Raw genomic sequence first — 55,838 nt, forward strand, 5'->3', positions numbered from 1 at the left:
GGCTGTCGAGCCATCACCACCTCCGACGGCAAGCCTTCAGACTCACCATCGGACCGGTCAACCCGACACGGTTACAACCCCAACGTTTCTTGGAGCGGCACTAGCTGCGTTGGGGGACGCATGTCCGACCACCTGTTCCAGGCACAGACCGAAGCCTCGTACCTGATCCCTGTCTTCGAGTCCCTCCGCCGCTACGACGGTCTGACAGCCAAACGCCTCGCAGCACGATCCGCTGAGCCCCTCCTCCGCCTCCCCATCGTCCAGAACCATGCCGTCCAAACCGGGCAAAAACCAGCGGCGGCAGCCCTCGAGGTCATCACCGAGCAAGTCCGCGAACTCGACTCGCCGACCGACCGGATCATCGCCGACACGGCCCTCAGACTCGGCATCTACCTTGAGATCTACAAGTCCAGCCAGATCTCGAAACGTGCTCTCTACCGTCTCGGATCTGGTGGACTGGGCGAGCGGCGGCAGGCGCTCGTCGAACACTGGAATGCCCTGCACCAAGCCGTTGGGGTGCAGTCCCCTGCTGAACCGCCGCCGGGTGAGCACACTCTGCGGACCCGGAGGGAGAGCGAGGTCTTCGACAAACTCGGCGCCCTGCTCGTCAATCCCAAGCCGACGGGCGCACACTCCGGGCCGATTCCCTTGCCCACCGCCCTGAGCGTCGATTCCACCGCAGCTGGACAGGTCATCGTCGTTGGCGGGGCCACCATCGACCATATTTGGAGGGTCAGGTCGATTCCCGAGATCGCGACATCCGCGATGGCGATGAGCTACACCCGCACTCCTGGCGGCAAGGGCCTCAGCCAGGCGGTCGCCGCCGCCCATCTCGATCTCGATGTCGCCCTGATCGCTGCCATCGCCAACGATGAGGACGGCAAGGTCATCCGCGCTCACCTTGCGAGCGAAGGCGTCGACATCTCGTTCCTGACGGTGGTCAATCGTCAGGACGTGAGAACCCCCGCCACAGGGGTCTTCGAACTTCCGGCCGGCAACAGCTCAGCAGCTGTATGGCGCGACGGCCCCGAACTCGACGTCGCGACCATCGACCGATGGGCCGGAGCACTCACCTCGTGCGACGTTCTTCTGCTGACCTTCGAACTCCCGCAATCGATCCTCAGGCACATCCTCAATCTTGTCGCCGCGGCGCCGGAGCGGCCTGTCGTCATCCTGACTCCAGGTCAGCCGTACGCCGACGGCCATCTCCTGAGCCCCGCGCTGAAACAGGTCGATTACCTCGTCGCCTATTTGTGGGAACTGGAGACCTTCGCCTTCTCCGACGAGGCGAGGTACGACCCCCAACTCCTCAGCGAAAACCTTCTCAGTCTCGGCCTCCGCTGCCTTTGTCTACTGGGCGACCGCGGCGGCACCGTCTATCAACAAGGCAGCCTCCCGGAGTCCTTACCCGCCCCGCATTCCGTTCTCAAGCAATCTTCGATCACGCGTGACTCGTTCTGTGCCGCTCTCGCCGCGCGCCTGATAGAAGGCGGTTCGCTCACAGGCGACGCCATCCGCTGGGCCGCAGCCGCCATGACCAGCTTCACCGAGGCCTACCGTGAAGCCAACTCCCATCCTCGTCGCGCCGCTGTCGAACGGCACTACCGCGAGATCTCAGACGCCATGGAGGTGGATTGACGTGCCAAGAGCGAGCAATCCCCGCCGGATTGGCAATCGGCGGCCGACAAGCAGGTTCCCCACCCTGCCAAAGGCGTCGGTCGCGGCCACAAAACCCGCCTCTCCCGATCTCAATTGCGTCCATCCAGTCTTGACTACAGACGGCACGGACGCCGTCAGCGGAGTCGACCGGGATCGGATCCCGAGCCGAGCCGACTGCGCGATGTCAAGGATCGAGGAAGACCATGAGCACCAGCTACCTACTCACTCTGCTCCTGCTGTTCTGCTTCTCCCTCGCCGTCGCGAAGAACTGGAGGAAGGTCCTGATCTTCCTCGCTGCGGTACTGCTGACCGCCGCCTTCTTCGGCCTCTACACCATCGGCGTTACTTTGCAGTCCGATTGCGATCCCGCGCAGCCGTACACACCACGGAACCAAATCGCCGCCGCGGCTACGAACTGATGCCTGCTCGATGGCAGACTTGCGCCGCGGCGTGGGGCGACAAACTGGCGACCGCATCAAATGAGGTCGGTGGGAGCGAATGATCGACAGCAGTGACAATCAGGCAGACAAGGTTCGGCTCCTCGCAGGCATGCTTGAGAAGCTCCGAACGCACGACGGTCTGACGCTCGAACGGCTGAGCTCGGACAGAACCGGCCTGACTGCCCCACTTATCGACCTGGCCGTGACCCGTCGATACGCCGACAGCCACAACCTCGACCCGGCCGTGGCGGCCTTCAAACTGGTTTTGAGCTGCGTACGCGATGATCTCGACGGAACCCAGCAGATCATCGCCGACGCGATCCTCGGCCTCAGGCTGCACCTGAAGGCATACGATGACGCCGGTCTGGATGGCAACATCACGCGATCCCTTTACAACCCGTCTGTCACCCGCCGCAGGCAGACACTGCTCAGCAACTGGCACCGCATACATCGAGCTCTCGGCACCGAGCCGGACCCGGCGCCAAGCGATCGATCACTGCGCGGAACAACCGAACCTGCTGTACTGCGAAAACTCGCCAAGCAACTCATCGACCGCAACTACGCTCCCGAGCCACGTGCGGTCACGAGATCTGCCGGCCGCATAGCACCAGAAAACGAGCAGTCCGGGCGTGTTGTCGTCGTCGGTGGAGCAGTCATGGATGTCATCTTCCGGACGAAGAGCCTGCCGGCCCCAGAAACCTCCAGCGAGGCCTTCAGCTTCGACTTGACTCCTGGCGGCAAGGGCCTGACTCAAGCGGTCGCCGCCGCCCATTTGGGCCTGGAGACTTACCTGATCGCCGCCGTGGCCGACGATCGTTTCGGAGAGGAGATCCTTGAGTACCTTCACGCGGAGGGTGTGAATACGTCGCTTGTCAAAAGAGTGCCGGGAGTCCGCACTCCGTTCACCGGTGTCATCGAGAGAGAACTCGGCGACAGCATCGCCGTCAACTGGCGAAACGAAGGCAGAATCCATCTCACACCTTCGGACCTCGTCGACCGCCGCGCCGAAATCGAGAACTGCGACGCGCTCCTCACGACGTTCGAGGTACCGCGCAAGACGATGCAGGAAACACTTGCAATCGCCGATGGCGTCCAGAACCGACCGCTCACCATCGTCACTCCGGGCCAGCCATACATCAACGAACGAATTTCGCACGATGCACTGTCGCGCATGGACTATCTCGTCGCGCACTCGTGGGAGCTCGGACCTTTCGCTCAGGGTCAGACACCGTTCAACCCGGATCTAGTTGCGCGAAATCTCCTCGCCTTCGGCATCCAAACTCTCTGCCTGCTGGTGAGCGGCGGTTGCACCGTGTACTCGGACCGCGCTCAGGATCCCATCGGCGTTCCGACTCTGCCGACAATTTACAAAGAAACCTCAGCCGCACGAGATGCCTTCTGCGCTGCCTTGGCAGCCAAGCTGATCGAGAACGATGGGGTCTTCTCGAACAAGGTCGCGCTCTGGGCGGCTGCCGCAATGTCGTGTGCCGCAGCCAACTATTCGCAATCGGACTGGATGCTGACCCGGGCTCGCATCGACGCGCTCCTGGATCGCTCGTTCGGCACCAGCGATGTCGGCTTCCTGGCAGTGCCGTCAACGACGGACACGGCGTCGTTCGTGGATCGGAACGACCTCCGTGACATCCCGCAAGCGGCAGCAAAAGATCAGCGAGTCCAGTAGTTTCGTGCCGCTCTTCTCGAAGAGCACATCGGGATTCTGACGCCCCAACTGCTCCAGATTGGCGCTCCCCCAGGAGGCTCGAAGCTGGCGAGGGCTGGCATATTCGCGATCGACATACAGGTAAGGCCTTGCCTCGATCGACATCCACTGCTGCCAATTCGCAGCACGATAGCTGGTGCCCTGGAAGCCAAGGTTCGGGTCGACCGCAGTGGTCAGCACCTCGGCGTCGGGGATCTCTTGGGCAAGCACCTGCCGGACCTTCGAGAGAAGTTGTGAAATCGCGAACTTCGGGGCACCGCGGTGCGAATAGACGCGAGATACCTCCCACGCCGTCCCGAACGGCACACCGAACTGTGTCTGCAACCGCCGGCCTACCCGCGCCCAGTCCAATGGAGAAACGCTGCACAGCGTCACAGGAAGGTGATTCAGGGGATCGATGAGTGCGAAATTGATTGAACCATGACGCGCGCTGCGCAAATAATGAAGCCTGCCGAAGATCTGATTGGCCTGATGGCTGGCGAGGCCCACAAATCGCAGATCAGACAAGAGGAATCCAGGTTCTGGGACCAGGTCCTTGATCTCCCAATGATCGCTCCGCAACTGTCCCGCATTGCGTCTCAATTCTGCCATCACCGCAGCGAGCGCGATGGTTCCGTCAGGACGGGCCATACGCGGCAGATGCAGGAGCGTACGAACCTCGAGCGCACGCCAGTAGACGTCGAACTCGCTCGCCACGCAGGTGAGCATCCGCTCGAATGCCGGCACTTGCTTTCGGCAGAGTTCCAGCGTAAGCCGAGCATCTGATGCGTTCTCACCGTCGGACGACAACGGCAAGGCGAGTCGACTGGCGGCCCGTCTCTCCGAAGCAATGGTTGACACAAGCCGGAGACTATCGGACCTTCCGTCGCGCGCTGCCACCATCAGCATGACATGTTTTGGCCAGCCCGACGCCGGATCTCTGCCAATTGGCAACACTGCACTGCCAACTGGCAGCACGCAGTACGGGCGCGGCGCCGCAAGTATCACTGACCAGGCGCCTATGAACGCCAAATTCCCGCTTGCCGTGCCGAAGCGCTAATTTCAGCCATCGGTTAAGAACCAAATTCGACGGGTTGACAACCGATTGTCGCCGAGTCTTATGGAAGAGTAACCGGACGCGGGACGCACCGATCTACTTTAGTCGGTGGCGCAAATGACAAGACGCAAGGGAAGTGAATCAGGAAAGAGGAACACCCATGACTCAGAACGGAATGCTCCCGATCCTCGTCGTTCTTGCTTGCGCGGTGCTCATGGTGACGCTGTGGAAACAGCTCCTGATTCTTGTCGTTGTGGGAGCCGTGATGATCTTCTGCTATGGCGTCTACAACGTCGCGGTTCTGATGGCCGGCTGACGGCTTGGCCGGGCATGCTCGGCGCCCGCGAGACAATCCCGCGCGGGCGTAGGTCTGCTCACCGGCCGGCTGGGTTCACAGCCCGGTGGGGCGGTTGCGGTGGGCGAGCCAGTTGGTCATGCCTTTTGCCAGGAGTTGTGTGCGATGCCAGACCGGGTCGTGTCTGATTTCTCGGGCAGAGAGGCGGATCAGCGCTTTGTATTCGATTCCGAGCTCGGCGAGGGTGCTGTGGCGGTCGCAGACGAAGGCTCGGTCGGAGAGGAGCTCGTACTGGTCGCAGGTCAAATCGATGACCCAGCGGTCGCGGGATGTCGGGTTACCGATCTCGATCCAGCAGTGGAACTGCAGAGTTTGATTGCCGAGGAGGATGTCCCCCACGCAGTACCGTGATCGTGCTCGCAACAGCCAAGGAAGCTCGTGCAGTAGCCAAGCTGAACTGACGCCGCATTGGCCAGCCGAGGCAGGTAGCCCTGGGCTGGCCTCGAAGTCGGGGTGGATCGTCGATTCGGACCACTCTTCGGAGAGAGCGGCCCGGTACGCGCAGAGCCGGCGGTGAAGGTGGGCGGAGAACCAGGTGCCGGGCTGTGAAGACGCGACTGCGAAGACAGAGTTTGACATGGTGGCCCCCCAATCCCTTGCTCCGAACCACTCACTCGGCATTGTGGGCGCTGCCGGAATCGGTGCGCAAGGTCAACATTCCAAAGGGATTGGCGTGGCTGTGTGCAACGGGTTGGGGATGGTGCCGGTGACCGGGATGGGTGGGCGGGTGTCCAGGTCGGTGTAGCCGAGGGTCAGGCGATAGCCGTTCAGTGGGTAGCGAAGGAAGGTCTCTGCGGTCAGTGCCGTAGCCGTCAAGCGATCGGTGTATTCAGGGTGGCTCTGGGTGTAGCGGTGTACCTCGCTCAGAGCTATACCCCAGAAGGTTTCTTCCGGAATCAGCGATTTGGAGGCCAGCGGGTTCAAGACGCCTAGAAGAAGCGCATCCACCAAGTACTGGCGGAGGATCGGCCACGGTTTGCGAGGGAGGACGCGATCGTTGGAGTCCGGCTCGATGCCTCGGGCAACGATTGGATCCGTCGAGATGTTGATGTCATCGACAAGATCCTTGATGACGAGGCGGCTGGGGAGACCCGAGCTGTGGCAGATGACGGCGAGATTTTCACCGTGCGGGTTGACGGTGACGCCGTAGTGGTGGAGGAGGTGGAGCAAGGGGCGGAGGAGGGTAGAGAGGAGGTGGCTGAGCCAGGATTGGGGGTTGGTTCCGGAGCGGGCGATCATTTCTTTGGCTAGTCCGGGATGTAAGACGGCGGCCAGGGGCCACACGGTTTCGCCGTCTCGTAGGCGGGGGTCGATGGGGTCTCGCCAGATGGCGCCGAGGGTTTCGGTCCATTGGTAGGGGATGGCGGTGTGGGTCGAGAGTTCGGGGTGGGGGACGGTGACCGAGGCGACCTCGCCCAGCAACTCGGTGCCTAGGTTGCGGAAGGTCTCGTCGCGGGACCAGAGGCCGCGCAGCCATTGGGTGATCATCGGGGCGGCGAGGGTGCAATGCGACGGGATACCGCGGTAGACCGAGGTGTTCAGGATCTTCAGGGGAAGCTTGACCTGGTAGCGCGAAGGATTCGAGATGTTGACCATCGTGCGGATCGACTGGGTCGGGAGGTACTCGTCGGGGCTCTCCCCCAGCACCACGATCTCCCCGGTTGCGAGCTCGCGGGCCCACTGGGTGCGGACGACGTGGTCCAGTTGCCACGGGTGGCACGGGAGCCACACGTACGCGTCGGGGTCGTCCAGCCGCGCGCGGAACGCCTCCACGGTTGGCGGGTCCAGTTCCCTGGCGATGACCGAGTGCTCCGAGAGGTCCGGCGTACCGCGGAACTCGGCGAGCCCACGTCGTACGGCGAGCCAGACCAGGTGGAGCGGAGTACGAGCCTCTGGGGCGTACCGCTCGCTGTCGGAGGCCGAGAAGCCCAGGCGGCCCTTGTTCGCGACCAGGAGCGGGTGCCCGGTCAGGTGCCCTTCCAGCCGACTGTGGTGCAGCTCCAGCAACTCAGCAGCGGGCACCGCCGTAGAGGCCATCCGTACGTCGGCCGCGAGCGTGCTCGTCAGCTCCGCGACGTACCCAGCCACAGTGGACCCGTCGACCCCGAGTACGTCGGCAGCGTCGACGAAGAACCGGATCGGGTCGGTGGCGACTTCGCTCTCGTCGTTGCCGAGGATGCCGGCCGTGGTACGTCGGATCGACGCCGGATCCACCCGCCAACTGCCGAAGCCACCGCGGGTCGTCTCGAACACGTAGGACACTGCCCCGAGGTCCAGCCGATTGTCGACGGGCTCCAGCAAACCCTCCGTGCAGAACTGCGAGATGAGCTTCGCCAGCAGCTCCGACGAGCACTCGGTCCAGATACTCATCCGGGGATCGCAAACGTCGTGTACGCGGTGGACTTGGGCAACCGGAAGACTTCTCGGCCGGCCACGCTGTTCAGGATCGTTGCGTTGCGGATCGCTCCGATGCCGAGGTCCGGTGCAGCGACGCCATGACTGTGCAGGTCCGCGTTCGCCACGAAGATCCGCCCCTCCAGAGCGCCCCGCACGCTGTGGTCGCGGTTGATGGCCCACCGACCGGCAGCATCGTGCTCGATCTGCGATTGCAGCGACTCCAGGAACGGCAGTGGGCGGTTCCGGTACCCGGTCGCGGCGACGACAGCGTCCGTCAGGTGCTGGAAGGTCTTCCCGGTGTCTGCGTGCAGCATGGTGAGTTCCAGCCCGTCAGCATGCGCAACCGCGGAGACGACAGCCACACCGCACTGCAGCTCAACCGGCAGGTCCCGCGAGTAGAGGACGTCGTGGATGTCATCCAGCGTCTCCGACGAGATGCCCTTGTAGTGCCGCCACTGCTCCTTCACCAGCCTGTCGCGTACCGGCTCATCCAGTCCGTGGAAGTAGTCGACGTACGACGGTGTCGTCATCTCCAGCACCAGCTTGGAGTAGTCCAGCGGAGCGAACGACGGCGTACGACTCAACCAAGACACAGCAGGACCGTTAGCTCGCAACAGGTCCAGAGCGCACTCAGCACCAGACTGCCCGGAGCCAACCACGGTCACCCGCCCTGTGCGCAGTAGATCGTCCCTGCGGAAGAGGTAATCCGCGGAGTGCGTGAATCGCTCAGCAGGCAGCCCTGCCAGCGCAGCAGGTACGAACGGCTCAGTACCGACGCCGACCACCAGATGCCGAGCTTCGAACTGCTCGACGCTGTCACCACGCTCCACAGTCAGCTCGAACGACGAGCCGTTCCACACCACGTCCCGCACGTGGTGACCGAAGTGCAGTGAGTCCAGCTGGGCCGCACACCACCGCAGGTACGTTTCGTACTCCCTCCGCGTCGGGTGGAACTTCTCCCGCACGTAGAACTGGTACAGCCGGTCGTTGTCCTTCAAGTACGACAGAAACGACAGGTGATGCGCCGGCTCGACCAACGACACCAGATCCGCCAGGAACGACACCTGCAGCATTGCGTCCTCGAACATCAACCCGCGATGCCAGGTGAACTCCGGCCGGCTGTCGAGCACAGCCAGCCGTACGTCGTCCACACCGTCCGCCAGCGCGGCCAGTCCGAGGTTGAACGGCCCGCAGCCGATCGCAATCACGTCGTACACGTCATGCCTCCCTGCACGGCCCGGGTACGGACCATCAGTAGTGCTGTCTTCTCGGGCAGCTGTAGCTCCCCGTGCTGGACGAATCCGGCCGCGGTGAACGCGCGGACGGACGGGGTGTTCTCGATGTCCGGTTCGGCGACCACCTGCGAACAGGACGGCTCTGCGCGCAGCACCTCATCAGCGAGCCAGCGCAGCAGCTCCCGCCCGAGGCCCCGGCCGACGCGCGCGACGTCACCGATCGCCACGTGCAGGCCCCGGTCCTCCTCGCCGTACGCGTAGTACTCCGCAAGGCGGTCGTGCCGGACCCGGTACAACTCGACGTACGCGAACTCCTCGGCGTCCGCCGCGACCACACAGGGCGTGGAGTGCTCCCCTGCCGCCTGTTGCTCGATCTCCTGCGCCCAACGCTCCACCGACCAGCTCTGCTGCCACCAGCGCCGGATGTGCGGCTGCGACATCCACAATGCGATGAGTGGGGCGTCTGACGGGCCCGCCGGCCGCAGCTCGAACGACGTCACCGCAGCGGGTTAGGGATGTCGAGGTAGACGGACTGTGCGTCCAATGGCGCTACTACCTCGTCTATGCCCCGCAACCGAGTCAGCATGTTCGCTTTGCACGGCAGTGTCTCCGCTTCGAGCCACCGCCGCGCCAGCCGATCGCCAGAAGGTCCAGCAGCCTTGAGCAGCGGCAGAGCGAGTGTCAGCCGCTCCCGCACCACACCGAGCAGCTCGTCCTCGTCTGCGACCCCGTCCGCCGCCAGACACCCCACCACGGCCAGCGCCTGGTTGTGCAGCAGGTAGTAGGTCAGCCGGTCGTCGACGATCGGGTCGTCCACCACCGCCAGCGTCGAGTCCTGCAAGCCGGTGACCGCCAGCAGACTACGCAGGTACGACGATGCGAGGTAGTAGCCCTGGTTGTCGCGATAAGCACCGCCCTTGATCCGCCCTGCCCCGTCCAGCCGCACCAGCGTATTCTGCTGATGCGCCTCGAGACCGATGCCCGTCTCGGCGTACAGGTGCAGCATCGGGATCAGCACGTTGTCGATGTACGCCGAAACCCACGCGGCCGGGTCCTCCGCCGCGAAGACACTCAACCGACTCACACCGCCCGGTCGTGGAGCGACGAGCCCCGCCAGGCAGGCGTAGCTGTTGACGTCCGCCGGGACCTCCCGGACAGCAACGTCGAGACCGGTCAACGTCGGTCCGCCCTCGTCGAGCGCAACCCAGGCCGGGTCGCGAACGATGGTGAAGCGCGGGTGCGCAGTCGCCGTACCCGCGTTGTACGCCGCATCGAGCAGTCGATTGATCTCCAGCCCGCGCCGTAGCTCGGTCGGCGTCGACTCCCGCCGCGAGTTCGTGATCCGCAGACCGAGCGACAGCTTCAGCATCACCGGCAGATCCGGATGGAACACGGTCCGCAGGCTGGACGTCGGGTACCACTGGGCGCCACCAGGTCCCAGTGCCTTCACACGACCGGCAGAAATCAGCGAGGCGACCCGCGGACGCTCTGCCACCGCAGCCGCCTGCCACGGATGGGCCGGGATCAGCACCCGGCCCGACGACGGGGTGATACCGGCCAGCGCGCCCATCAACTGCACAGCGTCCAGTCCCTGCAGCGAGGGCGCGCCGGCCACCTGGTCCGACGACACCAGTTCGGCGTCGGCTTCGAACCAGTGCACTGCGAAACGGCCGCCGAGCTCCGGCGAGTACGCCGCCAGCTCGTCACCGCTCAGTCCGTCCCGGCTCTTCGGCGCCGGGTGGTTCAGATGCCCGAACAGCAACGCCTGCTCGAGCTCCAGGAATCGCCCCGGCCCCCGCCGCCCGTCGGCCAGCTCGACGAAGAGCGCGACGTTGCGCACCGATTCCGCCGTCCGCGCCGCCAGGTCGTCGATCTCAGCCGGATCCGCGCCGGCTGACAACAACCGCACGAGCTCCTCGGGTACGGCGGGTACGCCGTCCACCTGTACGTCGGTGAACTGGTGCAACCCGGTCCGCGACGCGTGCTGCACCTGCGCCGTCACCGTCGAACCACCGACCTCCAAGCTCAGCGGACCGACCGCGACCGGCACGGACGACGACTCCCGGGTGTAACACCGCAGGATCGCGTTCAGATGAGCATCAGCCGCAATAGTCACGCCGCTCCTTTGCCGGTCTGGACGTCGAGGCCGGTGGCCACGACCTGGTCGAGCAGGTCCTCGATGTCCGTCGCGGTGGCGTTCGGGTTCAGCAGCGTCAGCTTCAACGCGACCGCCGCCGGCCTGCCTGAACCGTCGCCGCGGGCCGGCACCTTGGTCCGGCCGATCAGCACCCGCCCCGACGTCAGCAACCGGCGCCGGACCTCGCCCTGGAGCGCGTCCAGGCCGGACGCGTCCAGGCCCTGCCCGGCAACCCGGAACAGCACCGTGGTCAGGGTCACCGGCGCCAGCAACTCGAGGTTGCTGTCGGCAACGACCCGGGCCGCGGCAGTGTGCGCGAGCTCGTGGCAGGTGTCGACCATCGTTCCCAGTCCGGCCCGTCCGTATGCCGTCAGCGTGGTCGCAACCTTGACCGCGTCCGGCCGGCGGGTGGTCTGCAGACTGCGGCCGAGCAGCCCGTCCAGCCCGGAGTCGATGTCGTCGGCCGGGTTCAGGTAGTCCACCGAGCGGTCGAACGCCGCGAACCGGCTCCGGTCGGCCACCAGCAGCACGCTGGTCGCGGCCGGCTGCCAGCCGATCTTGTGCAGGTCCAGCGTCACCGAGTCGGCCAGCGGCAGATCGGCGAGCAGCGGCGCCAGCCGGTCCGAGAACAGTGCCCCGAACCCGTACGCCGCGTCGACGTGCAGCCAGGCGCCGTACTGCCGGGTGAGTGCGGCGATCGGTGCGATCGGATCCACCGATCCGAAGTCCGTCGTACCCGCGGTCGCGATCACGGCCACCGGCGTACGGCCGGGCTTCGCGAGCTCGTCTGCGAGCAGGTCGGTCCGCATCCGGAAGTTCTCGTCGGAGGCAATCGTGATCGCGGCCTGCTCGCCGAGCCCGAGGGCGGCGCAGGCTCGCTGGACCGAGAAGTGGGCGAGTTCGGAGCAGAACACGACCGGCCGGTCGACGCCCTGCAGACCGTTCCGCCGTACGTCGACGCCCGCAGCGGCGGCCGCGCTGTCGCGGGCGATCAGGATCGCGAGCAGGTTCGAGATCGAGCCGCCGGGCGTCAGTACGCCGTCCGCCCGCGGGCCGAATCCGGCCAGCGCTGCGAGAGCCCGCACGACCCACTGCTCGATCGCGAGCGTCGCCGGACCGGAGTCGTAGGTGTCCATCGAGGCATTCGACGCCGAGGCCAGCGCATCCGCGTCGACCGCGACCTGCAGCACCGGCGGCTGCAGGTGCGCCGCGGCGTGCGGGTGGCTCAGGTCGATCCCGTGCTCGTCGAGCAGCCCCGCGATCAGATCGAGAGCGGCGGACTCCCCCACGCCGGTGGACGGCACCCGCGGCTCACCCAGCACCTCGGCAGCGCGCCGCAGCACCGCCCCCGGCGAACCGTGCGGCAACGGTCCGCGCTCACGGTCCGAAACCGTCGAGGCCAGCGGCCAGCGAGCAGCGAACGGATCGCGAACAGGTGCGGGAAGCGCGGTGAGACGCGCGGGCTGCGACATCCAGATCTCCCGGGAAGTTGTCGAGTAAGGCAACCCTTACTAAGGCAGACCTAACCTTTGTCCCGGCTCACCCACCGTGTCAACTCGACCACGGCCGAAGTGGCGATCCTCACGACCCGCAACCACCACACCCGCTCCGGCATCTGACGAACAAAGGTCGAAGGGGGACGGATATGACAGCTGCCGTCAAGGGTCGGCGTGACACTTACGTCCGCATCGGCATGATGACGGTCGGCGATCTCGGCGTCGTCGGCGGTCTGGCGGGCTGGATCCTGGGTTGGCGGTTCGGCCACCTGCTGGTCACGCTCAGCCTCGTGTTGCTGATCGCAGGCATGTGGCCTGGCAAGTTCCGGCCGCGCCGGTCCGTGGCCGGCGGATACGTTCTGGTCGGCCGTCACCTCAAGGGTGTGGAGGCGCTGGACAGCGCGCGCAAGGCGGCGCATCACTACCGCAAGCTCGCCGTCAAGCATCCCGACGAGGGTCTGGTGTTACTGGCCGGAACACTTGACTGGCAGCGAGCGCTGCTCCGGGAACTGGGCAGGCACGAGGACGCCGAGCCGGTCGCCCGCGAGGCCGTCGAGACGTGGCGGGAGGTCGTGACCATTGACTCGAGCCGCCGCGAGAACTTGTCCAAAGCGCTCCACCACCTGACCGGCACGCTCGCCGAGCTGAATCGGGAGGGTGAGCTGACCACGCTCACCGAGGAAGCGGTCGTCGTCCAGCGGTCCCTGGTGGCAACGCACGAGGTACTACTCGCTCTGCACCTGCAGAACCTCGCCACTCAACTGCGGCGTACCGATCGGTGGGAGGCGGCGCTTCCTGTCGCCCAGGAGGCCGCGACCCTCTACCGGCGTCTGGTTCCGACGGATCCGGACCTGCTCGAGCACGCTGCCCACACGGTGGAAGGGTTTGCGACGACCCTGCGCCGCCTCGAGCGTCCGCTGGAGTCCCTGCAATCGACGCAGGAGTGGGTCGAGTACGAGCGCACGCTGGCCGACAGACTCCCGGACCGCAGGCCCGAGCTCGCCGAGGCGCTACGCATTCTCGGCAACCGCTCGGCCGATCTCGACCACATCGAGGACGGCCTCACGCGTTGGCGCGAGTCTCTCGAGCTGTGGCGACAGCTGGCCTCGGAAGGCCGTGAGCACAACGCCGGCTACGCGGACGCGTGCACCCGGATCGGGTACGGCTTGGGCGTCGTCGGAGAAACCACGGAGTCGCTGGCAGTCTTCCGTACCGGTCTCGACGTACGGCGGACGCTGGCGACACTCGATTCGCGACAGTACGACGACCTGCTGGACGACCTCGCACGAGCCACGCAGACGACGCTCGCACCGGAGTTTGCAGTCGAGGCTGTCGCCGTCGCCCGGGAGCATGCCGACGCCCTGACGGCGGACACTCTCGCGCGGGCCTCCGATCAGCTGAGGGAAGCAGGGTTCACCGCCGAAGCCGAAGAGCTGTCAGCCCACCGCCGCTGAACACCAGTGGGGGCCGGTGGTCCAGCCGAGGAGGCGGCGGCCGCCGTTGGGGGTGCAACCTCGGGGGTCGAAGCGGGCTCCTGCGGCCACGTCGAGGAGCCCGGTCACTGCTGGTGCGAAGCGTGGGCCCAGGACACCGGCACGCTCCTCGAGCCGTGCCAGGACGGCGGTGGGGTCGCAGTAGCTGAGGAAGAAGATGCCCTGACGCCACGCGTACGCCGTGTTCTTCAGGCCCTGCAGTCCGCTGATCCAGGTCGAGACGGGCTGGGTCTGACGCTGGATCGCCCAGCTGAACGCGCGGTCCGCGAGCTCCGGGCCGACCTCGCGGAGCCAGTCGGTCAGGTCGAGCGCCTCGATCAGTACGGCGAGGTTGTGCGACGTCAGGATCTGGCTCTGCTCCAGCACCGTCCCGTTCTGGGCGACGTACCCGGGAGTCTGCGAGGTGTGCGCCTCCTGAGCGCGGCGGCGGCACATCTCCGCGAAGTCGTCGGACGTCAGCTTGCGCCAGCGGATCCGCGAACGCTGCTCGGCGGCGGGCCACGCGGCGGGCAGGTCGTAGTAGCGTCCGTACAGCGTCCCGGACAGCACCCGGCTCGCGACCGACGCCGCCTCCCGCCACTTCGCCGTGAACGTGCCCATGAAGATGTCGGCAGCGACCTCCTCGACGAGCGGCAGTCCGAGCTCGGCCTGTTTGACCAGCGTGCGGAACTCGCGGACGAGCGGGTTCGGCAGGATCGTCTGCGGGAACGCGCCAAGCGCGACGGCCGTGGTCTCCCGCAACGTCTGCGCGGCGGCTCGCGGCGTCTTCTGAGAGCGGTCGCGGTACGGCGCGACGGCGGAGATCCACGGCAGCTCGTCGAACCGCACCTGGTGTTCGAGGTTCAGCAGCAACAGACTGCGCCGACGACGGAAGGCCGCGTAGGTCTGCGCATAGACCGAGGCCAGCACCGGATCCGCGATATTTGCCGCCAGCAACTGTGAGGTGACCTGCGGCAGGACCTCCGCCAGCACCTCCCCGGAGCCGATGACGCCGCGGTCAACCAGCTCGCCGATCGGCGCCTCGAGCGCCCGGGCCGCCTTCGCCAGTAGGTGCGGCGGCATCGCCACGCCGGCCGCCGCCGGCAGCTCCGCGCCGTCGACGACCCCTGCGATCGGATCGAGCGCGGGCAGTCCGCCGTCCCGCGGGAAGCGGTCCAGCCGCGTACTCAGCACGTGGGCCAAAGTCGCGTACGTCGGACGCGCTGCCGCCTCGTTCTGCGCCGTACGCAAGGCCGCGCGGGCCTCCGATCCGGGCGCTCCGTGCGCGCTGATCGTGTTCGCCAGGGCGCGGCGGATCCACCCGACCTCGCGACCTGTCAGGGCCGAGCTGTCGACGGGGCAGCGCTCCAGCGCCGACTGCAGCCGCGCGAAGTTGCTCTTCGGGTGCCGCGCGTGATGCAGCTCGGCCGCGGTCGCGTAGTCGTCCAGCCACTGACGCCGCCGTTCCACCCAGTCGTCCGGCCAGACGCGGCACGGCCAGCCACCGCTCACCGTGCCCGCCACCAACTCCGGGAGGTCACCGTCGACCGTGTCGCACCACAGCGCCACCAGCCGGTCGTGGAGCGGGTTCCAGACCTGGAGGGTCTCCCGCATCGCGGCGATCCGCGGCGGCACCGTTGCCTGCCGCAACTGAGCACGGACCTCGTCCACCGAGTGCCGCCGTACCACCGCCCCGGCCGGAGCCGAGGACGGACCGAACGTCGGGGTGAAACGGAGCCGATGCATCAACGGACGCAGCTCGGCCACCAGGTCGAGTGCGGCGGCGAAGTGCCCGTGCTCGAGCAACCAGGCGACCACCAGCAGCGCCGATTCCTCCGGTACGTCGACGCGGCAACGCCCGGTACGCAGCGCATGCCCGAGCTCCGCAAGCCCCTCATCACCGAGGTACCAGAGATTGACCCGCTCGCGATCCGTCTCCCCCGGCGCGTTCACCGGCAGCCGGGCGAGCTCGTCGGCACTCGGCGGCGACTCCGCCACGTACCGGCCGGTGGCGAACCCTCCCGTCAGCACTTCGAGCGTGACCCACACAGGCGTGTCGGCGACGGGCGTCCGCGACCCGATCATCAGCCGTCCGGAAGCCATCCCCTCGAGAACCGTGCGCCAGGCATCGACGCGAGCCGCGGCGCGCCGACGTACCGCCGGATCATCCGCAACCAGCGCCCGTTCGAGCGCGTGCTGAAGCCGGCCCGTCGCGTACATCCGGAACCCCCGCTCTCTGGATGGAACCACGCTTCGACATGGAGGCAGGACTCGAACCTGCGCCCTCCCGGTCCGAAGCCGGGCGATCTACCCCTGATCTACTCCATGCAGTGCGATCCAGGCTAGCTGCACGGCGGCTCTCCGGTGGGAGCTGATGCGGTCAGGCGATTGCCGAGATGTCGCCGTCGTCGAAGTAGATCGCCTGATGAAGGCGACCGCCGAGCGCCGCCGCATAGCGCAGCAGAACCTCTTGTCCTGAGATCTTGCCTTGCTCGATCTGGGAGACTCTGCCCTTGGTGACCCCCATCCGCTCGGCGACCTGGGCCTGAGTCAGGCCACGACCGCGCCGGATCTCTGCCAACCGATGCCCTTGAACCTTCGCGAGGAGCTCCTGCTTGCCGGCCGCGACGCTCTCCTCGCCCCCGGCCCGTGCGACCTCCTGATCGCGAATGTCCCGCCAACGCACGTAGTCGGTCATCGATCGCCCTCCTCTTCGCCCTGTCGTTCCTTCACATAGATCTGGTAGCGGTGCTCCGCGAGAGGGACAGCTTCGTCGTACCAAGCCTTCCACCGACCTGCCTTGTCTCCAGCGACAAGCAGAATGCTCGATCTCCACGGGGCGAACGCGAACAGGTCCGCACGGTTCCCGGTCTCAACTCCTTCAGGTTCGGCAGCCGGGACCCGGTAATCGTGTCAACAAGCGGTCGTCCGAGCCCAGGACCTACCTCAGCCAGCGCATCAATCGCCTGGACGACCCGCCGATGTGTGGCGTCGTCCAGACCCTCGATCCACACTCGCACCTCGTTGACGATGTAGACATCCCACTCGTGCATCGCCATGCCCGGAGTATAGCAAATGCTAAACCACCCGACCGGTTCGTGGGTCGAGGTCTCAGACGCCGTACGGCGTCCGGGTGAGGACGAATGTTGCGACGGTCAGGTGGGTGATGGTTTTGCCGTTGCGGATTACGTGGAGTTTTTCGCCGGCCAGGTAGCCGTCTCGGCCCTGGTAGAGGTCGGGGGCGAGGGGTGACAGGCGGGTCGTGAGGCCGCCGGAGAGTTGCAGGATTCCCGCGCAGACGGAGATCGTCAGCGGCGTGTTGCCCCAGTACCAGTGGCCGAGCAGTTCGGCGCCCTGGGCCAGCGCCGGCTCCGGCACCCACTCCTGCGTGATCGGCGGCTCGTACCGGGTCAGGATGCGGACCAGGTCGGGAGCCAGCGAGGCTACCCGTCCGTACGTCGCGTTGCCGAGCGTCACCGCCCCCACCCGGCGGACCCGGTCGACGAACAACCCCGCGAGGAAGCCCGGCATCGAACCAGTGTGACCGATCAGCAGATGCGGATCGTCCGCGATCAGCCGCAGACCGAGCCCGTACGACGCATTCAGCCCTTCCCGCGGATCCGACGCGACCGGCGCCGCCATCTCCTCGACCGACTCCCGGCTCAGCACCTCGTGCACCGGGTCGATCCAGAACGTCGCGTACCGTGCCAGGTCCTCGATCGTGCTCCACAACTGCCCCGCCGGCGCCATCGCGCCCGAGTCGTACGCCGGCTCCGGATCCAGCTGCCCGCTGAACGGGTGCACCGAGAACCCATCGGCGGCCGGGGCCGACGGGAAGTACGACGTACGCCGCATCTCGAGCGGATCCAGGATGCGCTCCTGCGCCAGCTCGAGCCAGGACACCCCGCGTAGGCGGGCCACGATCTCGCCGAGCAGGCCGTACCCGAGGTTCGAGTAGTGGTGCCGGCGATCCGCCGGGCCGGCCGCCTGCGACTCGCTCATCGCGGCGGTCAACTCGTCGAACGTGACGCCCGGATTCCGTTCCCACCACGGGCCTTCGGGCTCCGCGTTCATCCCGCCGCTGTGCGCGAGCAAGTGCCGGATCGTCAGGTCCCCGAACGCGATCCCCGGCAGATGCTTGCCGACAGCATCGTTCAGCGACAGCAGCCCGTCGTCGCGGCACTGCATGATCAGGATCGCCGTCATCGTCTTCGTGATCGACCCGATCCGGTACTGCACATCAGGACCGGGCAACGCCCCGTCAGCCGTCGCGAACCGGCCCCGCGCCCCGGTCCAGACCAACTCCCCGTCCCGGAGCACCCCGGCGTTCACCGACGGCAACTTCGACTCCCCCTGCGCTGTCGCGATCTCGGCGAACAGAGCAGCGGCGGTGTCCGGACGTACGTCGGTCAGCTGAGTCAACTGGGGGCTCCAGGCGGGTCGGGGACAGACCAGTATGCCCGTTTTACTCGAACGCCTCCGGTGCCGGGCAGGAGCAGATGAGGTTGCGGTCGCCGTACGCGCCGTCGATGCGGCGGACCGGCGGCCAGTACTTCGAGGCGCGGTCGACCGAGCGGGGGAAGGCGGCCTCTTCGCGGGTGTAGGCGTGCTCCCACTTGTCGTTGATCACCGACTCCGCGGTGTGCGGCGCGTTCACCAGCGGGTTGTCGGCGGCCGGCCATTCGCCCGCGGCGACCCGGTCGATCTCGTGCCGGATCGCGATCATCGCGTCGCAGAAGCGGTCCAGCTCACCTAGGTCCTCGGACTCGGTCGGCTCGACCATCAGCGTGCCCGCGACCGGGAACGACATCGTCGGCGCGTGGAAGCCGTAGTCGATCAGCCGCTTCGCGACGTCGTCGACGCTGATCCCGGTCTCCTTGGTCATCGGCCGCAGGTCCAGGATGCACTCGTGCGCGACCAGGCCGTTCTCGCCGGTGTAGAGCACCGGGAACGCACCCTCGAGCCGCTTCGCCACGTAGTTCGCGGTCAGTACGGCGGCCTTCGTCGCCGCCGTCAGGCCCTCGGCGCCCATCATCCGGATGTAGGCCCACGAGATCGCCAGCACCCCGGCGGATCCGAACGGCGCCGCGCTGATCGGGCCGACACCGGAGTCCGGACCGGCCTGGTCGAGCAGCGGGTGGTTCGGCAGGTACGGCGCGAGGTGCGCCGCGACCGCGACCGGACCGACGCCGGGGCCGCCGCCGCCGTGCGGGATGCAGAACGTCTTGTGCAGGTTCAGGTGGCTGACGTCGCCGCCGAACTCGCCCGGCTTCGCGAGCCCGAGCAGGGCGTTCAGGTTGGCGCCGTCGACGTACACCTGGCCGCCGTGGTCGTGGACGATCTGGCAGACCTCGCGAACGCTCTCCTCGTACACGCCGTGCGTGGACGGGTACGTGATCATGATCGCCGCGAGCTTCGGCGCGTGCTCGGAGGCCTTCGCGCGCAGGTCGTCGAGGTCGATCGTGCCGTCGTCGTTGCCCTTGACAACAACGACCTTCATACCGGCCATCACCGCGGAGGCGGCGTTGGTGCCGTGCGCGGACGCCGGGATCAGGCAGACGTTGCGATCCTCGGAGCCGTTGGCGCGGTGGTAACCGCGGATCGCCAGCAGGCCGGCCAGCTCACCCTGCGAGCCCGCGTTCGGCTGGATCGAGACCTTTGCGTACCCGGTGACCTCGGCCAGCCAGCGCTCCAGCTGACCGATCAGCTTCACGTAGCCGGCCGCGTCCTCGATCGGCGCGAGCGGGTGCAGGTCGGCGAACTCCGGCCAGGTGACCGGCTCCATCTCGGTGGTCGCGTTCAGCTTCATCGTGCAGGACCCGAGCGGGATCATCCCGCGGTCGAGCGCGTAGTCCTTGTCGGACAGCTTGCGCAGGTACCGCAGCATCGCCGTCTCGGACCGGTGCGTGTTGAACACCGGGTGCGTCAGGTACTCCGTGGTCCGCGGCACGCTCAGAGCAGCAGCCTCGAGCGTGTCGTCGTACTGCACACCGAAGGACTGGCAGACGCGGGTCAGCGTCGCGACGTCGGTCTTCTCGTCGCAGGAGATGCCGACGTGGTCCGCGTCGACGAGCCGCAGCCAGATCCCGTTCTGCCGGGCGGCGTCCACCACGTCGGCGGCGCGACCCGGGACCCGGGCGAGGACGGTGTCGAAGAAGTCGCCGTGGACGACCTCGACCCCACCGGCGCGCAGCGAGGCGGCGAGCTTCCCGGCGTACGAGTGCACGCGCTCGGCGATCGCCCGCAGTCCGTCGGGACCGTGATAGACGGCGTACATGGACGCGACGACCGCGAGCAGGACCTGCGCCGTACAGATGTTCGACGTCGCCTTCTCGCGACGGATGTGCTGCTCACGGGTCTGCAGCGCCAGCCGGTACGCCGGAGCGCCGTCCGAGTCGACCGATACGCCGACGAGGCGGCCTGGCAACGACCGCTCCAGGCCGGACCGGACCGACATGAAGCCGGCGTGCGGGCCGCCGTAGAACAGCGGTACGCCGAAGCGCTGCGAGGAACCGATGACGATGTCGGCGCCCGCCTCCCCCGGCGCCTCGAGCACCGTCAGTGCGAGCAGGTCGGAGGCCACGGCAACCAAGGTGTCGCGTCCGTGTGCCGCCTCGATCAGCGGCTTGAGGTCGCGGACGACACCGTTGGAGCCCGGGTACTGCACGAGGACGCCGAAGAAGTCGCCCTCGGGCAGGCCGTCGGTGGTGTCGGCGACGACGACCTCGATACCGAGCGCCTCGGCGCGGGTCTGCACGACCGCGATCGTCTGGGCGAACGTGTCGGCGTCGACCAGGAAACGGTCGGATTTGCTCTTCTTGTTCGAGCGGTGCGCCAGAGTCATCGCCTCGGCGGCCGCGGTGCCTTCGTCGAGCAGCGACGCGTTCGCGGTCGGCAGTCCGGTCAGGTCGGAGACCACGGTTTGGAAGTTCAGCAACGCCTCGAGGCGGCCCTGGGAGATCTCCGGCTGGTACGGCGTGTACGCCGTGTACCAGGCCGGGTTCTCGACCAGGCGGCGGACGATCACCGACGGGGTGAAGGTGCCGTAGTACCCCTGGCCGATCATCGAGGTGGCGACGGTGTTGCGGGCCGCGAGCTGCCGGAGCTCGGTCAGCGCGTCGACCTCGGAGGCCGGTTCGGGCAGCCGCAACGCCTCCGCCGAGCGGATCGAGGCCGGGACCGCGGCGTCCACGAGCGCGTCCACGTCGTCGTACCCGAGGAGTTCGACCATCCGGGCGATCTCGTCCGGGCGCGGCCCGATGTGCCGGTCGGCGAAGGTCGCCGAGAGCTGGGGGGTGTCGTTCACTAGAGGCTCCGATGCTGACTGTCGCTGCCGGTGGCCTCCCCCTCTGTCACGCGCGCTGCGCTCCAGAGTCGCCTGCGACACTCGGTCCATGGGCCTGAGAGGTTCCGGGGAGGAATTGCCCCTTCGGCGCCCGATGACACGGGTCTCTCCCGAGTGCTGTGAACGGCTGCCTCGAGGCTACCAGGAACCCCGGAACAGTTCTGACCGGGTCAGCCGGTCATCCGGGCGCGGCGGCGGGCGGCGAGCTCGTCGTTCCCGTGGGAGTCCCCGTCGCCGTCGTCGTGACCGTCGGCACGCTCGGTCGGCAGCTCGGACAGCGAACCCTCGACCTCGCGCCAGACACCGCCGAGCGCGATCCCGAACACGCCCTGGCCGCCGGCCAGCAGATCGATGACCTCGTCGGGCGACGTGCACATGTAGACCGACGCGCCGTCGCTCATCAGCGTGATCTGGGTCAGGTCGTCGAACCCGCGCTTACTGAGGTGCGCGATCGCGGTCCGGATCTGCTGCAGCGAGATCCCGGCGTCGAGCAGCCGCTTGATCACCTTCAGCAACAGAACGTCACGGAAGCCGTACAACCGTTGCGTCCCCGACCCGGTCGCCGGGCGGACGGACGGGGAGACCAGGCCCGTGCGGGCCCAGTAGTCGAGCTGCCGGTAGGTGATTCCGGCCGCGGCGCAGGCCGTCGGACCGCGGAACCCGACGTCCTCCGGCATCGGCCGCAGGTCGTCGTCGAACAGCAGACCCTGAACGCCGGCGGTGGCAGTAGCGGCTGCCACAGCCTCTGCGTGCGCGTCGGACGTCGACTGCGCCGTCAGATCCGTGTCCCCGGTGCGTGTCACGCCTGAGCCTCCCTGGATACCGACTGGAACGAGCCATCTCCGTGGAGTGACACCACCCCACGACTTCTTCACGGTAAGCCGCCGCCCTGACCGGGTCAACGACAACCGCACCGAGCCGGGAGCGTGTCGCGACCGCCGTACGAATCGTTACCTAGGTCCTGGACCTCTGGTCCCGGGTGCTGTCAGCTCTTGTCGAAGTCCTCCGGAGTCACCTGGTCGAGAAACTCCCGGAACCGCTCGACCTCCTCTTCCTCCTCCACCTCGTCGGCGCCGTTCGTCTCACTCTCCGGAACCGGGATCCCGGCCTCGGCGAGGATCTCGTCGGCGCAGAACACCGGCGTCCCGGTCCGCAGCGCGATCGCGATCGAGTCCGACGGTCGCGCCGAGATCTCGGTCTTGTCGTCGAACACCAGGATCGCCTCGAAGATGCCGTCGGTCAGGTTCACGATCCGGACCTGGCTGAGGGTGTGCCCGAGGACCCGGATGGTCTCCGCGAACAAGTCGTGGGTCAGCGGCCGGGGCGGCTCCATGCCCTGCTGGGCGAAGGCGATCGCACTCGCCTCGGCCGCACCGATCCAGATCGGCAGGTACCGCTCACCTCCGACCTCTTTCAGCAGCACGATCGGCTGACTCGAGGGCATCTCTACCCGGACTCCGACCACGTCGACTTCGCGCACACGTTCAGCCTACTCCGAGCCGAAGGCCCGGGTGGGCCTACGGGGGTTCGCTGTGGACAGCCTCACGAACGCGGGAGGCGGGAGCGGACCAGAGCGGTGTGGAGACGGACGGTGAGGGCGGCCAGCTCGCCGGTCTGCTCGGTACGGCGTGGCCCGGTGACCTGTTCGATCAGGCCGACCTCGCGGTCCGCCGCCGTACGGAACGCCCGCAGGTGCCGCGGTTCGAGGCCGTACGCCGCCAGCTCGGCCGCGACCTGCGCGATCACGATCGCGTCACCGCCGTAGTGGTTGCCGCTGGCTACCACCAGGCCGTGACTCTCCAGCTCGTCGAGCAGTTCGGACGGTACGCCGGCAGCGGTCCGCAGCTCGTCCCGCGTCAGCCGCAGCTCGGTGCCGGTAGCGGCGAAGTCTTCAGGGACGGGCTGACCCGGTGTCTGCGGCAACGAACTCGGCGCGACCGGAGGACCGGCAGCTGCCGGCTGCAGGCCGCGATCGATCGCACCGAGGTGTTCCTTGATCACTTTCAGCGGCAGGTACTGATCGCGTTGCGCCGTCAGCACGTACCGCAACCGGTCCAGGTCGGCGGCACTGAACTTGCGGTAGCCGGACGCCGTACGGGCAGGCGTCACCAGCCCCTCGGCCTCCAGGAACCGGATCTTGGAGATCGTGACGTCGGCGAACTCGGCCTGCAGGAGCTGCAGCACCTCTCCGATGCCGCGGCCTCCCACAGGGCCTTCGGCGCTGGGATCAGGCTTGGCCACTGGCGTAGTACACCAGCCTGTACTTGCCGATCTGGACCTCGTCGCCGTTGGTCAGCTGAACCTCGTCGATCCGGTCACGGTTGACGTAGGTGCCGTTCAGGCTGCCGACGTCGCGGACCTTCACGCCGTACGGGTCGCGGCGGAACTCGGCGTGCCGGCGCGACACCGTCACGTCGTCGAGGAAGATGTCGCTGTCCGGGTGCCGGCCGGCGGTGACCACGTCGACGTCGAGCAGGAACCGGCTGCCCGCGTTCGGTCCGCGCTGGACGATCAGCAGCGCGGATCCGGCCGGCAGCGCGCCGACCGCGGCCGCGTCGTCCGCGGACAGCGGCTCGCCGGTACGCTCCGGCTCTGGCTCGGCGCCGATCGGGGTGAGCATCGCCGTGTCGGTGACACCCGGCGTCGGCTGCTGCGGCTGGTGAGCCGCCGGGGCTGCCGCCGGGCGGTCCGCGCCAGGCAGCATCGCTCCGCACTGCGAGCAGAACCGGCTGCCCTCGGAGTTCTCGTGCCCGCACTGGTTGCAGAACGGCATGCTGTGATCCTCCCGATCGCCGGCGGTCCGGCGACGTTTTCGATAGACCCCGTGGTAACAGTGTGGACATGGACCTCAACCCTCGACCAGCGGTTGAGGTCCGTAACTTATCAGCCCTGATTCAGGCTTGGTCGAGCTGGGCCTGGTAGGCCTCGGCGTCCATCAGCGCGGCCACCTCGGCGGTGTCCTCGACGTCGATGTCGAGCAGCCAGCCCTCGCCGTACGGGTCGCTGTTCACCAGGTCCGGCTGGTCGGCCAGCGCCTCGTTGACAGCGGTCACCGTGCCGTTCACCGGGGCGAACAGGTCGCTCACGCTCTTGGTCGACTCCAGCTCGCCACAGGCGTCGCCGGCCCGCACCACGCTGCCGACCTCAGGCAGCTGCACGAACACGATGTCGCCGAGCTGGTCCTGCGCGAAGTCGGTGATGCCGACCCGCACCGGCCCTTCCTCGCCGGCCTTCAGCCACTCGTGCTCGGCCGTGTACTTCAGGTCTTCGGGGTACACCTTTGTCCTCGTTTCTACTTCGTGGGGCTGGGCGCCGGGCGAGCGTAACGATGCTCCTCCGGGGCGTGCAAGGCAGTGATCGCGACGCTCTCGAGCTCGTTGACCTCGGCAGTTCCGCCCACCTGCGGGCCGGTCACCTCGCTGACCAGACCGCCCGGGAAGTTGGCCGCCTCGGACAGGTTGTGGGACTCCCCGATCGCCTCGATGACGTACGGCGAGTTCACCTTCTGGCCGTCGATCCCGATCCCCGGGGCGTCGTCCACGAAGTCCGTGCTGGCCACCACCCGAACCGTTCCGTTGATCTGGATGGCCTCGGCGCCGGCGTCCCGCAGTTCCTCGATCGCGTCCAGCAGGTTGCTCGACGTCATCTTGCCCTGCGGGTCGTTCAGCGTGATCCGGACCCCCGGGCCTTGCGCGGGCAGCGTACCGGCCAGGATGCCGAGGGTGCGGACCTGGGCCTCCGCCTGCTCGCGGGCCGTCTGCGCCTTGTCTGCGCTGGACGACAGCGAGTTCTTCCGCTCCTCCAGGTCGGCGATCTCGCTCTCCAGCCGCCGGGTGTTCTGCCCGAGGCCGTCGAGGATCGCGATCAGGTCCTCGCGGCGCGCGTTCTGGTAACCGTCGTCGGCGCGGTTCACCCGGACCTGCACGACCGCGACACAGGCCACCAGGGCGAGCACGACCGCGACGATCGCCTGCCCGCGGGACGGCTTGAACCCGGCCCGCAGCCGGCGCAGCGCCAGGTTCGGCGTCCGCGGCTTCGGCATCGGCGTCGGGGTCTGAGGCATCGGCGGGGTCTGCGGCGGCTCGACCGCGGCCTTGTCCGGCTGGTCCGGCGTGTCCGGTTTGTCAGGTTTGTCGTCGCTCATGATCAGGCCCGGAAGATGTGCCGGCGGATCGCGGCCATGTTGGTGAAGATGCGGATGCCGAGGACGACGACCACACCGGTGGACAGCTGCGACCCGACGCCGAGCTGGTCGCCGAGGTAGACGATCAGGGCCGCGATCAGCACGTTGGACACGAACGACACGACGAACACCTTGTCGTCGAAGATCCCGTCGAGGAACGCGCGCAGCGCGCCGAACACCGCGTCGAGCGCGGCCACCACCGCGATCGGCAGGTACGGCTGCGCCCAGTCCGGTACGTCGGGCGCCACCAGCAGACCGACGACGACACCGATCACCAGCCCGAGTACGGCGATCATCTCGTTCCCACCTTCGCGTAGCGCAACGCGATGGTCGCATCGGCCGGCACCAGCAAGGAGTCCTCCGTCGTGATCGTCATCCGGACATCGAAGTTGCTCACCAGGTACTGCACCCACTGCCCGCCGGAGCTCTGCGCGAACCGGGCCGGCATGGTCGCGGTGTCCCCGATCGCGAGCACCGTGTACGGCGGCGTCAGCGAACTGTAGTCAACGGTGATGGCACTGCCCGCACCGCGGATCGCGGTCAGCGACGTGATCCGGTGACCGTTCACCGAGATCGCCTCCGCGCCGGACGTCCACAGGCCGTTGACGAGCTGCTGCAGGTCGACGTCGAGCAGCCGGCCTTCCTTCGCGTCGGCGTTCTTGGCGTCGTCGATCACCGCCTTGATCCCCGGGCCGGTGACCGCGATCGCTCCGGTCTGCAGCTCGAGGTCGTCGAGCTTCTGCTGCAGCGCGGCGCCCGTACTGTCGTTGCTCAGTCCGCTCGACTGCAACCGGCGTACCTCGTCGGCGAGCCGGGACTGGTTGTCGCGCAGGCCGGTCAGCCGGTTGTCGGCCTGGTTGATGCGGGTGATCAGCTCCTTGCGCTGCTTCTCCGCCTCCGGTGCGCTGCGGTAGTTCTGCGCGGCGGCGACCGCAAGCAGGAAGCCGAGTACGGCGGCGGCCACCACGAGCATGATCCGGTGCCGGGACCGGGTCTGCTTGCCGTCCTGGTTGATGCGGGTGCGAGCGGCGACGGCGTACCCCTCGTCGATGGGATGCGCCATCAGGTTGTTCAGCAGCGACATCGACGCGTCGACGCGCCGCGGCTGCTGGGTCGGCGGCTGTACCGGCTGCTCAGGGGCTTGCTGGGTCACCCGGCCGGGTCCTTGATCGGTTTGACCGTCTGGATCAGGTGCCGCAGCTGGGCGAAGTACAGCGCGCCGGCCCAGTAGTACAGACCGGTCCCCCAGATCGCGAACGCCCAGCCGAACACGCGGGCGAGCAGGTTGAGAGTGCTGTCGCCGTCGCCGAGCAGGAGCAGCGGGAACGCGTACAGCAGGCAGAACGTGGCGGACTTGCCGAGGAAGTGCACCGGCAGTGCGTTGAACCCGCGGCGGTGCAGTGCCGGCAGCGTGAAGGTGAGCAGCAGGTCCCGCAGCGGCAGCGCGATCGCCAGCCACCAGGGGATGATGTCGCGCAGGGCCAGGCCGATGACGGTCGCGAAGATGTACAGCCGGTCGGCCACCGGGTCGAGCATCTGACCCAGGCGACTGGTCTGGTTCATCCGGCGGGCGATCTGGCCGTCGGCCCAGTCGGTGAACCCGGACACGGCCAGTACGAGCAGCGCCCAGCCGTCCTCCTTGGGTCCGAGGACCAGCCACAGGAACAGTGGCACCCCCAGCAACCTCAGGAAGCTGAGTGCGTTCGGGATCGTCCACACCCGGTCGGACACTTCCAAGTCCGGCACGCGACCCCTCCCTCTCTCCACCCTGGATACCCGTCGTAACTCTACTGGGGAGCCCCGACAGGTTTACGCCCGGCCGTCCCGGGGCACGCCCCGGCTTTCCCCTGATACCAGAACGCTCCGTCTTCCCCGCCGCTACGCCTGCGACGAACCGGTGACCCGATCGATACCCAAGAGTGATGCTTACCCTGAGCAGATGAGGTTCCTGGTACTGATCTACGGCAACCCGGAGTCCCGCGCGGTCTGGGACTCGCTGACCGACGAGCAGAAGAAGGAAGGCATGGCCGGGTACGCCGCTCTGCACGAGGCGCTCGCCGCGCAGGGTGAGCTGGTCGCGTCGGAGTCCCTCGACGCCCCGGAGCTGACCAAACAGGTGCTGGTCCGCGACGGCAAGCCGATGACGACGGACGGCCCGTTCGCCGAGGTGAAGGAGCAACTGGCCGGCTTCTACCTGCTGGAGTGTGACTCGATGGACCGCGCGGTGGAGATCGTCGCGCAGATCCCGGAGGCGCCGTTCAGCGTCGTGGAAGTGCGTCCCGTACGTGACCTCAGCGCGTTCAGCTGATGCTCGAGGAGCTGCTCCGCGAGCAGGCGCCACAGGTGCTCGGCGCACTGGTCCGGCGGTACGGCGACTTCGACGCGTGCGAGGACGCCGTACAAGAGGCCCTGCTGGCCGCGTCGCTGCAGTGGCCGGGTGAAGGTGTTCCGGCCAATCCGCGCAGCTGGCTGATCACGGTCGCTTCGCGGCGACGGATCGAGGTACTGCGGAACGAGGCGGCCCGGACACGGCGGGAGGAGACCGTCGCGTCGTGGACTCCCCCGGAGCCTGCGTCGTCGGAGGACGACTCGCTGACACTGCTGATGCTGTGCTGTCATCCGGCGCTGACACCGCAGTCGCAGGTGGCGCTCACACTGCGCGCCGTCGGCGGACTGACGACCGGTGAGATCGCGCGGGCGTTTCTGGTGCCGGAGGCAACGATCGGGCAGCGGATCAGCCGGGCGAAGGCGAAGCTCCAGGGTGCGCGGTTCGCGATGCCGCCGGCGGCGGCGCAGCCCGAACGGCTGGCCGCCGTACTGCATGTTCTGTATCTCGTCTTCAACGAGGGCTACACGGCTTCGTCCGGTACGTCGCTGCACCGGGTCGAGCTGAGCGCGGAGGCGATCCGGTTGACGCGCCAGCTGCATGCTTCGTTGCCGGCCGAGGGTGAGGTGACCGGGCTGCTCGCGTTGATGCTGCTGACCGACGCGCGTCGGCCTGCCCGTACGACGGCGGACGGGGCGCTGGTGCCGTTGCCGGAGCAGGACCGGTCGTTGTGGGACAGGGCGGCGATTGCCGAGGGCACCGAGTTGATCGAGTCGACGTTGCGGTCGGCGCCGGTCGGGCCGTACCAGCTGCAGGCGGCGATCGCGGCGGTCCACGACTCGGCGGCGGACGCAGACGAGACCGACTGGCGCGAGATCCTGATGCTGTACGAACTGCTCGAGGCGACCGCGCCGGGTCCGATGGTGACGCTGAACCGGATCGTCGCGGTCGCGATGGTGCACGGTCCCGCCGCCGGGCTGGCGTTGCTCGACGACGTGGATCCGGCGTTGAAGGAGCACCATCGGCTGGCCGCCGTACGGGCGCATCTGCTCGAACTGTCGGGCGAGGGGGCTGCCGCGCGATCGGCGTACGAACTCGCCGCGCGGCTCACCCAGAGTCTTCCCGAGCAGCGCTACCTGCGGTCGCGCGCGGCTAACCTGCGATCTTCGGCCGGCCCCAGCTGAGCTCGGCCTGGATCGTCAGGTCGAGTACGCCGTCCTTCGCGTACGGGCGGAGCGCTTCCGCGACACCGGCGTCGAACGCGGCCGCCTCGTCGGCGGGCATCAGGTCGCGGGCCAGGCTCGACGTCGAGTGCAGCCTCTCGATGTAGTCGGCGACCGTCTGCCGGTATGCGACGCGCGTAGTGCGCGCCGTGCCGGTGAGGTCGAGCAGGCCGCGTTCGACGATCGCGTCGACGACGTTGAACTTCGGGTCGTAGTTCTGTTTGCGCGAATGCCGCTCGATCACCGGGACCAGCTCATCCGTCCACGGCTCGTCGACCGGGCCGTGCTCGATGACGACGAGCTGGGCGTTCGGAGTCAGGTGCGGGACGATCCGTGCGAACGTCTCCTCCCACGGCATCCAGTGGATGCTCGCCCCGGCCGTCACCAGCGCGTACGGGCCGTCGAGGTCGGCGGTCTCGATCGGGTTGACCTGCCAGGTGAGGTTCGGGTGGTCGCCACCCGGGCGCAGCTTGCCTGCCGCGACCATCGGCGCCGAGAAGTCGATCGCGTCGATGTGCTCGACCCGCGGCGCGAGCGGCCGCGCGATCGCGCCTTCCCCGGCGCCGATGTCGAGCACCCGCCGCGGCTCGTCGGCGATCAGCTCCACGAGCCGGTCGAACACCTCGTCCGGGTACGGCGGCCGATGCTGATAGGCCTCCGCCACTGCCTCCTGCTGAAACGTCGCCGCAAGCTCAGTCATGCCTCGGAGCCTAGACCGGAACCCGCACTCAGACCGGCGCCTTCTGCTCATGGCCAACTGGAAGCCGGGACCTGCGCCGCGGCCAGCGGACAAACGACTCTGCGTGCAGCGTCGCCGAGGCGATCCGGGGCAGGTCGCGGGCGCGCGGGTAGCAGACGAACCGCGCGACCCAGGCCGGGCGGTATTTCGCATTGGCCCGGTACAACGACTCGATCTGCCAGAACCGGCTCAGCCCGAGGAGGATCCGGTACCACAACCGCAGTCCGGGCCCGGCTCCCGCGATGCCTCCGCGCTCGAACACCTCACGGAAGACGGCGAAGTTGAGGGACACCCGGGCGAGTCCCAGCACCGGAGCGGCCTGCAGCAGCTCGGTCACCATCAACTCGATCACCCCGTTGCCGGCGGTCGGTGACCGAACCATGAGATCGAGCGAGAGCCCGTCGTCGTTCCAGGGCACCAGGCTCAGCACCGCGACGAGTTCCCCGGTGGCGTCACGGCAGCTGACCACCACCGCGTCGTCGTCGCGCGGATCGCCGAACCTCCCGAGCGCCATCGAGTAACCGCGCTCCGCCTGACCCGCACGCCACCTGCCGATGTGCCGGGTCAGCTCGTTCAGTTCGATGCTGTCGATGTCCCGAACGCGACGTATCCGGGTCGTATGGCCTCGTCGTTGGGCCCGCCCTGCCGCCTGCCGCACGGTCCGCATCGACCGCCCGGCCAAGCTGAACGTCGCCACGTCCAGGACCGCCTCGTCCCCGAGCTGTACAGCCGACAACCCGCGCTCGCGATAGGCCGCCGCGCCACGTTCGCTGGCGCCGATGACTCCGGGCGTCCACGCATAGCTTCGCGCCTCGGCCAGCCAGGCGTCGACGGCATCGGCCCGTGCGTCCGGGTCTCCGATCGGATCGCCACTGGCCAGCGAGACCCCGGCGACGACCCGGTACGCGACGGCCGCCGTACCGGACGGGGCGAAGATCAGGGCTTTGTCGTCACGCAGCGCGAAGTAGCTCAGCGAGTCGTTGCGGTGCTCGGCCAGCAACGAGCGCAATCGTTCGCCTTCGACAGCGATCTGATGCCTGGGCGCGCGGGCGGTCCGGAGCGCCATGAGCACGATCGCCACCGCCACGACCACTCCGAGGAGCAACAGTGTCGTCTCGAGCCGCTGCCGCGTCTGGCCCGATTCGAAGTACGCCGGGCCGCTGATCCCAATGAAACCGAGCCAGACCTCGCTGATCAGCTGTGTCACCGAGAGGTGCCGGATCGCGTCCGGATCGGCGACGAGCGATCCGGCGCCCACCGACGTTGCCAGTCCGAACGATGTCAAAGCGGTGACCAACACCTTGTGTGTGCTGCCCGGATCGGGACGGCCGGTGAACGCCGGCCTGGTGAGCCACAGCAGGACGATCACCACGACCGCCGCGATCGTCTCCCCGATCGAGTGCGCCAGCCCGTTGAGTGCCAGCAGACACGAAGTGGCAGCCAGCGCCCCGATCCAGGCCCGGCGCTTGCGTCGTGCGAGCCCGCGGGACAGCAGCACCAGTACGACTCCGAGCGGTACGGCGGCGCCGGCAGCCTGGGGCACGAGCACCGGCAGTACATCGGTCAGCGGCTCCAGGCGGGGCCGAAGCGGCGGACTGACCGCGTCAAGAACACTGATGACGCCGAGCAGACAGACCACACCGGCCATCCAAGGCGCCCAGCGCGCCGGATCGCGCCGCTCGCGGGTTTCTCCGGACAGGTACCTGGACATGTCAGCGCCTGACGAGACGGCGGTGCCGGCGACGGTAGATGACGACAGAGACGATCGCGGTGCAGACGAAGCTCGCCAGCAGCAGGCCGCTTGCGAGCCCGAGGCGCTGTTCGAGCACGCGGTACGAGGCACCCGCCAAGTAGCCGCCCCCGGCGACGAGGAACGCCCAGACGGCGCCCCCGATGACGTTCGCGACCGTGAAGATCCCTCGGTGCATCCGGCTCATCCCGGCGATGCCCGGGACGAGGGCCCGGAACGCGGCGGTCCACCGGCCGAGGACGACCGCGACGGCACCGCGGCGAGCGATCAGTCCGAGCGCTCGCTCGATGTGCTCAGGCCGGCGGAGTCTGCGTGGCAGGCGACTGAGCAGGGCCGGACCGAAGCGCCGCCCGACCACGAAGCCGACCTGGTCCCCCACGATCGCGCCGATTCCCGCTGCCACCATTACCGCCCACAACGGGAGACCGCCGGCGTGGGCGACCACTCCACCGACGATGACAGCTGTCTCACCAGGCACCACCAGGCCGAGGAAGGTCGACGCCTCCAGTGCGGGCAGCAGCACCACGACAGTGATGACCAGCCAGGCGGGTAATGCCGCCAGCCAGTCCAGGACCGCGTTCATGTTCTGCGTGCGATCGGTCGGTTCACAGCTCCCGATTCCACGGCGCCGCCTCCCAGCTCTCCACTCCAGCATCACCGGAGAGATGGAGGGCCGGGCAGGGACGGACGTCCCATGCAATCCGGACGATGGTCCCGGACGGACGGCGTACCGCTCGTAACCTGCCCGACTCCTTCGAACACGCGCCTGAAACACGCGCTTCCTACTTTGAGAGTCCACATCAGCCGCACGAGGCGGTGAGGCCCGATGATGTCCGAGCACGTCGACCCGTTCATCGGGACCGGCGCCACCGACCTGCCCACGCCCAAGGGCCTGGCCGCGACCTGGTGGTGGCCCAAGCCGCAGGTCGGCAACACCCATCCGGGCGCCACGCACCCCTTCGGGATGGTGTCGGCCAGCCCGTACTCCGGGGCCTACCCGACCGGTTACGGGCTGTACGACTTCAACACCGAGGGCGTGCCCGACCTGTTGTACGACCGCCCGGTCGCCTCCGGCTTCACCCACTTCCAGCAGTCCGGCACCGGCGCGATCCGCAAGTACTACAACTACTTCCGGGTCACGCCGATGCTCGGCCCGCTCGACGACCTGGGCACCGCCTGGGACCTGCTCGACGAGGTGGCCGAGCCCGGCTACTACGCGGCGACGCTGAGTTACGGGGTGCGGTGCGAGGTGACCGTCGGCCCCAAGTCGGCCGTCCACCGGTACACCTTCCCGGCGAATGACGCCGCGCGGATCGTCATCGACGCCTCGACCGGCGGTCTGGCCATCCCGCACAGCCAGACCGTGCCGCTGAAGGCGCACCTGGCGATGCTGGAGCCGGGGGTGGCTCAAGGGGAGATCCACGTCGAGGGTGTGCCGCTGGCCGTTCACCTGGAGGTCGATGCCCCCGGCTGGCGGCAGCTGCTGTGGTACGACCGGCGCCTGATGCCCGGCGGCACCCGTCTCGACTTCGACTACATCCGGCCGACCACACTGCGGCCCTTCGGGCTGATGTTCATGGGCCCTTCGCGCGCCGAGCAGACCGTTGAGGTGCGGCTGGGGTTCTCCCTGCGCGGGTGTGCGACGGCCCGCGACAACCTGCACGCGGACGTCGGACGCACCCAGGCCACCTTCACCGGGCGGCGTGACCACACGGCAGCCACCTGGCGCGAGCACCTCGGCAAGGTCTCGATCAAGTCCGAGTCCGATGACCAGGCGACGGTTTTCGGCACCGCGCTCTACCACTCGCTGATCAAGCCGTGCTTCGCCCCGGACGAGAGCCCGTCGTGGACGACCGAGGGCCCGTACGCGTTCGACATCTGCACCATGTGGGACATCTACCGCACCCAGCTGCCGCTGATGACCACTTTGTTCCCGCAGCGTTCGGTCGAGCTGGCCGGCGCGCTGCTGTCGATCTGCGAGCAGGAGGGCAACCTGCCGATCGGCTACCGGATGGCCAAGGGCGCCGACCGGTTCTCCCGGCAGGGCAGCGCCCTCGCGCACACCTTCTTCGCCGACCTGTGCCAACTGGATCTGCCCGGTATCGACTGGGACTGGGCCATGGTGCACCTGGAGATGGACCTGCGCCGGACGTACGGCGAGGACTACCTGGTGCACGGTGTGGCGCATCCGATCAGCCACACCCTCGACCTGGCGTACGCCTACCACTCCACCGCGGCGATCGCCCGCAAGGTGCGCGACCGGGCGCTGGTCCAGCAGATGCGTGACCTCGCCCAGGGCTGGCGGGCGGCGTACGACCCGGGCACCGGTCTGCTGCGCGACTCGACGTTCTACGAGGGCGGCCGGTGGAACTACTCCTTCCGGCTGCTGCACGACATGCGCGCCCGGATCGCGCTCGCCGGCGGAGACGAGGCGTTCGTCCGGCTGCTCGACCGGTTCTTCGGGTACGGCGCCGTACCGGTCGCTCAGCCGGGAGTGGCTCCGAGCGTGGCCGAGATGGACGCCGGGTACGGCCTGTGCAGGTTCGAGGGACTGAACAACGAGCCGGACTACGAGGCGCCGTGGTCCTACCACTACGCCGGACGGCCGGACCGAACCGCCGAGGTGGTGCATGCCGCGATCGCCAACCAGTTCGGCACCGGCCGGGGCGGGCTGCCCGGTAACGACGACTCCGGCGGGCTGTCCGCGTGGTACGTGTGGGCGACGCTCGGGCTGTTCCCGGTGGCCGGCCAGAACCTGTTCCTGGTGAGCGCGCCGGCCGTGGCGGAGTCCACGACCCGGCTGCCCGAGGGCGAGCTGTCCATCACCACCACGGGTTTCGAGCCGGTCGAGGCAGGAGGACCGGTCTCCTACGTCCAGTCCATCGCGGTGGACGGCAAGACCCTCGAACGTCCCTGGATCTCCGGCCGGGAACTGCGGCACATCCGCAACCTGCACATCGAGCTCGGCCCTCGCCCCTCCGGCTGGGGCATCCGGATCAGACCACCGTCCACATCCGACCCGCTGCACCCCACTGGAGGTGAGGTATGAACATCCCGTCCACACCCAACCGCCGTCTGGTCGTTGTCGTCCGCGCCGACCCGGTGATCTGCGGGCACTCCGGTGAGGCCCGGTGCCTCGCGGAGGTGGCGCTCACCCGCGGGTACGACGACGTACGGATCGTGACCTGGCCGCTGGACGCGCTCGAGGCGGCCGGGCTGCCGTTGAAACCACTCGATCGCGTGCTGCCGTACAGCCCTGGGATCACGGTGGAGCGGCCCGATCCCGTCGGCGACTACCGGGTTCCGGACGGGCGCTACCTGTCCGGGCTCGTCGGGCGGCTGGTCGAGCTGTTCAGCGACGGGGTGCCGACGGTGGCGATGTCGCTGTACCTGAGCCCGCACGCAATCGCCGTACAGGAGGCCGTCCAGGTGGCGCGCCGGATCGGGCCCGCACGGGTCACTACGGTGGCTGAGGCGGTGGGCTCCGACATCACCAACGTCGTGCGCGATTGCGTGGACACCGGGCGGTTCGGGGCGGCCGCGCACATCCTTTCGGTCTACCTGGCGGCCGACCACTGCGTGGCGGTGTCGGAGTACACCAGGGACCTGATCGTGGCCTCGGCAGCGACCCTCGACGGTATGCACGGCACGACGTTCGCGCAGCAGTGCCGTGAGCGGATCGCCATCTCCTACCCCGCGGTCGACTCCTCGTCCTACCTGTCACTCACCGATGACGGGATCGCCGAAACCCTTGCCCGGCGGGGCCTTTCGCGGGACGGGTATGTGCTGTTCCTGTCCCGGATCGTCTCGGCGAAGGGCGTCGACGACCTGATCGACGCCTACGCCGGGTCGCGGTCGGCCGAGAAGGTGCAGCTGGTCCTGGCCGGGCGCGGGCCGCAGGAAGACGAGGTGCTGGCGCGGGTGGCGGCAGCGGGCCTGGGTGAGCGGGTGCGGGTGCTGACCGACGTCGACGACGCGGAGAAGCCGGCGCTGATGGCAGGGAGCGCGGCGTTCGTGCTGCCGACCCGCGAGCAGCCGGAGTTCGTGGAGACGTTCGGGATCGCGCTGGTCGAGAAGGCTCTCGCCGGGGGCGGGCCGATCATCACCTGCGCGACCGGCGGTGTGCCCGAGGCGGTCGGTGATACGGCCCTGCTGGTGCCGCAGCGTGATCCGGCCACGCTGCGGACCGTGCTTGACGAGGTCGTGTGCGACTGGACCCGCGAGCAGCGCGCGGCGGCCGAGCGGCGGGCGCGGGCGTACGCGTTGCAGTTCGACCGGGTAGCGGTGTTCGACCGTCTCTTCGCGCGCGCCGAGTCTCCCGCCGTCCACGTCGCCTGACGGCCTACTCGCTGTTCCAGGCGGTCGAGTGCTGCTCGAAGTACGCCGGGTCGCTGTGCACCGGGATGACGCACAGCAGATGCCCGCCCGGGGCACGGAGCGTGTGACACCCCTGCCAGCTCGCGACCTCGATCGCGCCGAGCCCGGTCAGGCGGGCGACCTCGGCGGGGACGTCGTCGGTCTCGATGTCCAGGTGGTATCGCGGCTCGTCGTCGACCGACTGGATCGCGGTCACGTACCCTGGGACGGCGTCGTGCAGGCTGATGAACTGCGGCTCACCCTCCGGCGAAGACGTCCGTACGCCGAGAGCCTTGGACCAGAACGCCGTCGCGTCCGGCACCTCGTCCCGCTTGACGTCGATCAGAAACGTGGAAACCCGGCTCCGATGCATGAACTCAACCTATGTCGGCGGCTTGATCAGTCGTAAGTGGCTTGGGCCTGCCAGGTGGTTCGGTGGAGGGTGAAGAGCCAGGCGCGGGTGTCGGCGGTCTGGAACTGGAAGCGGGCCTGGCGGGACTCGGTGCTGGGGTCCCACCAGCGTTCCGCGGTGAGCCAAGGCCCGGCCCAGGCGGTGATCGGATGGATCTTGTTGCTGTCGGCAACTTGAACGCCGGGGCCGCGGGCCGGGAGCAGGGTGAACGCGGTGGGTACGCCGGACAACTCGCCGCGGGCACTGACCGACACCTGGGCGCCGTCCGCGGCGAACACCTTCGCGGGGATCGGCTCCGGGAAGACCATGGTCGGCGCCAGCGCCGGCCAGCGCTTCGCCGTACCGACGGAGCCGGTGATCGGGCCGGTGATCGAGCCGGGCCAGGGCTGGTCCGGCGGCCGCGCCGGGACCGCCGGATCACCCCACGGGACCAGCGTCTGCCGCTCCGCGAACCCACGACCGCCGCCGATCACCACCGACACCACCGCACCGTGACCGAGCATGCTCTGCACCCGCGACAACGCCCGGTGGATCCGCTCGTCCGGACCGCCGCCCCACAACCCGTCGGCATGCGCGCCGACCGGATCCGCCTGGTCCGGGATCAGCCGCACCCGGACGACCGGTGACGTCAGCTCACTGGTCGCCGTGCCGCTCCCCTGCAGTTGCCAGCGCACCCGGTCCACCACGTCCGCCGCGGTGAACCAGCGCGGGTGCAGCCACTCCCGCTCGTGGATCCGCCCGGACTCGGTGCCGACCTCGACCCGCAGCGTCGTACACACCAGCCCGAGCTCGGTCAGCCGGACGATCAGCTCGTCGGCGACCGCCCGGACCGCGAACGCGACCTGATCGACCCGGTCCACGGACGGCTCGAAGTCGAGCGTCCTGGCGAGCTCCGGCGGGATCTCCCGGCCGGCCACCGGGCGATCGTCGTACCCACGGGCCAGCCGATGGGCGAAGGCGCCGTCCGGACCGAACCGGGTCAGCACCTCGGTCCGGGGCAACTGCGCGAACGCACCCAGCGACCGCAGCCCCAGCCGGCGCAGCAGATCCGTGAGCGCCGGCTGCTCGAGTACGTCGACCGACAGCGGCGCGAGGAACTCCGGTGAACCGTCCGGCGGCACCACGTGCACCCGGGTCCGCGCGGAACTCACCCGGGCCGCCTGCTCCGCGGCGAACGGCCCGTCGGCGATCCCGATCCGGCTGCCGTGCACGTCGTACGTCTCGAGCCGGTCGAGCAGCTTCTCCGCGGCCGCCTCCTCGCTGCCGTAGAACCGCGCCGGGCCGCGTGCCTTCAACGCGCACATCCCCGGCCGGATCACCTGCACGCCCGGCGTGATCGCCTCCAGGCACGAGATCACCGGGTCGAACGCCCGCGCGTCGAGCACCGGGTCGTACTTCAGCACGACCAGCTCCGGGCACCGCGACTGCGCGTCCCGGGCCCGCTGTCCGCGCCGCACCCCTTCGGCGCGCGCGGTGGCGGAGGTGGCGAGCACCTTCCCCTTCTCCAGTACGGCGATCGGCTCGTCCGGTGAGCGCCCGGCCGCCACCGCGGCCGCCGCCACCGGCCAGTCCGGCACCCAGATCACCATCGTCCGGGTCAGCCCGTTCGTCAGCCCATTCATCAGCCCGCCCATCAGCCCGCCCATCAGCCCACTGCGCCGATCTGGTCCGCCCACTCCTCCGGCCGGGCTTCCGCGGTCCCGGTGGAGCGGATCGTGCCGTCGGGGGCGGGCAGCCAGAGCTCGTGACGAGCCCGGACGGCGGCGCGCCGGCCGGTCACCGCGACGGTCGCGCGGCGGGCGGTGAGCAGACCTTCGCCGTCGCCGAGACCGGTCCAGGTGTTGCTCTCGATCTCGAACCGGGCCTCGCTGCCGGGCCAGGACCCGTACGCGATCAGCATCGCGCCGCGGGTCCGGAGCCGTGCGGCGAGCCGGGACGCCTCCCCCGGTGTCACGTCGCCGGGCGGGCGGACGACCACCACGGTCAGCGCGTCGACCAGCGCGGCGACGACGCTCAGCCACTCGGGCCCCGGATCCGGGACCAGCACGAGACGCTCCAGGTCCACCCCGAGCCCGCGCGCCGCCTCGGCCCCGAACGACGGCACGCCGACAACACCGCACCAGGCGCCCTCCGCGGACGGACCGGCCATCAGCGCCATCACCAGCGCGGCACTCCCCCGCACGGAGTACACCGAACCGCCGCGCAGGCTCGCCCCCGCCAGCAGCTCACCCACCGCCGGATGCGTCGGCAGCTCCCGATCCACCCCTGCCGTGTCCAAGGCCTGCTGCACCCGAGCCACCGAAGGCCCTTCGGCGGCAGCCTTCAGCAATGACTTCTGGGCAGACTTCCTGTCCTTGGCCTGAGCGAGGAGCAGACGGGCCTGGTCGAGTGCCGTGACCCGACTCGCCGTTGCCTCGCTCCCCGTCATACTCCCATGTTCGAACACCTGTTCGAACAAGTCAATCCGGTCGTCCACAGCCCCCAGCGCATAGGGTGGGAGGCATGCCGAGGACTATTGCGACCAATACCAAGGTTGGGCTCGACGGGTTGCTGGAGTTTGTGCGACCGCGTCATCACATGCTGCTGATGACCACCCGGGCCGACGGGACGGTGCAGGCTTCGCCGGTGTCGGGCGGGGTGGACAGCGAGGGCCGGATCGTCATCTCGTCGTACCCGGAGCGGGCGAAGAGCACGAACGTGAAGCGGGCCGGCAAGGCCAGTGTGGTCGTGCTGTCGGACGAGTGGAACGGCGCGTGGGTGCAGGTGGACGGCAGCGGTGAGGTGATCGAGCTGCCGGAAGCGGTGGAGGCGCTGGTCGACTACTACCGCTCCATCTCCGGTGAGCACCCGGACTGGGACGAGTACCGCGAGGCGATGGTGAAGCAGGGCAAGTGCCTCATCCGCATCACCCCGGAGCGCTGGAGCCCGATCGCCACCGGCGGCTTCCCAGCACATCTCGCTGACTAGATGCGTACGGCGCTGGTAGTCCACGCACACCCCGACGACGAGGTGTTCGCCACCGGCGCCGCCACGTCCGTACTGAACGAGCAGGGCTGGCACGTCGTACTGCGGGTCGCTACCGCCGGCATGCACGGAGCCCTGGATCATCTCGGCGCCTCCTGCGCGCTGCTCGGGATCAACGAGTGGGACTGGCTGGGAGCGGTGGACCAGTGGGTCGACGACGGCGGTCGCAGTGGACCACGGTCATTGGCCGCGGCATCGCCGGACGACGTGGCCGAAGCGATCGAGGTCGCGGCCGCCGTGATCGAGCCGGAGCTCATCCTCACAGTCGGCAGTGACGGGCTGACAGGTCACCCGGACCACATCGCCATCTCACAAGGGGTGCAGCGCGCACTCCAGCGCGTCGACTGTCGTGCACTGGGTGCACGCGTGAGAGCCCAGGACGTGCGTGCGGGTGAGCAACTGATCCAGCAACTCGCACCGGGTCAGCAGGTCGGGTCGGGCCGTGTCAAAGGGTGGGTCAAAGGGTGGGTCAAAGGGTGGGTCAAAGGGTGGGTCAAAGGACGCGATGCGCCGCTGGAGGAGATCGGCGGAGCATCCGAGCAGCGACGGCGGCGGGCACTGGACGAGTACTACGACGGCCTGGGCACCAAGCCACTCCAGGAGCTCCTAGGAGTGCACCGGCCGAGCAGCGACGGGCTGCTGCTGCGTGCGGTGTTCGACGCGACCGGCTGGCAGCACGACCGCTTCGAGGAGCTCACTGCCCTTACTGCTTCGAGCGACGCGCCATCGTCTCGGTGATGCGTTGCATGGCGCCTTCGAGGTGCTCGCGCAGCGCTGCCTCCGCACCCTCTTCGTCGTGCGCCAGGCACGCGTCGAGAATCGCCTGGTGCTCGCGACGGGTCTGCTCGATCCGGGCCTTGGTCTGCCGCGAACCGAACCGGTAGCGCTCGCTGTTCTGCCAGACCGGCTCGATCGCGCGTGGCAGCCACCGCGAACCGCCGGCCCGGTAGATCGCGAAGTGGAACTCGGTATGCGCCTGCCGGGACGCGATGTTGTCGCCCAGCTTCGACAACCGGACATGCTCGGCCAGTGCGGTCCGCGCGGCCGCCGCGTCCGAGTCCGAGAAGCGTGTCGCGGCGGCACGGACGGCCAGCGACTCCAGTGCCAGCCGGGTCTCGTGGGTGTCGCGCAGGTCCTCCATCGACAGCTCACGCACCCAGGCGCCCTTGTGCGGAACGATCTCGACCAGTCCGAGCGCCGCCATCCGCCGGAGCCCTTCCCGGATCGGCATCTGGCTCATGTCCAGCCGCTTGGCGAGCTCCTCCAGCCGGAGCGCCGTACCGCTGGGAAGTTCGCCGGACAGGATGAGTTCGTGCAGCTCGGCGGCAGCTTCCTCGGCGAGCGTACGACGCCCGGTCGGTCCCCCGGGCGTGAGCTCGAGTCGTCGGATCATCAGTAGCGGGCTGCCTCTCTCCTCTTGAGCTCTGGAGGTACCGTAGCCGCCGACCGGGTATCTGGAAGCCTTCGACGAGAGATTGCTCAGCTCAAAGCCCAGCAAACATGAGCGGTCTAGGCCACTGACGCTTTCTCAGAGACCTGTCAGATCGATCAGAATCCGCCCTGCTTGCCGGTCCAGCACGTCACCGATTCGCTCTGCCGGTACGACGTCGTAGTCCGCTCGCCAGGACACCGCAGCGATATCGGCCAGCGCCTGACCGACCGCATCCGGTGCCAGCGTGGTCCGCTGCAGGTTCACGGGCAGCACCCGCAGGTCCCGGCCGATCAGCTGGTGCAAGTCGATCGTGGTGAACTCACCCGCCTTGTAGCCCAGTGCGGCGATCCGTCCGCCCGGAGAGATGTGCCCGAGCACCCCACCCGCCACCGGACCGCCCATGGTGTCGATGACTGCGTCGCACCACGGAAGCTCCCGGCCCACCTGACCGAGGCCGTCCACACGGACCAGTTGATCCACCACTCCGGTCGCACCGTCGGCACGGTCGTCCAGCGACACCAGACCGATCACCCGGGACGCACCCGCCGACCGTGCGATCACAGCACACATGTGGCCGACCAGACCGGTGACGCCGGTGACCACGACCGTCTCACCCGCTTGTACGGCGGCAACCCGTCGTACGGCGGTGTGCGCCGTCAACGCCGGCGTCATCAACGCGAGCGCCGTACCCGGCTCCAGCGACGACGGCAGGCGGTGTACGGCGGCATTCGGTACGACGGCGTACCCGCCCCAGACACCGTCCCGTGTCACGCCGACGCCCTCGCCACGGACCACGACCGGCGCGCCCGCCTCAAAAGCGTCCGAGCTCACCACCACACCGGCTCCCTCGGAGCCCGGCATGAACGGCCGAGACGGCATAGTCGGCTGCTTTCCGGCCAGTGTCGACCGGTCCAATGGAGTCACCGCGGCCAGCCGCATCTCCACCAACGTCTCACCCGGACCAGCGGTCAGCTCGACCTCTTCGGCCTTCAGCTGCTCTCCCGGTCCATGACTGCGCAGGACAGTCCCCCGTGTACTCACGCTTCTTCCCCGTTCCCCACGATTTGATATCTGATCACAACCACGACCAGACGCAGTCCACGTCTCACCACTCGGCGACCTCCTTCGCCAGCGGCCGGGTCAGCACCTCGGCCGCGGCGGACCGGGCGGTGGACACCTCGTCGCTGCCCATCGGGAACGGCCAGTCGCTCCCGGCCAGCACCCGCTCGGGCCCGAACATCTTGGTCAGCAGCTCCAGTACGGCGTCGTCGTGGACCAGGTCGTCGACGTAGAAGCGGCGCAGGGCCTCGGCCACCGGCAAGGACACCGGCTCGATCCCCGGGCGTTCCTGGTCGATCCCGCGCTGCCACCGTCCGGCGACGGCCGCCGTCACACCACCCCCATGGCACAGACAGAACCGGATTCCCGGGAACCGCCCCGGCACGTCCGCGAAGACGAGCGAAGCCGCCGCCAGTCCGGTCTCGTACGGATTCCCCAACAGGTTCGACAGGTAGAACGAATCAAGGCGCTTGTCGTCACTGTGTCCCGGGTGAATCAGCGTGAACGCCTCCAGCGCGTCCAGCACGCGCCACACCGGATCCAGCCCGGCGTAACTCGGCGTACCGAGGGCAAAACCGCTGAAGACGCCTTCACTGGCCAGCCCGGCAGCTACAGAGGGTGCAGCCGGGTCGAGCAGCGGCAGGTGCCCCAGCACGCGCAGCTGCGGTGTGGCGAGCTCCCGGAGCCCCTGGTTCACCAGCTCGGTCCACTCGAGGCTGGCGTCGTACCGGAAGAGCGCCGGCGGCACTGAGACCACAGCACCGTCCAGGTCCTGTGAGGAGATCCAGTGCAGCAGTGCGGCCGGGTCGGCGAGCCGGCGCAGCGGCAGCCGCTCCCCGTCGACAACCAGCGAGCCGCTGTCGACGGACAGCCCGAACTCACCCCGGTGCGCCGCCGCCAGCACGGTCGGCGGGATCAGGTGCGTGTGGACGTCCCAGCCGGCCATGTCAGCGGGCGTCCTCGTCGTTGTCGTAGAAGTCCGGACGCTCCGGGTAGTGCGGACCGTCGTACACCTCCAGCAGGACAGAGGTCTCCTCGGCCCGCGTCGGACCGTGCACGACGCCCTTCGGGTTCCAGTAGAAGCTGCCCTTGGTCAGCGTCGTCCCGGTCGGCAGGTACACGTACCGGCCGGACAGGCAGAACATGAACTGGTTCGAGGCGTGCTTGTGCTCCGACGGGATGCCCGAGCCCTTCTCGAACCGCACCAGTGCGATCGACGCCTCGGTCACCGGGTCCCGCCACAACATCTTGTGGGACAGACCGTCCAGCGACTTCTCCACCCACTCCAGGTCCCCCGTCTGCAGCAGGATCTCCTGCAACGGTTGGTCAAAACTCATGGCACCTCCCGACCTGTGACCCGGGTGTACAGCTTCTCCGCCACACCAGTACCCATCGGAGCTACTGCGGCGATGTGACCGTCCGGGCGGATCAGTACGACGCTGTCCGCCGGTACGCCGTACCTCTTCGTGGCGACACTGCCCGGATCGAACAGGGCCCTGTCACGTAGACCGGAGTCGTGCGGCGCATCCCACCGGGACACCGCGTAGTGCTGCAACGCGGGCGACTCGTTCACCGGGATCTCGGGGCGGCGCCGTACGTCGGTGAAGTAGAGCGCCACGAACGAGTCGCGACACAGGTCGTGGATCGACGTACGACCGGTCGGGCTCTGCAGCACCAGGTCCGGCGCCCGGTCCCCCGCCCGTACGGCGGGCGGCGCGGCGGACGTAGCCACCATCGACCAGTCGCCCACACCCTCGACATCCAGCCGCACGCTCAGCAGCGTCCGGTTGTACGCCGTAGCCCACGCACCTGTCTGCTCGGTGACCGCACCCTGCTGGAAGGACATGTATTTGCGCGCCGCCTCGGCCATCTCGCCCGAGCCTTCGACCGCCACCGGACGCTGCTCCTGCTCGTACCCGTCGAGCAAGGTCTCCGAGGCCCAGCCGCGCAGTACCCAGGCCAGCCGCCACGGCAGGTTGGACGCGTCCAGCGCACCCGTGTTCAGACCGAGCGCCCACATCGGAGTGATCAGGTGTGCCGCGTCACCCATCAGGAAGACCTTGCGGTCCTTGGTCCACTGCTCGGCGACCCGGTGGTGCACGTTGTAGACGACCGAGCCCATCAGCTCGATCCGGTCCACCTCACCGATGAACTGCTTCACCTTCACCAGCAGGTCCTCGTCACCCGGCGCGTCGGCGCCGGGTGCCAGCGGGAACAGGAACCGCCAGTTGTCCGGCTGCCGGATCAGCACCATCCACTCGGACTTGTCCGCGAAGTAGGCGAGGTACGGGTAGTCCCGGGCGTTGTCGACGTCCAGGTCCACCACGACGTCGATCAGCATGTACCGCTCGGGCAGGGTCTCCCCCACCACCTTCACCCCGAGCGCATCACGGATCCGCGAACGCCCGCCGTCACAGGCCAGCAGGTACGACGCTTCCAGCTCCCGCGGACCGTCAGGGGTCTCCAGCTGCAGCACGACGCGATCGTCGCGGACCTCGAACGACGTCATCCGGTGCCGCGTCCGCACCGGCTCCGGAAGAGCTGCCGCCAGCAGCGGCTCCATCTTCTGCTGCGGCAGGTTGATGACGAACGGGAACTGGGTGTCGTTCACCAGCTCGGCCAGCTGCACCGAGGCACGGGGAGTGTTGGTGGCCCGGTCGATGTCGCCGATCTCGTCGATCCGCAGCGCGGCGCCGAGGATGCCGTCGACCGCGCCGTACCGGTTCCAGATCTCCAGCGTCCGGCTGAGCGTCGTACCGGCCTTGGTGTCGGACGACAGGACGGCGTCCTCTTCCAGCAGCACGTACGGGATGCCGTAGTGCGCGAGACCGAGCGCGGTGGTCAGACCGATCGGTCCGGCACCCACCACGGCAACAGGCAGCTGTTCAGTCACTTACTACTCCACAAAGCTCGTGAGCTTGGCAAAGGCACGTTCCCGGGTCAGCAGCGACCCGGTCATCGCGGCCGCGTCGGACAGCAGGAACAACAACGGGCCGACCACATCCTCGGGGTCGCCGATACCTATGGTGTCCTGCCAGTGCTCCCGCTCCGCACTGGCGTTCGCACCTCGGAACTGCTCGGTGTCGATCACGCCCGGCGCGACCACGTTCACCCGGACCCGGTCGCCGGCCACCTCCACGGCGAGCGTCTTAGCGAACGCCACCAGCGCCGCCTTGCTCGCCGCGTACGCCGCAGCGCCCGCAAACCCGGTCGACGCCATCCCGGACGTGAACACCACTACCGAACCGGACTGCTGCGCCACCATGTGCGGTACGACGGCCTGACACGCCCAGACCACACCGTCCAGGTTCACCTGCAACGTCCGGGTCCACTCGGCCGCATCCATCTCCAGCACCGGCGACCGCGGCTGCACCGCCGCACCGGCGACCAGACCGTCGATACGCCCGTGCCGCTCCAGCACACCCGCGACCGCAGCCTCGACCGCGGACCGGTCAGCCACGTCCACCATGACGTGCTCGACACCCTCCACCGGTGCAGTGACGTCGAAGACAACCGCCGTACCACCTGCAGCGTTCACTGCGGTGACCAGCGCCGCACCGATGCCCTGGGCGCCACCGGTGATCACCACGACCTCACCGGTCGCGTCGAAACGCACCTTCACGGCGTCTCCTTCTTTGACGTCATGGTCTCGGTGATCCGTTGGAACGCGCCGGCGAGGTGACTGCGCAACGCCTGCTCGGCCGCGTCCGGGTCCCGTGCCACGCACGCGTCCAGGATCGCCTGGTGCTCCTGCCTGCTCCGCTCGATCAGGAACGCGGTCGGACGGCTGCCGAACCGATAGCGCTCGCTGTTCTGCCAGACCGGCTCGATTGCTCGCGGCAACCACTGTGAACCACTGGCCCGGTAGATCGCGAAATGGAAGTCCGCGTGAGCCTCACGCGCACCCGTGGAGTCCTCGGCGCGTGACAACCGGAGGTGCTCGGCCAGGGCGGCCGCTGCCTTCGTCAGGTCCTCTTCGGTGAAGCGGAGTGCAGCAGCGCGTACGGCGAGACTCTCCAACGCCAGCCGCGTCTCGTGCGTGTCTCGCAGGTCCGACAGCGACAGGTCACGTACCCACGCGCCACGATGCGGGATGATCTCGACCAGCCCCAATGCCTCCAGCCGACGCAGGCCTTCACGTACCGGCATCTGGCTCATCTCGAGCCGACTGGCCAGCTCCACAAGGCGAAGAGGCGTACCACTGGGTAGCTCACCGGACAGGATCAGCTGGTGCAGCTCTGCGGCCGCGTGCTCCGCGAGGGTACGGCGACCACTCTTGCCGCCACCTGGCAACAGCTCCAACGGCCCGCTCATCCACGTCCTCGCTTCGCTGCGGGCGCGGATGAGCGTGGCTCGCTGTGCTTGATTGTGGACTCGCTTCGCTCGCCCACGAGCGTCACCCGGTTGCGTAGTGAGCCGAGCTTGTCGGACCGGGTGACGATCACGTCGCCGTCCTGCAGGAAAACCTGTGGCTCGCGGGCATTTCCGATACCGGCCGGCGTACCGGTGAGCAGCAGGTCGCCCGGGCGCAACGTCATACCGAACGACAGCTCACTGATCAGCGTGGCGACGTCGAACGCCATCTGCCGCGTCGACGCGTCCTGCCGCACCTCGTCGTTCACCAGGCACTGCAGGTGGATGTCCTGCGGGTCGCCCACCTCGTCGGCGGTGACGATCCAGGGACCCAGCGGCATGGTGTCGTCGATGCTCTTGCCCTTCAGCCACTGCCCGCCGTGCGCACGCTGCAGGTCCCGCTGCGAAACGTCGTTCGCGAGCATGTAGCCCCAGACGTGGCCGAGCGCCTCGTCGACCGGGATGTTCTTGCCGGTCTTGCCGATCACCAGCGCGACCTCGGCCTCGTAGTCCCACTTCGCGGAGATCGCCGGGTCCCAGGCGATGTCGTCGTACGGGCCGATCACCACGTCCGGACCCTTGGTGAAGAACGTCGGGTGCTCGGGCCGGTCCACGTCCTGGCCCTCACGCTTGCCCTTGCTCTCCTCGAAGTGGTCCCAGTAGTTCCAGCCCGTGCACAGGATGTCGCGCCGGAACCGCCGCAGCGGCGCCCGCAGAATCCCTTCACTGTAAGGGATCTTGTCCACCACCTCGGCCGGGCCGGCGATCACCTCGGTCAGATCCGTTGCGTCGAGCAACAGAACCGCATCGCCGTCGAGTACGCCGGGCTGTTCGCTCCCGGCGTGCTCCACCATCACGTACTTCATCTCAGGTCCACTCGACGCCACGCATCACGAGTTCCCCCCAGGTCATGCGATCACGGCGATCGCGTTGATCTCGATCAGGTAGTCGGGGTGCGCGAGCTTGCTGACCTCGACCATCGTCGAGGCCGGCAGCGGCTCGGTGAAGTACTGCGCCCGGACCTCGTGGATCTTGGCGAAGTCCTCCATGTTGCGCACGTAGACATCCACTCGGCAGACGTCCGCGAGCGTGCCGCCGGCCGCTTCGACCGCCGACTTCACGTTCTCGCACACCTGCCGGGTCTGTTCGCGGACGTCCCCGACGCCCGCGATGCTGCCGTCGGGCCGGCGGGCGGTCATCCCGGAGACGAACACCAGCCGCCCGGTCGCCTCGATGACGGTCGCCTGCGAGAACACCCCGTTCGGGCTCCGCAGCGCGTCAGTGGACACCTGTGTTTTCGGCATCAGCTCACACCATCCTCGACGGGACAACGGCGCCGACTGCGCGTGCGGTCGCCAGCAGCCCGTCCAGTCCCGACCGCTCGATCCGTACGCCGTTGCGCCGCTGCTGCGCCGCCCGCTCGGCCTCGATCTCCCCCGGCAGGTACAGCCGGTTCACCCCTGGCGCCGTCGCACTCCCCCGGACCCGGGCAGCCAGTCCCGACGAGCGGCGCTTGAAGTCTTCGACGCCGCCCATCAGCTCCGGGTCGATCGCCAGGAACAGGTGCGCGCAGTCGTTCGGCCGGTCCGGCTCCCGGTACAGCGGGCGGACCTGGTCGCCCCACCCGCCGCCGCTCAGGACGCCGGTGAGCACGTCGATCATCAGCGCCAGCCCGAAGCCCTTGTGGCCCGCGGCCGGCAGCAGCATGCCCAGCACCGCCTCGTCCGGGTCGGTGGTCGGCGTGCCCGAGGAGTCGGTGGCCCAGGTGTCCGGGATCGGCCGCCCGGCCGAGGCCGCGAGCCGGATCTTGCCCAGGGCAACAGCCGACAACGCCATGTCCAGGACGATCTCCACACCGTTCGTGGTCGGCACCGCGATGGCGAGGGGGTTGTTGCCGACCAGCCGCTCCGCGCCACCCGGGGCGGGCATCAGCGGCGTGGTGTTCGACATCGCGATACCGATACGCCCCGCCTGGCCGGCTTGCATCGCCCAGCGGCTGGCCGCACCGAAGTGGTGGGCGTTGCGCACCGAGACGATGCCGATCCCGTACCGGCCGGCGCGCTCGATCGCGTGCCGCATCGCCTGCGGGCTGGACAGCTGGCCCATCCCGCCGCGGGCGTCCACCACCATCGCGGCACCGGCGTCGAACAGGATGTCGAGCTCGCGTTCCCTGGTCACACCGCCGGCGTTCAGGCGTTCGACGTACATCGGGACCAGCATCACGCCGTGCGAGCTGACGCCGCGCAGGTCGGCCTCGACCAGCGCCGTGGCGATCTCGGTCGCGTCCGCGGACTCGAATCCGAGCGCCGTGAACACCCCCGCCACGGTCGCCTCCAGCCACTCCGGCCGAACCAGCACCCGCCGATCCGCATCAGAAGCCTGAGCCGTCATCGCTTCTCCTGTGCCCAGGGCAGGAGCCAGTGCTCCAGTAGGACCAGGGCGTAGAACAAGGCGATGCTCATCACGCTCAGCAGGGTGATCGCGGCGAACGCGAGGGTGGTGTCCGCGCTCGCGCCGGACTGCTGGATCACATACCCGAGTCCCTTGGTCGCGCCAACGAACTCGGAGATCACCGAACCGATCACCGCCAGCGAGATCGCCACCTTGAACCCGGTGAAGATCTGCGGCATCGCGTACCGCAGCCGGAGCTTGAAGAACTCCTGCGCCCGGCTCGCGTTCAGCGACCGCATCAGCTCGACCAGCTCGGTCGGCGTCGACTTCATGCCCTGCGCGGTCGAGATGACGATCGGGAAGAAGCACATCAGCAGCACCATCACGACCTTCGGCCACTGCCCGAAGCCCATCCAGATCACCAGCAGCGGCGCGATCGCCACCTTCGGGATCGAGTTCACCATCAGCAGCAGCGGGTACGCCAGCCGCTCGAGGATCACCGAGCGGACGATCACCAGCGCGATCGGCACACCGATCACGATCGCGAGCAGGAAACCCTCGATCGTCTCGAGCAACGACGTACCGGTCTCCTGCAGCAGGTAACCGGGCTGCTCGAAGAACTTGACCACCACGTCCCACGGGCTCGGCAGCAGGTACGGCTGGATCGAGAACGCGACCGTCGCGCCCCACCACAACCCGATCGCCGCGGCCAGGCCGATGATCGGGAGTACGACGGCGGCCACCGGGGAATCGGTCAGCCAGGTCCGTTTGGGCATCGTCCGCCGGGTCGTCACGGCCGCACCTCGTCGACCGGACGCACCTCGCCGGCGTTCTCGCCGACGTCCTTTTCAGCGAGCAGCGCGTGCAACCGGCCGCTGATCGCGGCGACCTCGGTCAGGTGCGCGTTCTGGCCGAGGCTGCGCGGCCGCGGGATGTCGATGTCGACGACCTCCCGCATCCGGCCCGGCCGCGGGGTCAGCACGACCACCCGGTCGGCCAGGAGGACGGCCTCCTCGATCGAGTGCGTGACGAACACGATCGTGGTGGACAGCTCCATCTTGATCCGCTGCAGCTCCTCGGACAGCTCGGTCCGGGTGAGCGCGTCGAGCGCGGAGAACGGCTCGTCCATCAGCATCACCTGCGGGTCGCGGATCAGCGACCGGCACAGCGACACCCGCTGCTGCATGCCACCGGACAGTTCGTGCGGCAACCGCCGCTCGAACCCCTGCAACCCGACCAGCTCGAGCAACTGACGGGCCCGATCCCGGTACGCCGCCTTGCCGCGATCGCCCTGGCCCTTGTCGATCTCGACCGGCAGCATCACGTTCGACAGCACCGAACGCCACGGCAGCAGCGCCGGCCGCTGGAACATGAACGAGACGTCCCGGCGCGGTCCGGTGACGGGCTCCCCCGCCACCTGAACCGCACCGGACGTCGGGGGCAGCAGTCCCGCGATCAGCCGGAGCAGCGTGGACTTGCCACACCCGGACCGGCCGATCAGCGTGACGAACTCACCGCCGCGAACGTGCAGGTCGATCTTCTCCAGGGCGGTCACCTGGCCCTCGCGTCCGTCGAAGACCTGTCCCACGCCGTCCAGGCGAATCATCCGGTTCCAGTACTCCTAACCTCAGCTCTTCGGCGCGAGGCTCAGCGTCACGAGATCCTCGGGCTTGACCGCGCCCTTGCCGATCGCGTTCGACTCCTCGAGCAGCGAGATGACCTTCTGCACCCGCTCCTGCGTGACGTCGCCCAGCGGACCGTCAAAGCCCGCAGGCTTGATGTAGTCCTTCATGATCTTCAGTTCCGCTTTGGCGACGTCGACATCGGTGTTCGGCACGTACTTCTTCAGGATCTCGGCGGCGCCGTCCGGGTCGTCGTACGTGTCCTGCAGGCCCTTCAGCAGGGCGTTGGTGAACTTCTTCACCTGGTCCGGGTGATCCTTGGCCATGTCCGTCCGGGTGATGATCGCGTTCCCGTACAGGTCCGGCAGGGCCTTGCCGTACGGAAGCACGACCGCCTTGCGGTGCTTGTCCTTGTCGGCCTTCTCGATCAGCGGCTGGCCGACCACGAACTGCCCGATGCCCTGAACCTTGCCCGACGCCAGCAGGGCCGGCAGCCCGGGCGGCGGCGAGGGGAGGAAGGTAACCGACGCCGGGTCGATACCGACCGCCTTGGCGTAGACCGGGAACATCACCGTGTTGGTGGAGCCAGGCTGGTCGCCGATCGTCTTGTTGGGCAGGTCCTTGGGGCTGTTGATGCCCAGTCCCTCGAGCGACATGATCGCGGCCATCGACCGCTGGTGGATCATGCCCGCCGTGGTGATCGGGAGCTTCTGCTTGGCGAGGGTGATCGCGATCGCGGTGAAGTCGCCGATGCCGTAGTCGGCCTGACCGCCGGCGACCAGCTTCATCACGTCGACAGTGCCACTGCCGGGCGTGATCTTGACGTCGAAACCGGCGTCCTTGAAGTACCCCTTCTCCAGCGCGACGTACGCGTACGCCTCGCGCCCGAAGGTGTTGAACGACGTCAGGTAGTTGACCTTCTGCAACCCGTCGCCGCCGGCCTGCTTGCCGCCGTCGTCGTTGTTGCACGCACTCACCAGGGCGAGCCCCAGGACCGCCATCAGGGCGATGACGGAACGCCTCAACCTCATATCGACCTCTCTCGTCCCGATATTTGATCAAACATCAAATCCGGAAAGGTGGTCAATCCACCCGCGGGGTCTTCACGGGGACTTAACGTCCACCGCGCCGGGTCCTCGCGATCCTGCTGACCACCCGTCCTGGAGCCGTTCCCCATACCTGTCCGAAAACACATCCTGTAACCGGACGGGCACCCGCCCCGACCACAGACCGTACCTGCCGCAGCAGCAGATCGCGACGCCCGCAGAGGCCGAACTCGGCGACACACCGTCAAATTTGCGTAAACCTCAACTTCTTTCGTGACCCAGCCCACCCGGTCCCGGCCGGAATCACGGGTTTACCTCCGTTCACTCCGGGGAGGGAGGTGGCGGTCGCCCGGCTTTGACAGGATGTGACGGTGTGGGAGGTGGGCGAGAGGTGACGCGACGGGTGTGGCGGGCGATCGGTTGCCTGTGGCGTCCGTCGACGTACCTGCGCTGGGTGTACCTGCTGCTGGGCGCCGCGCTGGTCCTGGCGTTCATCCTGGTCGGCAGCGCGCTCGGCGCGGTGGTCTCCGATCTCGGCCTGCCGAAGGTTGCCACCAGCACCATCTGGGTCCTGATGGCCCTGGTGCCGCCGATCGTGCTCGGCCTGCTGCCCGCCGTCCGCGAGGTCGAGGGCATCGCGGTCGAGTCGTTGCTCGCAGTGCGGTTCGAGGAGCGGCCGCTCGGCCCGGCGCGGACCTGGCCGCAGCGGCGGCGGACCACAGTGTGGTTCTGCCTGCATCTGCTGGCCGGCGGCATCGTCGGCATCCTCAGCACGATCGTGTTCGGCCTCGGCGCGATCTGGCTGGCCGTGCCGTTCCGCTCCCCCGGTGCTCGCGACGTCGTCCCCGGCTGGTCGTACGATGTCCACGGCGACTGGACCGACCTGTGGATGCCGGCCGCCGCGGTCGCCGGTCTCGTCGGGCTGTTCCTGCTGTCGGCCGCCGTCGGCGCCCTGCTGGCGTACCTTGCGCCCCGCGTGCTCGGTCCGACAGCGGCGGAGCGCATCGAGCTCCTCGAGAAGCAGACCGCGACCCTTGCCGAGCGCAACCGTCTGGCCCGCGAACTGCACGACAGCGTCGGGCACGCGCTGAGCCTGGTCACGATCCAGGCAGCGGCCGCGCGCCGCGTGCTGGCCAGCGATCCGGAGTTCGCCGAGACCGCGCTGGCCGCGATGGAGACCTCCGCCCGCGCGGCGCTGGCAGATCTCGACCATGTGCTCGGTCTGCTCCGTGACGACCGGCGGCCAGGCTCCCGGACCGCGCCGCAGACCACGCTCGGGGGTCTGGACCGACTGGTCGACGCCACCCGGGCCGGCGGGATCACGATCGAGGTCGAACGGTCGGGCGCGCTGGACCAACTACCGGCCGCGGTCTCCCGGGAGGCGTACCGGATCGTCCAGGAGGGGCTGACCAACGCGATCCGGCATGCCGGACGCCCGGCCGGCGAGCTGACCGTGCACCTGTCGATCTGCCTCGACGCATCCGGCCTGCGGCTCCTCGTGACCAACCCCGTGACCAACCCCGTGACCAACCCCGTGATCAACCCCGTGAGCGGCACGTCGGATCATTCCGGGGGCGGCCGCGGGTTGGCCGGGATCCGTGAAAGAGTCGCCGTACTGCGAGGAACCGTCGACGCCGGCCCGGTCACTCGGCACGGCGACCCGGGATGGCAACTGGCAGTGCGGTTACCCGTCAGCGTGACGAAGGGCTGAGATGAACCTGTCGGTGGTCGTGGTCGATGACGAGCCGCTGATCCGTAGCGGGTTGCGGGCCATCATCAACGCCGAGGAGGACCTCACGGTCGTCGGTGAGGCCGGCGACGGGGCGGAGGTGCTCCCGCTGGTCCGTCGTACCGGTGCGGACGTCGTACTGATGGACGTCCGGATGCCCGCGGTGGACGGCATCCAGGCGACCCGGCTGCTGCTGGACAGCCTCGACCCGGCGCCGCGTGTCCTGGTCGTCACGACGTTCGAGAATGACGACTACGTGTACGACGCACTGCGCGCCGGAGCGTCCGGGTTCCTGCTCAAGCGGACCCCGCCGGACGACATCGTCGCGGCGATCCGGACGGTCGCGAAGAGCGAGTCGTTGCTGTTCCCGGAGGCGATCCGCGCGCTTGCTCTCGCCCACGCCGGCGCCCCGGCAGCGAGCGGACTCGACCGGTACCAGCTCACCGAGCGCGAGCAGGAGGTGCTCCGGCTGATGGCGCGCGGACTGTCGAACGCGGAGATCGCCGCGGAGTTGGTTCTCGGCCTGCAGACGGTCAAGACGCACGTCGCGAACGTGCTCGCCAAGCTCAACGCCCGGGACCGCACCCAAGCGGTGATCCGCGCCTACGAGTCAGGCTTCGTGCCGCTGCACTAGGTAGCCGGACTAGGTGCTAGCCGGGTCGTCGGCTTCGGCGAGGGTGCAGGCGTTGTGCAGCGGGTCGACGGCGTTGGCCTTCATCGCCAGGCGCTGCAGAAGCATCCGGAAGCTGGACCGCTCCGACTCGTCGAGGATGCCCAGCATCTCGTCCTCGGTGGCCCGGAGCCGCCGCTCGAGGTCACACAGGGCCTCGTGGCCTTCGTCGGTCGGCGCGATCAGTCGCGCCCGGCGGTCGGCCGGGTCCGGCCGGCGCTGCACCAAGCCCGCCTTCTCCAGGTCGTCGAGCAGGTAGGTCATCACAGTTCGGTCGACGCCGAGCTGAGCGGCCAGGTCGAGCTGCCGTTTCGGCCCCTCGGCGCTCGTCGTGGCGAGCACCTGGTAGCCGCGCGGTCCGCCGGGTAACCCTTCCAGGGCCGCCGCGGCCGCTTTCGCGTACCGCCGGAAGACGACGCCCAGCGCCCAGCCGAGGTCGGCCTCCACCGGTGCGCCACTGGCGACGGCGGGCTCGACCCCTCGCGTACCTCGGGTCGCGACGTCGGGCGGAGTACTGGACATGTCCCCATCGTACGTGGTGTACGCCACCCGGAATACGATCTGACTTGAATATGTTCTGCTCCACAGACTATCTTCGAGGCAGCTCAATAGAGCACGCCCCCTCAACGTGATGGAGAACGAATGAGCACCCTGCTACGCGTCGACGCCAGCATCCGGCTGGACGGCTCGGTGTCCCGCGCGCTCGCGGACAGCGCCGAGGCTGCCTGGAAGGCTGAGCACCCGGACGGTGTCGTGGTACGGCGTGACCTCGGACAGCACCCGCTGCCCGCAACCGCGTGGCCGACGCTGGCCGCGGCCCAGCTGGGTCAGGAGCCGGTCGAATCGGACCGGATGCCGCTCGCCGAGGCCCAGGCGATCGCCGACGAACTGACCGCGGAGATCGTGAACGCCGACGCGGTCCTGCTCGCCGTACCGATGTACAACTACGGCATCGCGCAGAACGTGAAGACCTGGATCGACGTGCTGGTGATCGACAAGGATCTCGCCTTCGGTTCGCGCCCGCTCGTCGGCAAGCCGGCGATCTTCGCCATCGCCCGGGGCGGCGGCTACGGTCCCGGCTCGCCGAAGCACGGGTGGGACCACGCCACGCCGTACCTCGAGCGCATCTTCGGTGACGTCTTCGGGATGAACATCCGGACCGCCGCGGCGGAGCTCACCCTGGCCCCGGTCACCCCGGGCATGGAGGAGCTGATCGACGCGTCCAAGGTCTCGGAGTCCGAGGCGCACGTGGAGGCCGAGAACCACGGCACCGTCGTAGCCCGCGAACTCATCGGCGGTCAGGCGGCCTAGGTCCTAAGTCCGTGACCACGTCGAGAGCGTGACCGACAACGTGACGATCGCGGGCTCCGGGAGTACGGCGATCTGCTGCAGCAGCTCGTGATAGTTCAGGTGGCGCGCGCTCGGCGTCATCAGCACGAGCTGCTCCACGGCCGAGCGGTCGAGGCGCATGGTCTCCTCGACCAGCTCGGTGCCGACGCGCTCGAACTCCCCCGCGAGCGACTCCTCCAGCCGGCGTTCCTTCAGCTCGTCGACGCTCACCATCCCTAGTACGTCGACGAGCTCGCCGAGATGCTGCTGGTTCGGCGTGACCACGAGCAACCGGCCGCCGGGGGCCAGTACGCGGGCCATCTCGGCGGCGTTGCGTGGGGCGAACACGTTCAGCATCAGCTGAGCCGACCCGTCCATCAACGGCAGTTCGCGCCACGCGTCGCACACCACGGACGCGATCCGCGGATCCGCTCGGGCCGCGCGACGGGCGGCGTACTTCGACACGTCCAGCGCGATCCCGCGGCGGTGCGGGGACAGGCCGAGGACACCGGACAGGTAGTAGGCGGTGCCGGCGCCGACCTCGACGACCAGGTCGTCCTCGCCCAGCCCGGCCTCCAGGATCAGCGCGTCCCGGATCGGTGCGTAGTGGCCGGTGCCGAGGAAGACCGTGCGAGCGCCGACCATCCCGGCCGAGTCGCCCTCGATACCGTTCGAGGCCGACGGCAACAAGTTCAGGTAGCCCTGCTTGGCCACGTCGTAGGCGTGGCCGCGCGGGCAGCGCGCCGTACGGTCGTCCAGCGCGAGCCGGTCAGCACACACCGGACAGCGCAGAACGGCCACGAGGTCAGCTTGCACGCGGCCTAGGTTATGTCGCGGCTGGTGATCCTCGCCCAGGCGGCGGCGTAGAAGACGACCAGGTAGCCGCCTTGGAGGAGCAGGTT

57 protein-coding genes, 1 tRNA gene and 1 riboswitch (1 of these 59 running past the window's edge) are annotated in these 55,838 nt (G+C 68.4%); of the genes, 14 read left to right on the forward strand and 44 right to left on the reverse strand.

Translation table 11 applies throughout. The features are described 5' to 3' along the window. The first annotated feature begins 120 nt into the window (after positions 1-120). From EV651_RS39725 to EV651_RS39735, 3 genes are all read left to right on the forward strand, one after another. The gene (locus tag EV651_RS39725; protein WP_133791165.1) at positions 121-1,638 is read left to right on the forward strand and encodes a PfkB family carbohydrate kinase; all 1,518 of its coding nucleotides are present in this window, start codon (positions 121-123) and stop codon (positions 1,636-1,638) included. A 224-nt stretch (positions 1,639-1,862) separates the two neighbouring features. Further along, a complete protein-coding gene (locus tag EV651_RS39730) occupies positions 1,863-2,078 on the forward strand; it encodes a hypothetical protein (protein WP_133791167.1) in 216 nt (71 codons plus the stop codon). A gap of 79 nt (positions 2,079-2,157) precedes the next feature. Then, positions 2,158-3,780, forward strand: coding sequence for a PfkB family carbohydrate kinase (locus EV651_RS39735; protein ID WP_133791170.1), 1,623 nt, complete (start codon positions 2,158-2,160; stop codon positions 3,778-3,780). Here the strand turns inward: EV651_RS39735 and EV651_RS39740 are convergent. Next, complete coding sequence (locus EV651_RS39740; RefSeq protein ID WP_133791172.1) at positions 3,694-4,659, reverse strand: hypothetical protein; 966 nt, start codon at positions 4,657-4,659, stop codon at positions 3,694-3,696. The two genes, EV651_RS39735 and EV651_RS39740, sit on opposite strands and share 87 nt — an antisense overlap. A gap of 356 nt (positions 4,660-5,015) precedes the next feature. Between EV651_RS39740 and EV651_RS41730 the strand changes: the two genes are divergently transcribed. Continuing rightward, positions 5,016-5,171, forward strand: a complete 156-nt coding sequence (locus EV651_RS41730; RefSeq protein ID WP_166658944.1) for a hypothetical protein — start codon at positions 5,016-5,018, stop codon at positions 5,169-5,171. Between the two features lie 75 nt (positions 5,172-5,246). Here EV651_RS41730 and EV651_RS39745 read toward each other — a convergent pair whose 3' ends face one another. The 6 genes from EV651_RS39745 to EV651_RS39770 all read right to left on the reverse strand — a co-directional run bounded on the left by EV651_RS39745 (position 5,247) and on the right by EV651_RS39770 (position 12,451). Further along, positions 5,247-5,549 carry a hypothetical protein gene (locus EV651_RS39745; RefSeq protein ID WP_133791174.1) on the reverse strand — a complete coding sequence of 101 codons (303 nt, stop codon included), beginning with the start codon at positions 5,547-5,549 and terminating at the stop codon, positions 5,247-5,249. Between the two features lie 312 nt (positions 5,550-5,861). Next, on the reverse strand, positions 5,862-7,580 hold the full coding sequence (locus tag EV651_RS39750) for an IucA/IucC family siderophore biosynthesis protein (protein ID WP_133791176.1): 1,719 nt from the start codon (positions 7,578-7,580) through the stop codon (positions 5,862-5,864). Then, positions 7,577-8,824: a lysine N(6)-hydroxylase/L-ornithine N(5)-oxygenase family protein gene (locus EV651_RS39755; protein ID WP_133791178.1), complete on the reverse strand. Its 1,248-nt coding sequence runs from the start codon at positions 8,822-8,824 to the stop codon at positions 7,577-7,579. Before EV651_RS39755 ends, EV651_RS39750 begins: the two co-directional genes overlap by 4 nt. Next, on the reverse strand, positions 8,812-9,342 hold the full coding sequence (locus EV651_RS39760; RefSeq protein WP_133791180.1) for a GNAT family N-acetyltransferase: 531 nt from the start codon (positions 9,340-9,342) through the stop codon (positions 8,812-8,814). Before EV651_RS39760 ends, EV651_RS39755 begins: the two co-directional genes overlap by 13 nt. Beyond that, positions 9,339-10,958, reverse strand: a complete 1,620-nt coding sequence (locus tag EV651_RS39765) for an IucA/IucC family siderophore biosynthesis protein (RefSeq protein ID WP_133791182.1) — start codon at positions 10,956-10,958, stop codon at positions 9,339-9,341. Before EV651_RS39765 ends, EV651_RS39760 begins: the two co-directional genes overlap by 4 nt. Beyond that, on the reverse strand, positions 10,955-12,451 hold the full coding sequence (locus EV651_RS39770) for a pyridoxal-dependent decarboxylase (RefSeq protein WP_133791184.1): 1,497 nt from the start codon (positions 12,449-12,451) through the stop codon (positions 10,955-10,957). Before EV651_RS39770 ends, EV651_RS39765 begins: the two co-directional genes overlap by 4 nt. A gap of 173 nt (positions 12,452-12,624) precedes the next feature. Here EV651_RS39770 and EV651_RS39775 point away from each other — a divergent pair, with 173 nt between their 5' ends. Further along, a complete protein-coding gene (locus EV651_RS39775; protein ID WP_133791186.1) occupies positions 12,625-13,929 on the forward strand; it encodes a tetratricopeptide repeat protein in 1,305 nt (434 codons plus the stop codon). On the opposite strand, the gene EV651_RS39780 is transcribed toward EV651_RS39775, so the two are convergent. The 15 genes from EV651_RS39780 to EV651_RS39850 form a co-directional block, all read right to left on the reverse strand. Further along, the gene (locus tag EV651_RS39780) at positions 13,912-16,167 is read right to left on the reverse strand and encodes a hypothetical protein (protein WP_133791188.1); all 2,256 of its coding nucleotides are present in this window, start codon (positions 16,165-16,167) and stop codon (positions 13,912-13,914) included. The genes EV651_RS39775 and EV651_RS39780 overlap by 18 nt on opposite strands. A 36-nt stretch (positions 16,168-16,203) precedes the next feature. After that, positions 16,204-16,275: transfer RNA gene (locus EV651_RS39785), tRNA-Arg, on the reverse strand. A 52-nt stretch (positions 16,276-16,327) separates the two neighbouring features. Beyond that, positions 16,328-16,645, reverse strand: a complete 318-nt coding sequence (locus tag EV651_RS39790) for a helix-turn-helix domain-containing protein (protein ID WP_133791190.1) — start codon at positions 16,643-16,645, stop codon at positions 16,328-16,330. A 31-nt stretch (positions 16,646-16,676) separates the two neighbouring features. Continuing rightward, positions 16,677-17,006 (reverse strand): type II toxin-antitoxin system RelE/ParE family toxin, encoded by a 330-nt coding sequence (locus EV651_RS43470; RefSeq protein ID WP_202870742.1) that lies wholly within the window; start codon positions 17,004-17,006, stop codon positions 16,677-16,679. Positions 17,007-17,058: 52 nt separating this feature from the next. Further along, the gene (locus EV651_RS39800; RefSeq protein ID WP_238157513.1) at positions 17,059-18,369 is read right to left on the reverse strand and encodes a serine hydrolase; all 1,311 of its coding nucleotides are present in this window, start codon (positions 18,367-18,369) and stop codon (positions 17,059-17,061) included. Between the two features lie 43 nt (positions 18,370-18,412). After that, entirely contained in the window at positions 18,413-21,253 is a 2,841-nt protein-coding gene (gcvP, locus tag EV651_RS39805; protein WP_133791192.1) for an aminomethyl-transferring glycine dehydrogenase, read from the reverse strand. Positions 21,254-21,325: 72 nt separating this feature from the next. After that, a riboswitch (glycine riboswitch) is annotated at positions 21,326-21,415 on the reverse strand. A 47-nt stretch (positions 21,416-21,462) separates the two neighbouring features. Next, positions 21,463-21,969, reverse strand: coding sequence for a MerR family transcriptional regulator (locus tag EV651_RS39810; RefSeq protein WP_238157523.1), 507 nt, complete (start codon positions 21,967-21,969; stop codon positions 21,463-21,465). Between the two features lie 308 nt (positions 21,970-22,277). After that, a complete protein-coding gene (locus tag EV651_RS39815) occupies positions 22,278-22,772 on the reverse strand; it encodes a bifunctional nuclease family protein (RefSeq protein WP_133791196.1) in 495 nt (164 codons plus the stop codon). 62 nt (positions 22,773-22,834) lie between these two features. Next, positions 22,835-23,533 carry a MerR family transcriptional regulator gene (locus EV651_RS39820; RefSeq protein ID WP_133791198.1) on the reverse strand — a complete coding sequence of 233 codons (699 nt, stop codon included), beginning with the start codon at positions 23,531-23,533 and terminating at the stop codon, positions 22,835-22,837. Further along, entirely contained in the window at positions 23,520-24,065 is a 546-nt protein-coding gene (locus EV651_RS39825) for an FHA domain-containing protein (RefSeq protein WP_133791200.1), read from the reverse strand. Before EV651_RS39825 ends, EV651_RS39820 begins: the two co-directional genes overlap by 14 nt. A gap of 121 nt (positions 24,066-24,186) precedes the next feature. Next, on the reverse strand, positions 24,187-24,570 hold the full coding sequence (gcvH, locus tag EV651_RS39830; protein WP_133791202.1) for a glycine cleavage system protein GcvH: 384 nt from the start codon (positions 24,568-24,570) through the stop codon (positions 24,187-24,189). 14 nt (positions 24,571-24,584) lie between these two features. Further along, positions 24,585-25,436 (reverse strand): DUF881 domain-containing protein, encoded by an 852-nt coding sequence (locus EV651_RS39835; protein ID WP_238157514.1) that lies wholly within the window; start codon positions 25,434-25,436, stop codon positions 24,585-24,587. 2 nt (positions 25,437-25,438) lie between these two features. Then, on the reverse strand, positions 25,439-25,771 hold the full coding sequence (locus EV651_RS39840; protein WP_130379362.1) for a small basic family protein: 333 nt from the start codon (positions 25,769-25,771) through the stop codon (positions 25,439-25,441). Further along, the gene (locus EV651_RS39845; protein ID WP_238157515.1) at positions 25,768-26,628 is read right to left on the reverse strand and encodes a DUF881 domain-containing protein; all 861 of its coding nucleotides are present in this window, start codon (positions 26,626-26,628) and stop codon (positions 25,768-25,770) included. The genes EV651_RS39840 and EV651_RS39845 overlap by 4 nt, the downstream gene beginning before the upstream one ends. Continuing rightward, entirely contained in the window at positions 26,625-27,221 is a 597-nt protein-coding gene (locus EV651_RS39850) for a CDP-alcohol phosphatidyltransferase family protein (RefSeq protein ID WP_133791204.1), read from the reverse strand. Before EV651_RS39850 ends, EV651_RS39845 begins: the two co-directional genes overlap by 4 nt. A gap of 193 nt (positions 27,222-27,414) precedes the next feature. Between EV651_RS39850 and EV651_RS39855 the strand changes: the two genes are divergently transcribed. Both EV651_RS39855 and EV651_RS39860 read left to right on the forward strand, forming a co-directional pair. Further along, entirely contained in the window at positions 27,415-27,783 is a 369-nt protein-coding gene (locus EV651_RS39855) for a YciI family protein (RefSeq protein WP_133791206.1), read from the forward strand. Then, a complete protein-coding gene (locus tag EV651_RS39860; protein WP_133791208.1) occupies positions 27,783-28,985 on the forward strand; it encodes an RNA polymerase sigma factor in 1,203 nt (400 codons plus the stop codon). Before EV651_RS39855 ends, EV651_RS39860 begins: the two co-directional genes overlap by 1 nt. Here EV651_RS39860 and EV651_RS39865 read toward each other — a convergent pair. Genes EV651_RS39865 through EV651_RS41735 form a run of 3 tightly spaced genes read right to left on the reverse strand, consistent with a single transcriptional unit; the run spans position 28,954 to position 32,096 of the window. Continuing rightward, the gene (locus EV651_RS39865) at positions 28,954-29,724 is read right to left on the reverse strand and encodes a trans-aconitate 2-methyltransferase (RefSeq protein WP_166658945.1); all 771 of its coding nucleotides are present in this window, start codon (positions 29,722-29,724) and stop codon (positions 28,954-28,956) included. The genes EV651_RS39860 and EV651_RS39865 overlap by 32 nt on opposite strands. A 28-nt stretch (positions 29,725-29,752) precedes the next feature. Further along, positions 29,753-31,474, reverse strand: a complete 1,722-nt coding sequence (locus EV651_RS39870) for a phosphatidylglycerol lysyltransferase domain-containing protein (protein ID WP_133791211.1) — start codon at positions 31,472-31,474, stop codon at positions 29,753-29,755. A 1-nt stretch (position 31,475) separates the two neighbouring features. Continuing rightward, on the reverse strand, positions 31,476-32,096 hold the full coding sequence (locus EV651_RS41735; RefSeq protein WP_166658946.1) for a DedA family protein: 621 nt from the start codon (positions 32,094-32,096) through the stop codon (positions 31,476-31,478). A 243-nt stretch (positions 32,097-32,339) separates the two neighbouring features. Between EV651_RS41735 and EV651_RS39880 the strand changes: the two genes are divergently transcribed. After that, complete coding sequence (locus tag EV651_RS39880; RefSeq protein WP_238157516.1) at positions 32,340-34,562, forward strand: glycoside hydrolase domain-containing protein; 2,223 nt, start codon at positions 32,340-32,342, stop codon at positions 34,560-34,562. After that, entirely contained in the window at positions 34,559-35,851 is a 1,293-nt protein-coding gene (locus tag EV651_RS39885) for a glycosyltransferase (protein ID WP_133791215.1), read from the forward strand. The genes EV651_RS39880 and EV651_RS39885 overlap by 4 nt, the downstream gene beginning before the upstream one ends. A 4-nt stretch (positions 35,852-35,855) precedes the next feature. On the opposite strand, the gene EV651_RS39890 is transcribed toward EV651_RS39885, so the two are convergent. The 3 genes from EV651_RS39890 to EV651_RS39900 are packed head-to-tail and all read right to left on the reverse strand — an operon-like array spanning position 35,856 to position 38,709. Continuing rightward, positions 35,856-36,242 carry a VOC family protein gene (locus EV651_RS39890; protein ID WP_133791218.1) on the reverse strand — a complete coding sequence of 129 codons (387 nt, stop codon included), beginning with the start codon at positions 36,240-36,242 and terminating at the stop codon, positions 35,856-35,858. A 26-nt stretch (positions 36,243-36,268) separates the two neighbouring features. Further along, the gene (locus tag EV651_RS39895) at positions 36,269-37,927 is read right to left on the reverse strand and encodes a DNA polymerase Y family protein (protein ID WP_238157517.1); all 1,659 of its coding nucleotides are present in this window, start codon (positions 37,925-37,927) and stop codon (positions 36,269-36,271) included. Then, complete coding sequence (locus EV651_RS39900) at positions 37,927-38,709, reverse strand: hypothetical protein (RefSeq protein ID WP_238157518.1); 783 nt, start codon at positions 38,707-38,709, stop codon at positions 37,927-37,929. Before EV651_RS39900 ends, EV651_RS39895 begins: the two co-directional genes overlap by 1 nt. Positions 38,710-38,783: 74 nt before the next feature. Here EV651_RS39900 and EV651_RS39905 point away from each other — a divergent pair, with 74 nt between their 5' ends. After that, positions 38,784-39,248 carry a PPOX class F420-dependent oxidoreductase gene (locus tag EV651_RS39905; RefSeq protein ID WP_133791219.1) on the forward strand — a complete coding sequence of 155 codons (465 nt, stop codon included), beginning with the start codon at positions 38,784-38,786 and terminating at the stop codon, positions 39,246-39,248. Further along, complete coding sequence (locus tag EV651_RS39910; protein ID WP_133791221.1) at positions 39,249-40,043, forward strand: PIG-L family deacetylase; 795 nt, start codon at positions 39,249-39,251, stop codon at positions 40,041-40,043. Here EV651_RS39910 and EV651_RS39915 read toward each other — a convergent pair. The 13 genes from EV651_RS39915 to EV651_RS39975 form a co-directional block, all read right to left on the reverse strand. Beyond that, positions 40,009-40,698, reverse strand: a complete 690-nt coding sequence (locus EV651_RS39915) for a GntR family transcriptional regulator (protein ID WP_133791223.1) — start codon at positions 40,696-40,698, stop codon at positions 40,009-40,011. The two genes, EV651_RS39910 and EV651_RS39915, sit on opposite strands and share 35 nt — an antisense overlap. A gap of 135 nt (positions 40,699-40,833) precedes the next feature. After that, entirely contained in the window at positions 40,834-41,778 is a 945-nt protein-coding gene (locus EV651_RS39920; protein ID WP_133791225.1) for a zinc-binding alcohol dehydrogenase family protein, read from the reverse strand. Between the two features lie 64 nt (positions 41,779-41,842). Next, positions 41,843-42,742: an amidohydrolase family protein gene (locus EV651_RS39925; protein ID WP_133791226.1), complete on the reverse strand. Its 900-nt coding sequence runs from the start codon at positions 42,740-42,742 to the stop codon at positions 41,843-41,845. Position 42,743: 1 nt separating this feature from the next. Beyond that, positions 42,744-43,133 (reverse strand): cupin domain-containing protein, encoded by a 390-nt coding sequence (locus EV651_RS39930; protein WP_133791228.1) that lies wholly within the window; start codon positions 43,131-43,133, stop codon positions 42,744-42,746. After that, on the reverse strand, positions 43,130-44,689 hold the full coding sequence (locus EV651_RS39935) for an FAD-dependent monooxygenase (protein ID WP_133791230.1): 1,560 nt from the start codon (positions 44,687-44,689) through the stop codon (positions 43,130-43,132). Before EV651_RS39935 ends, EV651_RS39930 begins: the two co-directional genes overlap by 4 nt. Before the next feature lie 3 nt (positions 44,690-44,692). Beyond that, entirely contained in the window at positions 44,693-45,418 is a 726-nt protein-coding gene (locus tag EV651_RS39940) for an SDR family NAD(P)-dependent oxidoreductase (protein ID WP_133791232.1), read from the reverse strand. After that, positions 45,415-46,110: a GntR family transcriptional regulator gene (locus EV651_RS39945; protein WP_133791234.1), complete on the reverse strand. Its 696-nt coding sequence runs from the start codon at positions 46,108-46,110 to the stop codon at positions 45,415-45,417. Before EV651_RS39945 ends, EV651_RS39940 begins: the two co-directional genes overlap by 4 nt. Further along, positions 46,107-47,015, reverse strand: a complete 909-nt coding sequence (locus EV651_RS39950; protein ID WP_133791236.1) for a fumarylacetoacetate hydrolase family protein — start codon at positions 47,013-47,015, stop codon at positions 46,107-46,109. The genes EV651_RS39945 and EV651_RS39950 overlap by 4 nt, the downstream gene beginning before the upstream one ends. 42 nt (positions 47,016-47,057) lie before the next feature. Next, a complete protein-coding gene (locus EV651_RS39955) occupies positions 47,058-47,453 on the reverse strand; it encodes a RidA family protein (protein ID WP_133791238.1) in 396 nt (131 codons plus the stop codon). Positions 47,454-47,457: 4 nt separating this feature from the next. Next, positions 47,458-48,540, reverse strand: a complete 1,083-nt coding sequence (locus EV651_RS39960) for an Ldh family oxidoreductase (RefSeq protein WP_133791240.1) — start codon at positions 48,538-48,540, stop codon at positions 47,458-47,460. Next, complete coding sequence (locus EV651_RS39965) at positions 48,537-49,334, reverse strand: ABC transporter permease (protein WP_238157519.1); 798 nt, start codon at positions 49,332-49,334, stop codon at positions 48,537-48,539. Before EV651_RS39965 ends, EV651_RS39960 begins: the two co-directional genes overlap by 4 nt. Continuing rightward, entirely contained in the window at positions 49,331-50,146 is an 816-nt protein-coding gene (locus EV651_RS39970) for an ABC transporter ATP-binding protein (protein WP_133791241.1), read from the reverse strand. Before EV651_RS39970 ends, EV651_RS39965 begins: the two co-directional genes overlap by 4 nt. A 21-nt stretch (positions 50,147-50,167) precedes the next feature. Further along, complete coding sequence (locus tag EV651_RS39975) at positions 50,168-51,193, reverse strand: ABC transporter substrate-binding protein (protein WP_133791243.1); 1,026 nt, start codon at positions 51,191-51,193, stop codon at positions 50,168-50,170. A 406-nt stretch (positions 51,194-51,599) separates the two neighbouring features. Between EV651_RS39975 and EV651_RS39980 the strand changes: the two genes are divergently transcribed. Further along, positions 51,600-52,919 carry a sensor histidine kinase gene (locus EV651_RS39980; RefSeq protein WP_238157520.1) on the forward strand — a complete coding sequence of 440 codons (1,320 nt, stop codon included), beginning with the start codon at positions 51,600-51,602 and terminating at the stop codon, positions 52,917-52,919. A 1-nt stretch (position 52,920) separates the two neighbouring features. After that, positions 52,921-53,571: a response regulator transcription factor gene (locus EV651_RS39985; RefSeq protein ID WP_133791245.1), complete on the forward strand. Its 651-nt coding sequence runs from the start codon at positions 52,921-52,923 to the stop codon at positions 53,569-53,571. Between the two features lie 9 nt (positions 53,572-53,580). Here the strand turns inward: EV651_RS39985 and EV651_RS39990 are convergent, their stop codons facing one another. Next, positions 53,581-54,129: a MarR family winged helix-turn-helix transcriptional regulator gene (locus EV651_RS39990; RefSeq protein WP_133791247.1), complete on the reverse strand. Its 549-nt coding sequence runs from the start codon at positions 54,127-54,129 to the stop codon at positions 53,581-53,583. A 120-nt stretch (positions 54,130-54,249) separates the two neighbouring features. Here EV651_RS39990 and EV651_RS39995 point away from each other — a divergent pair, with 120 nt between their 5' ends. Continuing rightward, a complete protein-coding gene (locus EV651_RS39995) occupies positions 54,250-54,918 on the forward strand; it encodes an FMN-dependent NADH-azoreductase (protein ID WP_133791249.1) in 669 nt (222 codons plus the stop codon). A 3-nt stretch (positions 54,919-54,921) separates the two neighbouring features. On the opposite strand, the gene EV651_RS40000 is transcribed toward EV651_RS39995, so the two are convergent. Continuing rightward, complete coding sequence (locus EV651_RS40000; protein ID WP_133791251.1) at positions 54,922-55,752, reverse strand: putative RNA methyltransferase; 831 nt, start codon at positions 55,750-55,752, stop codon at positions 54,922-54,924. Positions 55,753-55,757: 5 nt separating this feature from the next. Next, positions 55,758-55,838, reverse strand: the end of a protein-coding gene (locus EV651_RS40005) for an ABC transporter permease (protein ID WP_133791253.1). It continues 792 nt past the right edge of the window; only the last 81 of its 873 coding nucleotides appear in the window; the start codon falls outside the window, past its right edge; its stop codon occupies positions 55,758-55,760.

It is taken from the genome of Kribbella sp. VKM Ac-2571, from assembly GCF_004362255.1.
In the GTDB taxonomy this organism is placed as follows: Bacteria; Actinomycetota; Actinomycetes; order Propionibacteriales; family Kribbellaceae; genus Kribbella; species Kribbella pratensis.

Excerpts from the sequence above, each read along its gene's own strand:
- EV651_RS39725 (WP_133791165.1), top strand. The coding sequence starts at position 121 with ATGTCCGACCACCTGTTCCAGGCACAGACCGAAGCCTCGTACCTGATC.
- EV651_RS39730 (WP_133791167.1), top strand. The coding sequence starts at position 1,863 with ATGAGCACCAGCTACCTACTCACTCTGCTCCTGCTGTTCTGCTTCTCC.
- EV651_RS39735 (WP_133791170.1), top strand. The coding sequence starts at position 2,158 with ATGATCGACAGCAGTGACAATCAGGCAGACAAGGTTCGGCTCCTCGCA.
- EV651_RS41730 (WP_166658944.1), top strand. The coding sequence starts at position 5,016 with ATGACTCAGAACGGAATGCTCCCGATCCTCGTCGTTCTTGCTTGCGCG.
- EV651_RS39750 (WP_133791176.1), bottom strand. The coding sequence starts at position 7,580 with ATGAGTATCTGGACCGAGTGCTCGTCGGAGCTGCTGGCGAAGCTCATC.
- EV651_RS39770 (WP_133791184.1), bottom strand. The coding sequence starts at position 12,451 with ATGTCGCAGCCCGCGCGTCTCACCGCGCTTCCCGCACCTGTTCGCGAT.
- EV651_RS39775 (WP_133791186.1), top strand. The coding sequence starts at position 12,625 with ATGACAGCTGCCGTCAAGGGTCGGCGTGACACTTACGTCCGCATCGGC.
- EV651_RS39780 (WP_133791188.1), bottom strand. The coding sequence starts at position 16,167 with ATGTACGCGACGGGCCGGCTTCAGCACGCGCTCGAACGGGCGCTGGTT.
- EV651_RS39790 (WP_133791190.1), bottom strand. The coding sequence starts at position 16,645 with ATGACCGACTACGTGCGTTGGCGGGACATTCGCGATCAGGAGGTCGCA.
- EV651_RS43470 (WP_202870742.1), bottom strand. The coding sequence starts at position 17,006 with ATGGCGATGCACGAGTGGGATGTCTACATCGTCAACGAGGTGCGAGTG.
- EV651_RS39810 (WP_238157523.1), bottom strand. The coding sequence starts at position 21,969 with ATGCCGGAGGACGTCGGGTTCCGCGGTCCGACGGCCTGCGCCGCGGCC.
- EV651_RS39825 (WP_133791200.1), bottom strand. The coding sequence starts at position 24,065 with ATGCCGTTCTGCAACCAGTGCGGGCACGAGAACTCCGAGGGCAGCCGG.
- EV651_RS39835 (WP_238157514.1), bottom strand. The coding sequence starts at position 25,436 with ATGAGCGACGACAAACCTGACAAACCGGACACGCCGGACCAGCCGGAC.
- EV651_RS39840 (WP_130379362.1), bottom strand. The coding sequence starts at position 25,771 with ATGATCGCCGTACTCGGGCTGGTGATCGGTGTCGTCGTCGGTCTGCTG.
- EV651_RS39855 (WP_133791206.1), top strand. The coding sequence starts at position 27,415 with ATGAGGTTCCTGGTACTGATCTACGGCAACCCGGAGTCCCGCGCGGTC.
- EV651_RS39860 (WP_133791208.1), top strand. The coding sequence starts at position 27,783 with ATGCTCGAGGAGCTGCTCCGCGAGCAGGCGCCACAGGTGCTCGGCGCA.
- EV651_RS39865 (WP_166658945.1), bottom strand. The coding sequence starts at position 29,724 with ATGACTGAGCTTGCGGCGACGTTTCAGCAGGAGGCAGTGGCGGAGGCC.
- EV651_RS39870 (WP_133791211.1), bottom strand. The coding sequence starts at position 31,474 with ATGTCCAGGTACCTGTCCGGAGAAACCCGCGAGCGGCGCGATCCGGCG.
- EV651_RS41735 (WP_166658946.1), bottom strand. The coding sequence starts at position 32,096 with ATGAACGCGGTCCTGGACTGGCTGGCGGCATTACCCGCCTGGCTGGTC.
- EV651_RS39880 (WP_238157516.1), top strand. The coding sequence starts at position 32,340 with ATGATGTCCGAGCACGTCGACCCGTTCATCGGGACCGGCGCCACCGAC.
- EV651_RS39885 (WP_133791215.1), top strand. The coding sequence starts at position 34,559 with ATGAACATCCCGTCCACACCCAACCGCCGTCTGGTCGTTGTCGTCCGC.
- EV651_RS39890 (WP_133791218.1), bottom strand. The coding sequence starts at position 36,242 with ATGCATCGGAGCCGGGTTTCCACGTTTCTGATCGACGTCAAGCGGGAC.
- EV651_RS39895 (WP_238157517.1), bottom strand. The coding sequence starts at position 37,927 with ATGGGCGGGCTGATGGGCGGGCTGATGAATGGGCTGACGAACGGGCTG.
- EV651_RS39900 (WP_238157518.1), bottom strand. The coding sequence starts at position 38,709 with ATGACGGGGAGCGAGGCAACGGCGAGTCGGGTCACGGCACTCGACCAG.
- EV651_RS39905 (WP_133791219.1), top strand. The coding sequence starts at position 38,784 with ATGCCGAGGACTATTGCGACCAATACCAAGGTTGGGCTCGACGGGTTG.
- EV651_RS39910 (WP_133791221.1), top strand. The coding sequence starts at position 39,249 with ATGCGTACGGCGCTGGTAGTCCACGCACACCCCGACGACGAGGTGTTC.
- EV651_RS39915 (WP_133791223.1), bottom strand. The coding sequence starts at position 40,698 with ATGATCCGACGACTCGAGCTCACGCCCGGGGGACCGACCGGGCGTCGT.
- EV651_RS39925 (WP_133791226.1), bottom strand. The coding sequence starts at position 42,742 with ATGGCCGGCTGGGACGTCCACACGCACCTGATCCCGCCGACCGTGCTG.
- EV651_RS39930 (WP_133791228.1), bottom strand. The coding sequence starts at position 43,133 with ATGAGTTTTGACCAACCGTTGCAGGAGATCCTGCTGCAGACGGGGGAC.
- EV651_RS39945 (WP_133791234.1), bottom strand. The coding sequence starts at position 46,110 with ATGAGCGGGCCGTTGGAGCTGTTGCCAGGTGGCGGCAAGAGTGGTCGC.
- EV651_RS39950 (WP_133791236.1), bottom strand. The coding sequence starts at position 47,015 with ATGAAGTACGTGATGGTGGAGCACGCCGGGAGCGAACAGCCCGGCGTA.
- EV651_RS39955 (WP_133791238.1), bottom strand. The coding sequence starts at position 47,453 with ATGCCGAAAACACAGGTGTCCACTGACGCGCTGCGGAGCCCGAACGGG.
- EV651_RS39960 (WP_133791240.1), bottom strand. The coding sequence starts at position 48,540 with ATGACGGCTCAGGCTTCTGATGCGGATCGGCGGGTGCTGGTTCGGCCG.
- EV651_RS39970 (WP_133791241.1), bottom strand. The coding sequence starts at position 50,146 with ATGATTCGCCTGGACGGCGTGGGACAGGTCTTCGACGGACGCGAGGGC.
- EV651_RS39975 (WP_133791243.1), bottom strand. The coding sequence starts at position 51,193 with ATGAGGTTGAGGCGTTCCGTCATCGCCCTGATGGCGGTCCTGGGGCTC.
- EV651_RS39985 (WP_133791245.1), top strand. The coding sequence starts at position 52,921 with ATGAACCTGTCGGTGGTCGTGGTCGATGACGAGCCGCTGATCCGTAGC.
- EV651_RS39990 (WP_133791247.1), bottom strand. The coding sequence starts at position 54,129 with ATGTCCAGTACTCCGCCCGACGTCGCGACCCGAGGTACGCGAGGGGTC.
- EV651_RS39995 (WP_133791249.1), top strand. The coding sequence starts at position 54,250 with ATGAGCACCCTGCTACGCGTCGACGCCAGCATCCGGCTGGACGGCTCG.